Annotated in this window: 44 protein-coding genes; 22 read left to right on the top strand and 22 right to left on the bottom strand. The window is 40.8% G+C overall.

Going from position 1 to position 50,132, the window contains the following annotated elements:
- Positions 1-139: 139 nt before the first annotated feature.
- The 5 genes from J7K40_12945 to J7K40_12925 all read left to right on the top strand — a co-directional run bounded on the left by J7K40_12945 (position 140) and on the right by J7K40_12925 (position 5,118).
- The gene (locus tag J7K40_12945) at positions 140-1,327 is read left to right on the top strand and encodes an acetate--CoA ligase family protein (GenBank protein MCD6163300.1); all 1,188 of its coding nucleotides are present in this window, start codon (positions 140-142) and stop codon (positions 1,325-1,327) included.
- Positions 1,328-1,411: 84 nt separating this feature from the next.
- The gene (gene sucD, locus J7K40_12940; GenBank protein ID MCD6163299.1) at positions 1,412-2,278 is read left to right on the top strand and encodes a succinate--CoA ligase subunit alpha; all 867 of its coding nucleotides are present in this window, start codon (positions 1,412-1,414) and stop codon (positions 2,276-2,278) included.
- A complete protein-coding gene (locus tag J7K40_12935; GenBank protein ID MCD6163298.1) occupies positions 2,279-3,289 on the top strand; it encodes an asparaginase in 1,011 nt (336 codons plus the stop codon). It abuts the gene before it with no gap.
- A gap of 43 nt (positions 3,290-3,332) precedes the next feature.
- Entirely contained in the window at positions 3,333-3,779 is a 447-nt protein-coding gene (locus J7K40_12930) for a hypothetical protein (protein MCD6163297.1), read from the top strand.
- Positions 3,748-5,118 (top strand): tryptophanase, encoded by a 1,371-nt coding sequence (locus tag J7K40_12925; GenBank protein MCD6163296.1) that lies wholly within the window; start codon positions 3,748-3,750, stop codon positions 5,116-5,118. Before J7K40_12930 ends, J7K40_12925 begins: the two co-directional genes overlap by 32 nt.
- Before the next feature lie 163 nt (positions 5,119-5,281).
- Here the strand turns inward: J7K40_12925 and J7K40_12920 are convergent, their stop codons facing one another.
- Positions 5,282-5,467, bottom strand: a complete 186-nt coding sequence (locus J7K40_12920) for a hypothetical protein (protein ID MCD6163295.1) — start codon at positions 5,465-5,467, stop codon at positions 5,282-5,284.
- Positions 5,421-5,603 (bottom strand): hypothetical protein, encoded by a 183-nt coding sequence (locus J7K40_12915; GenBank protein MCD6163294.1) that lies wholly within the window; start codon positions 5,601-5,603, stop codon positions 5,421-5,423. The genes J7K40_12920 and J7K40_12915 overlap by 47 nt, the downstream gene beginning before the upstream one ends.
- A gap of 112 nt (positions 5,604-5,715) precedes the next feature.
- Here J7K40_12915 and J7K40_12910 point away from each other — a divergent pair, with 112 nt between their 5' ends.
- Complete coding sequence (locus J7K40_12910; GenBank protein ID MCD6163293.1) at positions 5,716-6,060, top strand: hypothetical protein; 345 nt, start codon at positions 5,716-5,718, stop codon at positions 6,058-6,060.
- Here the strand turns inward: J7K40_12910 and J7K40_12905 are convergent.
- Complete coding sequence (locus tag J7K40_12905; protein ID MCD6163292.1) at positions 6,028-6,915, bottom strand: phosphatase PAP2 family protein; 888 nt, start codon at positions 6,913-6,915, stop codon at positions 6,028-6,030. The two genes, J7K40_12910 and J7K40_12905, sit on opposite strands and share 33 nt — an antisense overlap.
- The gene (locus tag J7K40_12900) at positions 6,908-7,588 is read right to left on the bottom strand and encodes a CPBP family intramembrane metalloprotease (GenBank protein ID MCD6163291.1); all 681 of its coding nucleotides are present in this window, start codon (positions 7,586-7,588) and stop codon (positions 6,908-6,910) included. Before J7K40_12900 ends, J7K40_12905 begins: the two co-directional genes overlap by 8 nt.
- 353 nt (positions 7,589-7,941) lie before the next feature.
- On the opposite strand from J7K40_12900, the gene J7K40_12895 reads away from it, so the two are divergent.
- Positions 7,942-9,078: a hypothetical protein gene (locus J7K40_12895; protein ID MCD6163290.1), complete on the top strand. Its 1,137-nt coding sequence runs from the start codon at positions 7,942-7,944 to the stop codon at positions 9,076-9,078.
- 1 nt (position 9,079) lies between these two features.
- A complete protein-coding gene (locus tag J7K40_12890) occupies positions 9,080-9,502 on the top strand; it encodes a YjbQ family protein (GenBank protein MCD6163289.1) in 423 nt (140 codons plus the stop codon).
- 483 nt (positions 9,503-9,985) lie between these two features.
- Here the strand turns inward: J7K40_12890 and J7K40_12885 are convergent, their stop codons facing one another.
- Entirely contained in the window at positions 9,986-10,780 is a 795-nt protein-coding gene (locus J7K40_12885; GenBank protein ID MCD6163288.1) for a hypothetical protein, read from the bottom strand.
- 684 nt (positions 10,781-11,464) lie between these two features.
- Between J7K40_12885 and J7K40_12880 the strand changes: the two genes are divergently transcribed.
- Entirely contained in the window at positions 11,465-13,570 is a 2,106-nt protein-coding gene (locus J7K40_12880) for a carboxypeptidase regulatory-like domain-containing protein (protein MCD6163287.1), read from the top strand.
- A gap of 206 nt (positions 13,571-13,776) precedes the next feature.
- On the opposite strand, the gene J7K40_12875 is transcribed toward J7K40_12880, so the two are convergent.
- The 9 genes from J7K40_12875 to J7K40_12835 all read right to left on the bottom strand — a co-directional run bounded on the left by J7K40_12875 (position 13,777) and on the right by J7K40_12835 (position 26,028).
- The gene (locus tag J7K40_12875; GenBank protein ID MCD6163286.1) at positions 13,777-14,268 is read right to left on the bottom strand and encodes a response regulator; all 492 of its coding nucleotides are present in this window, start codon (positions 14,266-14,268) and stop codon (positions 13,777-13,779) included.
- A 12-nt stretch (positions 14,269-14,280) separates the two neighbouring features.
- Positions 14,281-16,314, bottom strand: coding sequence for an anion permease (locus J7K40_12870; GenBank protein MCD6163285.1), 2,034 nt, complete (start codon positions 16,312-16,314; stop codon positions 14,281-14,283).
- Positions 16,315-16,339: 25 nt separating this feature from the next.
- Positions 16,340-16,888: a CBS domain-containing protein gene (locus tag J7K40_12865; GenBank protein MCD6163284.1), complete on the bottom strand. Its 549-nt coding sequence runs from the start codon at positions 16,886-16,888 to the stop codon at positions 16,340-16,342.
- Positions 16,889-16,934: 46 nt separating this feature from the next.
- Positions 16,935-18,626 carry a histidine kinase gene (locus tag J7K40_12860; protein MCD6163283.1) on the bottom strand — a complete coding sequence of 564 codons (1,692 nt, stop codon included), beginning with the start codon at positions 18,624-18,626 and terminating at the stop codon, positions 16,935-16,937.
- A gap of 292 nt (positions 18,627-18,918) precedes the next feature.
- A complete protein-coding gene (locus tag J7K40_12855) occupies positions 18,919-19,845 on the bottom strand; it encodes an MCE family protein (protein ID MCD6163282.1) in 927 nt (308 codons plus the stop codon).
- A gap of 4 nt (positions 19,846-19,849) precedes the next feature.
- On the bottom strand, positions 19,850-20,581 hold the full coding sequence (locus J7K40_12850) for an ATP-binding cassette domain-containing protein (GenBank protein ID MCD6163281.1): 732 nt from the start codon (positions 20,579-20,581) through the stop codon (positions 19,850-19,852).
- A complete protein-coding gene (locus tag J7K40_12845) occupies positions 20,578-21,342 on the bottom strand; it encodes an ABC transporter permease (GenBank protein ID MCD6163280.1) in 765 nt (254 codons plus the stop codon). The genes J7K40_12850 and J7K40_12845 overlap by 4 nt, the downstream gene beginning before the upstream one ends.
- A gap of 238 nt (positions 21,343-21,580) precedes the next feature.
- Positions 21,581-23,665, bottom strand: coding sequence for an aryl-sulfate sulfotransferase (locus J7K40_12840; GenBank protein MCD6163279.1), 2,085 nt, complete (start codon positions 23,663-23,665; stop codon positions 21,581-21,583).
- A gap of 272 nt (positions 23,666-23,937) precedes the next feature.
- A complete protein-coding gene (locus J7K40_12835) occupies positions 23,938-26,028 on the bottom strand; it encodes an aryl-sulfate sulfotransferase (GenBank protein MCD6163278.1) in 2,091 nt (696 codons plus the stop codon).
- 290 nt (positions 26,029-26,318) lie between these two features.
- On the opposite strand from J7K40_12835, the gene smpB reads away from it, so the two are divergent.
- The 4 genes from smpB (at position 26,319) to rdgB (ending at position 29,762) form a co-directional block, all read left to right on the top strand.
- The gene (gene smpB / locus J7K40_12830; protein MCD6163277.1) at positions 26,319-26,765 is read left to right on the top strand and encodes an SsrA-binding protein SmpB; all 447 of its coding nucleotides are present in this window, start codon (positions 26,319-26,321) and stop codon (positions 26,763-26,765) included.
- Entirely contained in the window at positions 26,762-28,270 is a 1,509-nt protein-coding gene (locus tag J7K40_12825; GenBank protein ID MCD6163276.1) for an N-acetylmuramoyl-L-alanine amidase, read from the top strand. Before smpB ends, J7K40_12825 begins: the two co-directional genes overlap by 4 nt.
- Entirely contained in the window at positions 28,267-29,094 is an 828-nt protein-coding gene (locus J7K40_12820; GenBank protein ID MCD6163275.1) for a glutamate racemase, read from the top strand. The genes J7K40_12825 and J7K40_12820 overlap by 4 nt, the downstream gene beginning before the upstream one ends.
- Positions 29,095-29,159: 65 nt before the next feature.
- Positions 29,160-29,762, top strand: a complete 603-nt coding sequence (gene rdgB / locus J7K40_12815) for an RdgB/HAM1 family non-canonical purine NTP pyrophosphatase (protein ID MCD6163274.1) — start codon at positions 29,160-29,162, stop codon at positions 29,760-29,762.
- Between the two features lie 193 nt (positions 29,763-29,955).
- Here rdgB and J7K40_12810 read toward each other — a convergent pair whose 3' ends face one another.
- Together J7K40_12810 and mce are read right to left on the bottom strand one after the other, a co-directional pair.
- Positions 29,956-31,455: a T9SS type A sorting domain-containing protein gene (locus tag J7K40_12810; protein MCD6163273.1), complete on the bottom strand. Its 1,500-nt coding sequence runs from the start codon at positions 31,453-31,455 to the stop codon at positions 29,956-29,958.
- Between the two features lie 13 nt (positions 31,456-31,468).
- Positions 31,469-31,876, bottom strand: a complete 408-nt coding sequence (gene mce / locus J7K40_12805) for a methylmalonyl-CoA epimerase (GenBank protein MCD6163272.1) — start codon at positions 31,874-31,876, stop codon at positions 31,469-31,471.
- A gap of 318 nt (positions 31,877-32,194) precedes the next feature.
- Between mce and J7K40_12800 the strand changes: the two genes are divergently transcribed.
- Positions 32,195-34,849, top strand: coding sequence for a right-handed parallel beta-helix repeat-containing protein (locus tag J7K40_12800; GenBank protein MCD6163271.1), 2,655 nt, complete (start codon positions 32,195-32,197; stop codon positions 34,847-34,849).
- Positions 34,850-35,010: 161 nt separating this feature from the next.
- On the opposite strand, the gene J7K40_12795 is transcribed toward J7K40_12800, so the two are convergent.
- Genes J7K40_12795 through J7K40_12785 form a run of 3 tightly spaced genes read right to left on the bottom strand, consistent with a single transcriptional unit; the run spans position 35,011 to position 37,767 of the window.
- On the bottom strand, positions 35,011-35,517 hold the full coding sequence (locus tag J7K40_12795; protein ID MCD6163270.1) for a biotin/lipoyl-binding protein: 507 nt from the start codon (positions 35,515-35,517) through the stop codon (positions 35,011-35,013).
- A 32-nt stretch (positions 35,518-35,549) separates the two neighbouring features.
- Positions 35,550-37,040, bottom strand: a complete 1,491-nt coding sequence (gene accC, locus J7K40_12790) for an acetyl-CoA carboxylase biotin carboxylase subunit (GenBank protein MCD6163269.1) — start codon at positions 37,038-37,040, stop codon at positions 35,550-35,552.
- Positions 37,033-37,767, bottom strand: a complete 735-nt coding sequence (locus J7K40_12785; GenBank protein MCD6163268.1) for a class I SAM-dependent methyltransferase — start codon at positions 37,765-37,767, stop codon at positions 37,033-37,035. Before J7K40_12785 ends, accC begins: the two co-directional genes overlap by 8 nt.
- 296 nt (positions 37,768-38,063) lie before the next feature.
- On the opposite strand from J7K40_12785, the gene J7K40_12780 reads away from it, so the two are divergent.
- The 8 genes from J7K40_12780 to J7K40_12745 all read left to right on the top strand — a co-directional run bounded on the left by J7K40_12780 (position 38,064) and on the right by J7K40_12745 (position 43,226).
- The gene (locus J7K40_12780; protein MCD6163267.1) at positions 38,064-39,434 is read left to right on the top strand and encodes a sigma 54-interacting transcriptional regulator; all 1,371 of its coding nucleotides are present in this window, start codon (positions 38,064-38,066) and stop codon (positions 39,432-39,434) included.
- A 180-nt stretch (positions 39,435-39,614) separates the two neighbouring features.
- Positions 39,615-39,989 carry a hypothetical protein gene (locus J7K40_12775; protein ID MCD6163266.1) on the top strand — a complete coding sequence of 125 codons (375 nt, stop codon included), beginning with the start codon at positions 39,615-39,617 and terminating at the stop codon, positions 39,987-39,989.
- A 31-nt stretch (positions 39,990-40,020) separates the two neighbouring features.
- On the top strand, positions 40,021-40,383 hold the full coding sequence (locus J7K40_12770) for a NifB/NifX family molybdenum-iron cluster-binding protein (GenBank protein ID MCD6163265.1): 363 nt from the start codon (positions 40,021-40,023) through the stop codon (positions 40,381-40,383).
- A gap of 24 nt (positions 40,384-40,407) precedes the next feature.
- Positions 40,408-40,797 (top strand): DUF5320 domain-containing protein, encoded by a 390-nt coding sequence (locus J7K40_12765; protein ID MCD6163264.1) that lies wholly within the window; start codon positions 40,408-40,410, stop codon positions 40,795-40,797.
- A 43-nt stretch (positions 40,798-40,840) separates the two neighbouring features.
- A complete protein-coding gene (locus tag J7K40_12760; GenBank protein MCD6163263.1) occupies positions 40,841-41,098 on the top strand; it encodes a hypothetical protein in 258 nt (85 codons plus the stop codon).
- Positions 41,099-41,101: 3 nt separating this feature from the next.
- On the top strand, positions 41,102-41,968 hold the full coding sequence (locus J7K40_12755) for an ATP-binding protein (GenBank protein ID MCD6163262.1): 867 nt from the start codon (positions 41,102-41,104) through the stop codon (positions 41,966-41,968).
- Complete coding sequence (locus J7K40_12750) at positions 41,965-42,303, top strand: NifB/NifX family molybdenum-iron cluster-binding protein (protein ID MCD6163261.1); 339 nt, start codon at positions 41,965-41,967, stop codon at positions 42,301-42,303. The genes J7K40_12755 and J7K40_12750 overlap by 4 nt, the downstream gene beginning before the upstream one ends.
- Before the next feature lie 26 nt (positions 42,304-42,329).
- Entirely contained in the window at positions 42,330-43,226 is an 897-nt protein-coding gene (locus J7K40_12745; protein ID MCD6163260.1) for an ATP-binding protein, read from the top strand.
- An 89-nt stretch (positions 43,227-43,315) separates the two neighbouring features.
- Here J7K40_12745 and J7K40_12740 read toward each other — a convergent pair whose 3' ends face one another.
- The 3 genes from J7K40_12740 to J7K40_12730 are packed head-to-tail and all read right to left on the bottom strand — an operon-like array spanning position 43,316 to position 49,576.
- Positions 43,316-45,439 (bottom strand): response regulator, encoded by a 2,124-nt coding sequence (locus J7K40_12740; GenBank protein MCD6163259.1) that lies wholly within the window; start codon positions 45,437-45,439, stop codon positions 43,316-43,318.
- Complete coding sequence (locus tag J7K40_12735; protein MCD6163258.1) at positions 45,423-47,447, bottom strand: hybrid sensor histidine kinase/response regulator; 2,025 nt, start codon at positions 47,445-47,447, stop codon at positions 45,423-45,425. Before J7K40_12735 ends, J7K40_12740 begins: the two co-directional genes overlap by 17 nt.
- 11 nt (positions 47,448-47,458) lie before the next feature.
- Positions 47,459-49,576, bottom strand: coding sequence for a GAF domain-containing protein (locus J7K40_12730; protein MCD6163257.1), 2,118 nt, complete (start codon positions 49,574-49,576; stop codon positions 47,459-47,461).
- Between the last annotated feature and the right edge of the window lie 556 nt (positions 49,577-50,132).

Raw genomic sequence — 50,132 nt, 5'->3', positions numbered from 1 at the left:
AATATCTTAGCAAGCCCGGTGACTGCCCCCAATTACTGAGGCATTACACTCCAAGTCTCTTTTCCATTGACTTCACAAGACTTATTTAATAAAATTAATGTTAAATAATTTTGAATTTGCTGTTTAATCAGGAGGAACTTTGAGACTTTACGAATATGAGGCGAAACAACTCTACAAGGAATTCAAACTCCCTGTACCGGAATCCATTATCACGGCAAACATCGATGAGGCCGGCAGCGCATCGGCTAATATAGGATTACCTGTTGTGTTGAAAGCTCAGGTACTAACCGGCGGACGAGGCAAAGTCGGCGGTATAAAACTTGCAGACGTTGAAGGGCAAGTTAAGTCCTTGGCAAATGATATCTTCAATTTGAAAATCAAAGACTTCCCGGTGGAAAAGATTTTAGTCGAAAAAGCGCTCGATATCAAACAGGAAATCTATCTCGGCATTACGCTTAACCGCATTGATTATAAAATTACTATCATTGCCTGCGGCGAAGGCGGTATCGATATTGAGGAAATTGCGCAAAAGACACCGGAAAAGATTTTCAAGCTGGAATTCGATATCGACGAGCAATTACATGATTTTCAGGCTATGCAATTGGCTAAGAATATCGGCTTGCCATCAAAAAATATTCGACAGTTTGCCGCGATAGCTTTAGGGTTATTTAGATTCTATAAAGCCTATGACTGCAAGCTGGCTGAAATCAACCCGCTGGTTCTCACCGCTAATAAAGAGCTTATTTGCGCCGATGCCCGTGTCAGTCTTGATGATGATGCGCTATTCCGTCATCCTGATTTAGCCGAACGCGGTATCGAGAAACGTCACGAGGAGGGCGAGCTAACTCCGCGCGAAAAACAAGCGCGCGAATGGGGCATCCCCTATCTAGATCTTGACGGCGATATCGGCATGTTTCCCGGCGGCGCCGGTTATGGCATCATGGGCAACGATTTTATCACTTACTTTGGCGGCAAGCCTGCAAATTTCATGGATTCCGGCGGCGGTCCCTCGCCCGAACGCATCGCCAAGATGCTGGTGCTTTTAGATGAGAATCCAAACGTTAAAGCGATTTTCGGCGCCCGTTTCGGCGGCATATCCCGCTGCGATGATTTCGCCAAGGGCGTGATTATATTCCTCAAAGAGCATGGCCTTTCCAAACCGATAGTCATGCGAATGACCGGCAATATGTGGGAGGAAGGCGTACGGCTGTTCGAGGAGGCGAAGAAAGAATCGCCGGAGCTGTTTGCCAAAATTGAATTCCATGGCATCGAGGAGCCAATTGAAAATATCGCTAAACGCGCAGTCCAACTTGCGAAAGAGGCATAAGCTGAAATAAATATGAAGAGTCAGATTTTAATTTATAAAAATGAATGTTAGTTATTTAAAGTAAATAGACGAGGTAAAAAACTAATGGCAATATTAATAGATAAAAACTCCAAGGTGCTCGTGCAGGGTATAACCGGCGCCGGCGGTTCATTTCATGCCAAGCGTATGAAAGCCTACGGCACCAACATAGTCGGCGGCACCTCGCCGGGCAAAGGCGGCCAGAGCGTCGACAGTATCCCGGTATTCGACACAGTCGAGGAATGCGCGGCTGAAACCGGCGCCAATGTCTCGGTAATATTTCTACCGGCGAAATATGCCAAAGGCGCGGCTTTGGAATCTATCTATGCCAGCATCCCCTTTGTGGTGGTGGTGCCGGAACATATCCCGATAGCTGATATGATGTATGTCCGCAAGGCGGCTTTGGAACACGGCACAACCGTGATAGGCGGCAACACCGCCGGCATTATCACACCGGGGCAGGCTAATGTCGGTATCATCCCGGATATCGCTTTTACGGCTGGCAAAATCGGCACCGTTTCGCGTTCCGGTTCACTAACTTATTATGTAGCTGATACACTCACTCGCACCGGCTATGGTGAAACCACCTGTGTCGGGCTTGGCGGCGACCCGGTGCTTGGTTCTACCTTCGATGAAATCCTGCAAATTTTCGATAAAGACGATGACACGAAAGCGGTTGTGATGGTCGGCGAGATTGGCGGCGTTTATGAGGAAAAAGCGACCAAGCAAATTGCCGCTATGTCTAAACCGGTACTGTTCATGATAGGCGGATTGTCGGCGCCTCCGGGCAAGCGGATGGGTCATGCCGGCGCTATTGTCGAGGGCAATGTTGGTACTGCCAAAAGCAAGGTGGCGGCTTTAAAGGAAGCCGGCGCTCATCATGCAAAAACATTTATGGATATACCCGAAATTTTGAAGGAACAGGAAATTTAATTGTCACCGAATGCAGTAAATATTTATCGGGGCGATGTTGTTGAATCAATCCATTCGGGGCATTTTGTTGTTGTTAACTCCGAGGGCAAGATTATTTATCAGTTCGGCAACCCTCAGTTGATAACATATATGCGTTCATCCGCCAAACCATTTCAAACCATACCGCTTATCGAGTCTGGAGCAGCACACCGGTTCAAATTATCAACTAAAGAAATCGCCATAATTTCGAGCTCTCATTCGGGCGAACCCGAGCATGTGGAGATTATCAGCGGGATACTCGATAAAATCGGCTTAAAACCGGAACACCTTCAATGCGGAACTCATATACCTCATTTCTACGCGGCGAAAAATCTAACGCCGGAGCCTGACGAAAAGTTTACAGCCCTTCAACATAACTGCTCGGGCAAGCATGCGGGTATGCTGGCATTATGCGTATTTAAGAATTTACCTATTGATGATTACTTGAATCCTTCTCATCCGGTTCAAAAGTTGATTACCGAAGCCATATCTTATATTTGCGATTATCCCGAAGAGGATATCGGTATCGGCATTGACGGTTGTTCGGCACCGGTACATGCTATGCCGTTGTATAATATGGCTTATGGATTCGCCCGCTTCATCTCGCCGCATTCCGTGCCATCTACTAAGGCTAAGATATATTCGACAATATATCGGGCTATGATGGATTATCCCAATATTGTCGCCGGCGATATGCGTTATGATACGGAACTGATGAAGCATTGCAAGGAAAAGATGATAGCCAAAGCCGGCGCCGAGGGACTTCACTGCATAGGTTTTGCCGAAAGAGGTTGGGGCATGACGGTAAAGATTGCCGATGGCGCCACTCGCGCTTTATATCCATTCAGCGTAGAGATACTAAGACAGCTTGGGATAATAACCGGCGGCGAACTTGAGAAGCTATCAAATTTTCACATTAAGACAATTAAAAACTGGGCAGATAAAGAAATCGGTTATATAAAAGCCGAATTTAGTATAGAGAAGAACATTTGAATATGATTAAATTTACAATAGATTCTGCAGATAAAGGCAAATTATGTTAGCGAAATACATCATACTTTCATGCTTAGCCGGCATCATCGAGATTATCTTCCTCGGCTTGGGTAAGGGGACCTCGCTGTTCAGTATTTTTGCGGCGCTGGTTATTGTATTTCTATCGGTAAGGATAATGGGCAAGGCTTTCGTAAACGGCAGAATTATCAGGCTGGCTGTCTGGTTCTCCGTAATGAACATAGCATTGGGCAATATCCCCCTTGCTGTCGCCAAGCAGACAGAGAGATTGAAACCGCTTTCGGCTGAGTTTGATGGACAATTGCTGTCGTTGTTATCAATGGTATTTAAAGGCTCATTTGACAGCTATCTGTTTTTCTGGATTAGCCAGAACATATTTTTCACGGGGCTTTTTCTTGTGATATTTATAATTTTCAGCAAACTTATCAGGAGATTTGAGAATGGAATTTCTACCGGAACCATACAAAACTAAAACAGTCGAACGAATAAAAATCCTGCCCAGAGAAGAACGTGAAAAGACGCTTGCCGCCGCGCATTTTAATGTGTTTAAAATCGCCGCCGAGAACATTTTCATCGACCTGCTGACCGACTCGGGCACCTCAGCAATGAGCGATACCCAATGGGCAGGCATCATGACCGGCGATGAATCATACGCCGGCTGCCGCAACTATTACAATTTCGAGGCAGCCATAAAAAATATTACCGGCTACAAAAATATCATCCCCGCTCATCAGGGACGAGTAGCAGAAAACCTGCTTTTCACCAGTATCCTAAAAGAAGGCCAGCATGTTCCCTCAAACACTCATTTTGACACTACCCGCGCTAATATCGAACATCAAAAAGCAAGCGCTGTCGATTTGGTTATCAATGAGGGTAAAGAGCCTAAATCGGAGTATCCGTTCAAAGGCAATATCGACCTGAATAAAGTTGAGAATTTAATCAAGATAGTAGGCGCTGATAAAATTCCGGTGGGAATGATTACCGTTACCAACAATGCCGGCGGCGGTCAGCCTGTTTCTATGGAGAATATAAAGGCATACAGCAAGCTTTTACATAAGCATGGTATTCCGTTATATATCGATGCCTGCCGCTATGCTGAGAACTGCTATTTTATCAAGCAAAGAGAAATAGAGTATCGGGATTGGTCGATTAAGCAAATCGCCCGTGAGATGTTCAAATTCGCCGATGGCTGCACGATGTCGGCCAAAAAAGACGGGCTGGCAAATATCGGCGGGTTTTTGGCCACCAACGACGATAAGCTGGCCGCTAAAATAACCAACATGCTGATATTGATTGAGGGCTTCCCTACTTATGGCGGCATGGCTGGACGCGACCTTGAGGCGGTTGCCCGCGGACTTGATGAGGCATTAGACGAGGACTATCTGAAATACCGCACCGAGCAGGTCCGGTGTTTCGGCAATATGCTTGAGGATGCCGGTGTGCCTATTGTCAAGCCGGCGGGCGGTCATGCGATTTTCGTGGATATCGATTCATTCCTACCGGATTTCCCGCGTGAGAAATATCCCGCCTGGGCGGTTACTGTGGCGTTATACCGCGAGGGCGGCATAAGGGCGGTAGAGATAGGCGGCATCATGCTGGGACTTCAACCCGACGGCACCGAAAAGTTCCCTGACATGGAGTTAGTACGGCTGGCTATTCCGAGACGGGTATATTCGATGGCGCATCTGCAGTATGCTGCTAATGTATTCAAGAAAATCGGGGAAAATAAAAAGCTGGTTAAGCCACTGAAAATTACCTGGAATGCCCCTGTATTGCGTCATTTTACTGTCAAGTTGGAGGAGGCTGAGTAAGCTGTCAAGGGTGTCGGGTTTCTCCGCGCCTTCGGCGAGTCGGAATCCGACCTGCTGCTAAGGTATAAAACCATGCGTAAGGTCGTATTGCAATATTATCTTACGTGTATCCATTAAAAATCGAAGTGTTGCCAGAAGTTGCTTCTGACAACAACAATTCCAATTACTTAATTAATATCATACGCCGTATCATGACATCCTCGCCGGCAGACAGACGATAGAAATACGAACCCGATGATACCTTTCTGCCATTGCTATTTCTGCCGTTCCACATAAATGAATGCTCGCCGATATTTAGCGTTCTATCGGCGAGAATTTTTACCTGCCTGCCGCACATCGAAAATCTCAAGTTTCGTTCGCTGTGATTTTGTCAGATATATCTTAATCGAAGTAGATGAGTTGAACGGATTGGGATAAGCCTGAAACAGCTCTGTCATGGTCGGCAGCGGTTGGTCGGATTTGCGGCCGGTTCTGAACATCGGCATTATCCCAGTTTTTGCATTAGAAACAGAAAATCAGGTTGATATTTTCATATAAAACAAAGATAGTGCTCCTTTTAGATTAATGTTTAGATAACAGAAAAAGGAGCACTAAAAAATGAAACATAAAAAGCTTAACAAATCGCATCGAGTAAAGCAAGTTAAAATTGCCTTTACGAATAAACCGATAACAGCCTGGGGAGGTATTGGCTCATTAATTGCCCAATTTTTAGAGAGGATAGAATTTCGAGAGTGGACAGAGTCATCAATTCCGATAAAGGAGACCTCTAACAACAGCGGCGGCATATACGAGAAAGTGTTGTCGTTTAACTCTGGTTATCAAGCTCCGCTCGGTAATCAGAGTGGGCATATTCAATATCCATACGGATCTGCAATACGCCCCTACGAGTTTGAGGAATGGGAATATATATCAGCCATCCCGCCCGGCAATCCTATCCCATAATCTCTTTATAGGATGATACAGCTTTACGCCGGCAATACCAAAAAGCATGCCGGCTAAAACATCCAACGGATAATGGTATCTGCCGTAGACAGTCGAGATATACAATGTAATCAGGATTACAATAATCCACTTGAATAATTTCCTGTCATATTTATACGACAGCAGAAGCATCACAGTTGCCGCTGAGCAATGCGCCGAGGGAAAAGCGCCGCCATGAAGCATCGCGCCCGATTCGAGCAGGTTGGTTATTGCTCTAAATAGAAATCCCGTCAGCTCACCTGTATATTGATTTGCCATAGCAAAACGCGGTCCCTCAACCGGCAGAAGAAAGAACACCATATAGCACGAAATCAGGGATAGAAGCAATGATCCAAGATTATGTTCCGCCGCCTCTTTTTGATCGGTGAAATAAAACCAGCCGGTTGTTATCGGTATGAGAAGAAGATATACCGAGTATCCCATCATCATCCATTCGGTTAAAATCGGATTATAAAATTGCTCGAACCAGGTTACCGGATGGACAGGGAAAACCGCATTCTCTATCATCAGGATATAATCATCAAAAAAACCATCGAAAATCATATGCACCTGATGGCCGGATATTTCATAAAACGGGATGAGCAATATTAATGGATAGTTATCGGTAAAAAAGTTTAGTATCTTATTGCTAAATCTTCTCAGAAAAATAAACATCAAACTACCGGCAAAACAACTTATATAAACAGTTATAATATACAACTGATCATCAAGCTTATATCCAAAAAGGGATATTATGATTATCATCAAGATAATATACGATAAACATATAGCATCAATAGCGCGAATCTTGGCTATGAATCTCTTGATTTCAGCCATAGATAATAAATAAATCGAGGAATACGCCAAGCCCAAAGTGAAAGATAAATATCGGCCAGATTGAACGGCATCGCAAGACAAGCCAGCCGAATGCTATTCCGGCAACTATAGAAGCGAATATCTCAGCATCGGGTTTGCCGATATGCAGCAAGCAGGAAGGGATTGTCTGAATTAGGATGCTGGCTGGTTCTCCATAACTTTCCCGCAAGCCGAAAAGCATGAAGCCCCTAAAATAAAACTCCCAGCCGATGTAATATAGGCTATACATAAGTATATAAATCGGCAATATGCCCTGATTAGCCGCAAGGCCTCGATAAAGGGGATATTCCGCAAGGAATGACGGGTCTTTCGAGGAGAAATAAGCCATCACCGCCATTAATGGCAGACCGACTGCTATTATAAGCAAACTCTTCTTTGTGTCTCCAAATGAAAGCCCCATGTCTTTCAGGCTATGCTTAAAACCGACTTTCCAAATAAGAACCGGAATTAATCCCAGAAGGACAAAACTGCTCAGGAAATAATAGTACTGGCTTGCCGGACTATTCTCGGCTATAAATTTATCTGCATAAAATTTCGCCGAGCCGTAATATCTAAATACAGTTAAGGCAATGGATGTGTAGAGAAGTATTGTCAGGGGTTTGATATTTGCTTGCCATTCGTCTTTGTTTATCATCAGAGTACAACCCTCTTTATTGTTTTCAGTGGGTATTATATATTGTGATGGTTTCCCTGTCAATATTTATGAGTTTTTGGAGTTTCCCCATTTTTTTCCAAAACATTTTAGGTCGGTTTCTGACTCGCCGAAGGCGAGGAAATACCCGACACCTCTCACAGTAATATAAGGCTTTTTCCCTTAGTAAATCCTTTATCAAAGGCAAAAATGTCGGGTTTCTCCCCGCCGCGGTGGGGTCGGAACCCGACCTGCTGCTTTATTCAACCCGACACCTATCTTCCGGGCAATCCCCCGCAAATTATGAGATTAATCATTTGATAATATTAAGTATATTGATGTATTATTATGATATAATGAAAAGCAATAATTTAAAATATCAATTTCAGGCTAAGAAAAAAGCAATCATTCTTTTAGCTCTATATCTTTTTACTACGATCTTTATACTCTCCCTGATAAAAAGCCCCGGTCTTGTTAATGAGCGCGCCGGTATGATAAATATGACCGATTTCAAAGCATATAAGCCGTTTCAGTACCGGATACTATTGCCCTGCCTGATTAGAACCATTGAATTCATGACGCCGGAACCAATAAAGAACAAAATTGACAGTAAGGTCAGCATTCTTATACACAACAAATTTAAGCATTCTGAAAACGAATCCTTTGATTCTAAAACAAACATGCTCTCTCAAAATGGCTATAGAATTATTGTATATCTGATTCTAAACGCCTTAGCTTTGCTGATGTTTTTATTCATACTGCGGCAATTGGCATTGGCGCTCGGCATGTTTTCCGAAAGAACCTGCGACCTGCTTCCCCTTGGAATGGCGGTTGCTATCCCGATATATTTCAACTATGGCAACTTCATGTATGATTTTGCTCATCTATGTTTATTTACTCTGGCTTTATTATTGCTGTATAAAAAACAATGGCAATGCTATTTGATTGCTTTTCTATTTGCTCTGCTGAATAAGGAAACATCGGTGATGCTTATAATTGTGTTTGCAGTCAACTATTATTCGGAACTCCCAAGGAGTAAGTTTGTAAAACTGCTTAGCCTGCAAGCCTTGATTTTTATTGCCGTCAAATTTTCATTATATATCGTTTTCAAAAATAATCCCGGCGGATTAGTAGAATGGCATTTAATAAGGAACTTGGAACATCTGTCAAAGCTCTCCAGCTATTTTAATTTTGAACATATTAATACAAACAAAATATTGCCATTGTATCCCAATATTCCACTGCCGCGAGGATTGAATTTATTAATGTTTATTTTTATAGCTCTCGGTTTATTTTACAAATGGAGAGAAAAACCGGTTTTCCTTAAAAAATCATTAATATATGCGGCGCTATTGTTAATAATGTGTATTTTTATGGGACATATAGACGAACTCAGGTCTTATTATGCCGCTTTGCCGGTGGTTTACCTTCTATGCATGCATAGCGTTGTGGAATTTATTAATAACATGGCAAGTAAATCAGAGAGGGTTTGATATGGCTGTAAAAACATTCGATTTTGAAATTAAAACAAAAGGCTGGTGTCATCTCGAAGATATTACCTCGGAGGTTGCCGGTTTTCTCAAGCAATCCGGTTTAAATGATGGTATAGCCTGTGTGGCGGTTGCCGGTTCAACCGCGGCCATCAGCACAATTGAGTATGAACCGGGGCTTCTAAAAGACATCCCGGAGTTTTTAGAAAAACTGCTCCCATCAAATAAGCCATATCATCATGATGAAACCTGGCATGATGGCAACGGTTTTTCGCACATGCGGTCGTTTTTGTTAAAAACATCGCATTGCCTGCCATTTACTGAGGGCAAATTGATGCTTGGAACCTGGCAGCAGATTGTCCTTGCAGATTTCGATAATAAATCGCGCCATAGACGAGTGATTGTTCAGCTTGTGGGCGAGTGTTAAAATAGGCAGGTGCCGTCCACCGAAGCGGACTGCCCTAATAGACTGCGGCATTAATAGGCGCATGCAATACGCCCCTACGCGCTATTTTGTTGTATCTCAGGATGGAAGCACGCCTTAACGGGCGACATCCTGAGGTTGATAGTTTTATTTGCATATTAATTAGGGCTTGCTGAATAAACACTAACCTCTTTGTTTATCATAAGATAGATTCATTCTATAGTCCTGCAAGTGAAAGGGTTTTCTAATAAATAAGCAAAAAGCCTGCACATACCGTATGGCAATATTTTTCTCTGGCTACCAAACGGCGTTTAGCAATCAGTTCCTTATTATTCAGCAAACCCTAATTATCGAACTAAACCAAAGTATAAGATTTGTCCCCCACTTCGGTTCGCATTAGGCGGAAAACCCGACCTATGAAGCTGCGGCATTAATAGGGCGTATGCAATACACCCCTACTATTTGCTTGGATTATAAGCTTGTATGTCAACTCCCCGGCTCTGTCTTGACAACCTTGTTCACGGGGATTATCTCTCCATTGTTTATTGTGAAAACGTGCCAGTAAGTACCTTTCACTTTTTGCGGCGCTTGGAATACCTGCAATAGCTGATTATTGCCGCCGTACAGCTTTACGCTTGCCTTCGATTTGGAGAGATTTTTATCGGATGACTTATTTCTATTGGAATAATTATGCACATAATAATAGTAAGTCGCCTGTTCATCCACTTTACTTATTGTGATAGTCTCAGGTCCGTAGCCGTTCGTATCATCGCGGTCGAGTTTGGCTTTGCCATCCTCAGCTACCTTCTTGTTGCGATAAGAAATGTGAAAACTTCCCAGCTTGCGCATATGAGCATCCAGGTCGCGCGGTTTCTTGTCCCAATCTAAAGCGACTCTTATCGTTCCCAGCGGCATATCGGGCGAGATGGAGAACCTGTTGAAAAACAATGAACCAACCTGAATTTCGATATTAAATACAGATTCAATAAAACCATTTTTTGAAAATCTCACTGTATAGAATCCATCCTCTTCCGGCGCGGGAAATAGTACTTTGCCCTCATGATCGGAACTATAACTGCCTATACCTTCAATTCCCACAACCGCTCCGGTTATAGGCTCGCCATTAAGGGCGTTGAAAAACCTTAGAGTAAGCTGATCGGCATCCATTTCCGTGAAGATATCATCGGCTTTGTCTTTGATAAGCTGGCCTATAGCTAATTCTATCGGAAATATTATCAGTATAGACAGAATCAATAATCGACAGATAAACTTAGTGTTCATGTTATTTCCTCTTGCTATTTTATATTATTTAACTATCGTCATCATCAGATATTTTTCAATAGAAAAACATACATACCGTTAAAGAAATTATAATCCGAAAAGTTGGCAATTACAAGGGATTTTTACAAATCCCGAAGGTATATTTTGACAATGGACTCGATTCAATCCCTCTCGGAGCATATTGTTAATTTTTATAAGTAGTATTAACTATCGGAAAATGTTGCCAGAAATATCCTTAGACGATAAATGATAATCTGATTATAGTATTTTTTTAGGATAGCTATAATTTTTAATAAATTGTATTTTAAGCTTGCGTAAATCTGCAAAATATTATAAATTTAATTGGAGTGTAGATTGCAGGCATATATTATAATATTCGGTTCAATTAAAAAAAAGGAGGATGTATTCAATACAGTTCATTTATTAAAGCAAGCATAAAAACCTTTTAGCTATGGAGGAAACAATAAGGCGGTTTCGTTTAGCAATATAATAATTGCTTTTATCTGGACGGAGATATAAGATTTATTAGTAGAACCGATGTTGAACAAACTAATTGCTGAAAATTAATTTGTTCAGCAGCTATCCAATTAAAGTTCAGATAAATAAAAAAGAAGAAATATCAATCTCAGGGTTCTATAAACCATGAGTATTGAAAGGTATTTACAAAATATTTTGAGGGAAATTATGTTTTCAACTAAAACATTTAGATATTTTTTAATAATATCTATATTAACTTTATTACCGGGGGTAGTTTTTGCTCAGATGACAGATAGCGTGTTTGTTGTTTATGGCTCTCCTTCCGGAATGTACGTCAACATAAATGAGAGGGTCGAAATCAATGTTGCTCTTAAGTGCCAGTATGGCGGCTATGTGGGCGACGCTCTTATTTGCCTTGGCACTGACAATAGATATATCGACAGCCTTCTAAGCGTCGAAGAAGGCGAATTGTTTTATCCTTTCACAGAATGGGATGATGCCGGTTTTTTACCGCCTGAAGGTTCGCCGCCTAATCCCGAGGGTTGGTCAAACCAATCATTCATAGGATTTGCTCAGCTTAATCCCCAAAGCGAAGCTCCCTGGTTTTATTCGTTAGCCTATACCGTTGGGATGAAATTTATGTTGAAAACCGTCAATGATTCATCTCTAATTGGCGACGATGTAATGGCTATTGGGCCAGGCCTGAACTATCCTCAAGGTCCAACTAATATCGGCGATACGCTTGGCTACGCAGGTTTTTTCCCAGTTGAAACATTTGCCATGTTTCACTTTTTAGGCGGCGGATATGTTGAGGGTATTGCTAGCGATCTTAATTCCGGAGTTCCAATTGAGAATGTCTGTATAACAGACAGCAGATGGGGCAAAACAGATACAACCGATACAGATGGCTTTTTCCACTTAGGTCTTACTGTGGGCGAGCATAATCTTACTTATTCTCACACTCATTACCTTGATACAACTATAACCGTAAATATTATTGAGAATGAAACAGTAGTCTTGGAAACAATGTTTCTCAGTCAGGCAGGCGGGATTAACGGCAATGTTTATGACTCGGACACACAACCGGTTGAAAATGCAGTCATTCAGTTGAACACCGGAGCCAGCGATACCACTAACGCTGATGGTTTCTATGAATTCCCCGGATTAGAATCAGAAACTTACAGCATCACTACACATCATCCTGATTATGTGGATACGGAAGCAACAAATATAATTGTTGAACCCAATCAGACAACCACGCAAGATTTTGTAATTCTTAGGCTCGGCGTTTTTACCGGTTATATAAAAGATACTCATAACCAGCCAATTACAGGCGCTCTAGTGGCATTCGATGGCAATGAATATACAACCGGCGGCAATGGCGCATTTGCGTTTGACCATATCCAGCCAAATACCTATGATGTGTCTATAACTCACAACGATTACGTTCCTGCATTAGTCAGTATTAATATTCCCGCCGATGACCCGCTGGACACAACTATTGTACTAAGCCAGTATGGCAATATTTTGGGCATTGTTACCGATTGCGATACAGACACTCGTATCGAAGGGGTTGTCGTTAGTATAAATACCGATCCTGTTAGAATTGACACAACCAGTAATGCCGGCGGATATAGATTCATGTCTCTTGAAAACGGAATCTACACAATCACATTCGAGCATCACGATTATTTCACCGACTCTCTTACCGGTATCGAGACAGCATACGATAGCTCTTCTCATGCTCCTATCTGTCTGGACCATCGCCTCAGTTACTTTGAAGGCTTTGTTTATGATGATTCGACGCTTGTACCAATTGACAGTGTAAACATCTATATAGTAGACGCTGAGCAAGAAGGTTATTCGGATGCTAACGGAGCGTTTTATTTTGCCATAATACAAGAAGGCTCTTTTTCAGTAAGATTTTCCCATGGAAATTATGAGGATACTACTATTTTTATTGAATTGACTTATGGTGACACTACTTCAACAGATGTTTATTTAAGATGGGATTATGATAACATCGATGATGGCTTCGCTAGAATACCTGAGGATTATTTCATAAACCAGAATTATCCTAATCCGTTTAACGCATCAACGACTATTAATTATGGTTTGCCGAAAGACGCTTTTGTTATAATCGATGTTTATAATTTGCTTGGTCGAAAAGTTGAGACGCTTATAAACGGCAATATGCCGGCAGGGTATCATCAGACGATATGGACAGCCAATAACGAAACATCCGGCTTGTATTTTTATAGAATTCAGGCTGATAATTTCACCGAAAGAAAGTCCATGATGCTTTTGAAGTAATTACAGACATCACGAAAATTGTAAACCAAAGAGCGTCCGGCAGAGTTGCTGGACGCCCTTTAGACTGTCGACAAAAATATATCTTATATTTTAGGGTGATATATAAATCCGCGCGTAGGGACGTATCCGCCAATGGCGGACACCCCTATGCGCTACGATTTATTTTTTAGACTAGCTTGCGGGTTTCTGATATAATCTATATTTATCTATTTTTCTTCATCATCAAGTTTGCGCAGTTCACGTAAAATCGCCAGAGGGCTTGAATCAGCCGCCATATCTAAGATTTTCTGCATCCGGTCCTGGTCTGATTCAAATTTCTTTTTCAATCTTGCTTGATATGCCTTATTGAGAATTTCAAGAAGATTGTTCAGTTCATAAGGTTTGGGCAGGTAGCTAAAAGCACCAAGTTTGGTGCATTCCACAGCTGAATCCATTGAGCCGCGACCGGTAAGAATGATAACCTCCAGGTACTTATGCTCCTTTTTCAAAATTTCGAGCACCTGTTTGCCATCCATACCCGGCATTTTCAGGTCTAACAAAGCCAAGTCGAATTTACCAGAACTGGCGGCTTCAACAGCTACTTCGCCGCTGGAGGCTTTGGTTACATCAAAATCCCTCATTTCAAGTCGGCGAGCGACAGACTCCAGAAATTTTATCTCATCATCTACTATTAATAGCTTAATTTTGTCAGACATAATACCCATCCTTATTTAAAAACCAATTAATCTCCAATATCCAAAAAATACCCATGCCCACAAAACCGCAAAAGAAAGAACCAATATAACAGATCCGTGCTTGAGAAAATCGGAAAGAGTTACCAATTGTTCGCCTGTTACAGGGTCTTTGGCTAATGCATAAGCAATAGCATTATTGGGCGTGCCGATTATCAGCATATGGGCAAATGATGAAGCAAAAGCTGTGGCAAAACCTATCATCCACGGATGCGTACCGGATATAGCAGCCATTGGAATAGTTATAGGCCCTATGGCGGAAACAGTAGCGCCATCACTCATAAAATTGGTGGCGATACCGGTAAACAAGCTGGCTGCAACTGCTAAACCCTCCCCGCTTTGCATAAAACTTGGCAGGATACTAACAAAACCGTCTGCTATATATAAAGCTGCACCGGTAACAGCCAAACCCTTTCCCAGAGCACAAGCGCTGGCATACAATGCGACTACATCCCACGGTATCGAAACGATATTGCGCCATCGGATAATCCTTAGAAAATTGAGAATTACTATTATCAGTATCACAGGGCCGCCCATGCCAAACTTATCGCTGACAGTAACCCATAATAGAATCAGAACAATTAGCGCTATTGCAGTTATATATTCTTTTTTAGTCATAGGTCCGATTTTATCCGAAGCTTGTTTTACTAACGATGATATATTTAGCGATTTTACGGCTATCTTGCGATGAAAAGTAATATAGAAATATAATCCTATCACAAGCGCCATAACCGGCACAAATGGCAATCCATACTGTACCCATTGACCGAAAGAAGGAGCCACTCCGTAATCGGAAAGTATGCCAAGCATAACGGCATTACGGCCGCCAGCGGCTGGCGAACCAGGCCCCCCCGAGTTAGCTGCAAAACAAAGCGACAAAATAAACATAGTTGCCAGTGCTTTATCTTGCTTGAGACCAACTGCTCTAATAGAGGAAACATAAACAATCATAATAAGCGGCAGAATAAACGCTATTAAAGCATGCTCCGACACAAACGAACAAGCTACCGCAAAAAGCGGCAGGAAAATAAACATCATTCGTTTTAAATTAGTGGCCGGAGCCAGAAGCAGTAATCCTATTCGACGGTCGAGTCCGGTGCTGCTAATTGCGGTAGAGATTGCCAGCACGCCAAATATAAAAATTACAGCATCCTTGGCATAGGCTTTGGCGATATCATCAGGTTTAAGAACACCGAAAAAATACATGAATACACCAACCAGCAGAGCTGTTATTCCAATTGGCACAGCACCGGTAGCCCAAAATAAGGCAGCAACCACTAAAATACCAAGCATAACCTTAGCTTTTGTCGCTGCCTTGCTGGGAGACATCGCATATCGTGGCGATTCGCCCTGATTTAGTAGGATTTTATCACCGATTTTATAATTACGGCTGTAATAATCTGCAATATTCTCGCCATCTTTCATTTTCATATAATTGGCGTAACCCATATTATAATCAGTTATCTGGCCGGTTTTCTGAAATGACAACAGTTCCATCAAGCGGTCGGTTGTCGGAGTTAATACAATCAAAGAAAATAGAAGTAAGCCAAGTATTATAACTCCCGGTCGAGAATTATGCGAACCTTTCAGCCATTTCAATACCGAACCCTTCTTGACATGGGGCACTTCATGCCGCGCCATAACATGAACTTTATCTTCGCGGGCTTTCTCTATTATTTTAATTAACTCATCCAGATCGCATGGTTTTTGAATGTATGAATAAGCATCCAACTTGCCTGTTTCCACTGCTGATTCCATAGAAGCGTGACCGGTTAATACAATTACCTGAAGTTCCGGCCTAAACAATTTCATTTCCTTGAGCGTCTGTTCGCCGCTCATCCCCGGCATTTTCCTGTCCAGCACAATTACATCTATATCACTATCGCTGCGAATTATCTTTATAGCATCCTCGCCATTATCCAAGCCGATAGTGTCAAGTCCCCTTAGGTTTAAACGTTTTGCTAAAGATATTCGAAGTTTATTTTCATCATCAACTAATAATACTTTGGGCATAATAACTCAAATCAGTCAGCATCAACTATTTTGCAAGCTTTTTCATTTGAACTGACATCTCCTCGAAAAGGTCGGATAATCTCAGCACGCCGACAATTTTACTTTTTTGCGATACCAATATCGAAAGCCTCTGGCCCATAATAATCTTATGTATAGCTTCGCTCAAAGGAGCATCCTCATCAATACTCTCGGCAACCGTCTGCATGACTTCCTTAGCTTTAATTGCATGAGCACTTGCCGCCAGGTTTGATAAGCTATCTTGGAACAACTGGTAATGTTCCATCACCTTAGATAAATATTGAGAATCAACACCGGCAATATCAAGATTGGCCAAGTCGCTCATGACATTATATTTTGGCTCTAAAGCCTTTAAAAAAGAAAACTGCCCGATTTTGCCTATCACTTTGTTGTTATCATCAACAACCAGTACGGCTCGATGTTTAAATTTTCCGGGTGTTAATTTAAGCTGAGCCTTATCAAGAGCCAGTATTGCATCCAGTAAAGGAGCATCTTGATGTATTACCGCATACTCATCAAGCGGTACCATTAGGTCCTTTACACATTTATTATCCATAGAGATGTCCTTCTTATCAACGATTCTTATCTAAAAATAACAAATATTACTTAATCGGCAATATCAGTACAAAAGTACTTCCTTCTCCTATGCTGCTGTTAACCTCGATTGTACCACCAAAGCTTTTAATAATTCCATAGCTAACCGACAAACCCAAACCGGTGCCTTCACCGACTCCCTTGGTTGTATAAAATGGCATGAAAAGTTTTTCTTTTTGGTCGGGAGCGATACCTTTGCCATTGTCGGAAATTGAAATATTCAGTTTTTTCCCTGATTGCGACGTGGCAATTGTTATTTTACCCGGCTTGCCTTCAAAAGCATCGATGCCATTATTAATTATATTCAACAACACTTGCTGGAGCTGGTTGGCATCCGTAATCAATTGGGGCAAGCTGCGGTTGTAATTGCGAACAATTTTAATATTCGATACTGAAATCTCCTGGCCCAGAAGGCCATCCAAAACTTCATCAATAATCTGATGTATATCTTGAGATTTCAAATTAAGGTCGGTTTTACGGACAAACTTAAGCAGTTTGCGGGTAATATCGCGACATCGAAACGCCGCTTCATGAATACTATCCAGATGTTCTCCTATTTCCTCACTGCTTGCCGATTCTTGAAATTCGGGATTCATTAGGTCTTTGATAAGTCCGGCTTCCTCGGTAATAATTGCCAGCGGGTTGTTAATCTCATGCGCAATACCAGAGGCCAGTTCGCCAATAGAAGCCAGCTTAGCGGCATGTTCCAATTGTGACCTTGTCCGGTCTGATTCTTTTTGAAGATATACTAACTTTTTAGCCCTATCGAATATTACGAATACAATTAAAAGAATAATTACAACTGACACACCAAACAACTTCACTAAAAAATCAGGCAATAATTCCGAACTTTCAGATATAGGACGCATAACAATTAATGCCCAATCGGCTGTTTTTAGCCATGAGTAAGCATAAGTTATCTCCGAACTATTAATATCTACTTTTTCAGTGCCATGTCCGGGTTCATCCGGCGGAACAAATGATGATGTCTCTAAAAGCGCTGCAATATTCTGGGTAACAACCTGATATTTGCCGTCCCTGTTGACTATCGAAGTAAAAACCTCATTGGAACCTTCCAAAGAACTGATATATTCATATATCTTTTCGGGACCTAAAGTAGCTCGCAATACAATGAATTGATTGTTGACAATGCGGCTGATTGCAATAGTAAAATGCGGTTTTTGACGGAAACCGAGATAGATATCTGTAATAATATAATTATCACTACCTTCTCTGAGTGCAATATACCATGATTCAGAGCTGTAGTTGCGTTTTTCCAGAGACGGATAAGGTCCTTCATAAGCTGTTTGAACACCAGATGAATCGAAATAGCCAATATCGACAAATGTTTCGCTGTCTTTTTTCAACCTTTCAAGGTAAATTTGCATAGCTTTCCCTGATGGAGGAAATTCAAACCTTGGGTCATCGATTAGATTGCTGAGGTTAACAAGTCGTTCGGTTAAAAACAGGTCAAGCGTGTTCGCCTGGCTTTCGGCGATTGCCTTGAGATGAAAACGCTGGCTTTCGGAAATAAGACTATTATACTGGAAATAAAAATATACTATTAGCAGAATTAATGGAGTAAGATAAGTAAGCAGAAGCCGAATAACATTTTTTCGCTTTATCTCATTATAATGTTTCTCATCAAAAGGCAAATATTCGAGTTGGGATTGTAATTTATTTCCAGCATGTTCTGCCATTATATTTCCAAAATTAGAAGATATAGATTCTTGAAGTCGGTGAATTCATCAACTGATTAGCAACCCACCTGGTGGATTGCTTGCTAAGCAAAGCCGCAGAAATTGTTTTAATCACAACAAACCTCGCGTCAGGTTTGTGTTTATTTGACAAATACAAACCCGAAATCAAATATTATGTGAAATTTATCACAAACAGTAAGTTTGTCAAGCTTTTTTGTCGGAAAATACTATTAATGGTTTTAGAATAGAGCAGATTCTGTCATTGCCGGCATGTTACTATCAATATTAGCGCTTAGAATAATGACAGTTTCACATACTTTTTAGGGTTTTCTTTGATATCAACCAGCAGACTGTCGAGTGATGTCAGCGTTGATGATAGCCTCTCGTACAATTCGGCGTTATATATGAGTTGACCGAGTGTCCCCTCGCCGTTATTTATCGTTTCGAGCGTTTTATTTAAGGCGACTAAAGCACTGTCGGTACGGTTATAAAGGTTGCCTTTGCCAGTTGCCAGCTTGCCGAGTTCTCCCTCACCAGCATTAACTTTCTCCATAAAAGCTGAGGATTCTTTAAAGAACTTAGTAAGGTTATTATATAGGGCGGGGTCGTTCATAAGAGCCGCTAAATTACCTTCGCCCTCATTTATTTTGCTACTTATTTCCGACCAGATTATCAGCAGCGAATCGAGGTTTGAATAAAGCCGCGGGTCGTTGATAATTTGCGCCAAGCTGCCTTCGCCCTCATTTATTTTACTTGTTATCTCCTTGGCATTACCGGTAAGATCCATAATATCTTCTAAGACATGCCCGCCTTCCGAGACAATAAACTGTCCAGGTTCAACAGGTTCAGCATCAAATGAGCCAAGTGATATTTCGATTGTTCTATCGCCGAGAAGTCCCATATTGCCGAGTTTTGCTTTTGAATCGGAGCGAATTCTATCGAAGCTTGATGATTTAATCATCATTTTTACAGAAATAGCTTTCTTATCAGCTATTCCCGAAAACCAGATATCGCCGATGGTTCCAACTTTCATCCCGCCTAAACGAACAGGCGCCCCGACAGCTAATCCCTCAATATTGTTAAACCTGGCATAAAGCTCATATTTTGATGAAAAAATTCCTTCCTGGCCGCCTATAATAAAAAATGTTGAAAACACCACAAATAGGCCAAAAGCTATTAATGCACCGACTTTTATTTCTTTAATCATTTTCTCACTCATCTATTTAACCAGCCTTTCCTCCTGACCTAAACAATTTTACAAATTCAATATCGCTTTTTGTAAACGATTCAAAATCGCCCTCGAATATAAGTTCGCCTTCTTTTAATAAAACTGTTTTCTGGGCAATAAAAGCCGCGCTTTCCAGATCATGGGTTACTACAATTACAGTGCTTTTAGTATGCAGCTGAACCCTTACTATCAGTTCATTGATAGTATGAGCGGTAATTGGATCCAAGCCAGTAGTTGGTTCATCGAAGAATACATAATCGGGATTGTTGGCCAGCGCGCGGGCTAAGGCTATTCTTTTCTGCATTCCGCCGGAAAGCTCGGAGGGCATGAGATTTTCAGTGCCGTCCATTTCAACAAAATTAAGCTTTTCCCATACTCTTAAACGTATCTCTTTCTCTTTCATTCGGGTATGTTCTCTCAACGTGTAAGCAACATTTTCATAGACATTCATCGAATCGAACAATGCCGAACCCTGAAACAGCATCCCCATCCTCTTTCGGAAAGCCATCATTTTATGTTCTGAAAAATTTGTCGTATCAATATCATCGATAATAATATTACCGGAATCTATCAACAACAAGCGGAGAATCATTTTCAACAGAACACTTTTACCACATCCCGACCTGCCCAGAACGACTGTCGTTTGCCCATTTTCAAATTCGACAGATAAACCGCGTAATACCTTATTGGAACCAAAATCCTTGCACAGATTAACAACTTTAATCATACCGGCCTGCCGAACATGAAAAATATTTTTGTTAAGATAAAATCGAACATAAATATCAGTACCGATGATACAACAACCGAAAGCGTAGTCGAGTTGCCTACTCCTTTGGTTCCACCGGAAGCGTTTATACCCAAATAACAACCTATTGTGCCGATAATAAAAGCAAATATAAATGGTTTGGCTAATCCGGAAACCAAGTCTTCAATATAAAGAGCATCAATTATGGTGGATTTATACATTTCAATGCCAATATTAAGGTTGGTTATAGCTATAATTGCGCCGCCGATTAGCCCCAGAATATCGGCAACAACCACTAAAATCGGGACTATTATCAAAAGAGCGATAATCCGGGTTAGAACTAGTTTTTTATACGGGTCGGTTGCCATCGCCCTCATTGCATCAATTTGATCGGTAACTTTCATTGAGCCAAGCTCGGCTGTAATCCCGGCTCCGACGCGACCAGCCACAACAAGCGCTGTTAGTACCGGACCAAGCTCTCTAACTAATGTAATAGTCAGCACCGAACCGATATATGCTTTCGCCCCAAACCTGCTCATCTCAACTCCGGTCTGAAAAGCCATCACCATACCGGTAAACAGAGATGTGAGAGTAACAATAGGAAGCGATTTATAGCCAAGTTGAAACAACTGCTCCACTATTTCATTAAAATAAATGGGTTTTCGGAAAGCTGAACGCAATATAACTTTTAAAAATTCCGAGAATTTATAAATATGAACTAAAAGCAGGCCTATTTTTTTCATCTGATAAAAACATCCTCATTACATTATTATCATTGTCGGTATAGATTACTCAATTAATACAATATAGTTCAAGTAATTTTTCAACTAATTGTTATTTTTATCTATGATTTTCCAACTGCGTTATCAGTTATGAATTTGTGATATGTTTAGCAGTACAGCCCACCATGTTATCTGCCTGAGATGGATGTGCCCTACGGAATGTATGAATTTTAAAGCCCCTTCTTTGGAAGTAATTTTTTTATTCCTCATTAAAAGGAGGAGTTTGCGGGCAATATTTAGGCGGGTTTCCAAAACCGACTAAAAATCGCAAGATATAGATAATATCAGAGCCGGAAAATTGACAATCGCCATTAACATCCGCCGCAGAATACAGCCAGGCATTTGTTGAATCATTCCAGCAGGAATCAGGAGGAGTAGTTGTTCCTTTGAAATACCAAATGCCAAAAGTAATATCGCTATTAATTATATTCCCATCGCCATTTATATCGCCGGGTATATAAATGGGATTGAGATCGGCTATAATCTCTACCTCATTAGAAAAAATGCTCTCGTTTGAATAGCTATCCACAGCTGTAACCCTGAAATAGTATGTGGTATCATCTCTAACGCCATAAATATTCATATAAGTATTCGATGTTGAATCGACAATTGTAGTCGGTTCCGGTGATTTGCCCATATAGATATAATACTTAACAATTCTGTTATCACCAAACTTGTTAAAAACCAAATGGAAGCCGGCATCGATATTTTCGGCAATCAGATAAGGACTGGCGGCAATGCCGCGCCACGGGAATCGAAACGAGCGGTAGCATTTGACGCCATCATCAAAAGACAGTTCGAAAGCCTTCGAACCATCCGGTTTAACCTCTGTGGCAATCGGCTGGTCAGAACCCCAGCCTATAAAAGTATTGCCGCCGGCAAGCCTCTGAGTATTTCCCATAACTACCCCGAATTCATCAGGTGTATTGCTAAATTCCCATACCTGCGCAATGGTTTTATTGTCCTCATCGATTTCATATTCAATCGCTCTCGAATACCGCGGTTCATGGAAGTTGCCATTATCATACAATGTGATATTACCATTTGACAGCCTGCGGATATCATGCTGATGAGAAAAGCCTCGCGAGTCGTTTATGAAGACAAATTCGTTATTTGAGCCGCCCAGACGCCATATAATTTCTCCTGTCTGACGGTTTATTTTCGTGCATTCATCCATGTTGCGGCATGAAATTAACAGGTTGCCGTCATAATCCGGCTCTAAGGTGTTGCCATGACAATAATCGATTCTATAGTGCTGTAAATTTATATCCGGCGCAGCATCGGTAATTTCGAAATGATCCCAGCTTCGCCATTGAAACACCACATTTTTAAAATTATCCAGCTCTTGAACAATATAACCTATCACGCAAGCCGCAGTATTGCCGCCGGGCACTATATCGCTCATATCAATAGTCTGGGGGTCATAAGCCGCCAACAGCACATGTCCATTATCGAGAATCTGAAAATCGTGCATATCGGTATAATCCTCATAACCATTGCCGCATCGAAAAGAATCAACCACAGTGTATGTTGAATCCATTACATAAAAATAGCGAGTGTGGTATAAAAAATAGCTCAATAAACCATTATCATGCTTTTTAAAATCCATACCGGCAGTCGGCATTTCCTTATAATAAACAGGGTATCCGGTATTATCAAGAATCATTAAATAATGAGCGGTGTTGGGGAATATATTGCCAAGGAAAATGAAACCCTGCCCAGGATTATCTATACAATTTACTGTTATATTCGGAAAACTATACGGCAAAGAAACATCCCTATTGCTATTAAGTTTCGGATTGGGTTCACTTTCGGACCCTGCAGTCAAATCAGAAGATATATCGAAATATTCATCCCAATAAAATGAATCATCCAATAGCCTTTCGGTTTTAGGAGAAATCGTGAAGCTGAAAGTCGACGATTGTATTCGATTGGTTTTAGCTGTAATCAAACGGGCATTAAGAATAACATTAACAGTCTCACCCGGCTGGAAAGGAGCTATTGGCTTTATAATAATAGTCTGCTGATCATCGGCAATAACTGCATTATAATTGTGATTACCGCTTGATGAGCCTTCGATTACGGCAATGGCTGATAAATTGAAATTACTCGCAGGCAAAATACTGCCGGCGCGGATTATAATATTAGAGCTTTTTGAAACCAGCTCTGCCCCTGGTTTGGGAGAAATATATTGAAATGTATCGTTAAAATACCCGGCATTAAGCGTCCCTATTAAAACGATTAATAGAAATATCACTGCGCTAAAAATCCGTAGCTTTTTCATATAGACTATCCCTCCGGATGAAATATACTGCTATAAATACTTATTCTGTTAATCTTACAATCTCCCTTAATTACAATCCAGCCCACAGAAACACTCTGCGGCAAAATCCCTGATTGGCAACAGAGATTCATAGAAGAATCATTATATAAAATATATAAATCACATAAACATGTCAAGTAGATTATTAGGTGGTTTATAAGCGTTTTCTGTCTATGAAATATAAGCTGACACAACTTTTTAATAGGCTGGCTTTATTATCACTCCCTCAAGCGCTATTCTTCATAAAACGGCGATGTTTGAGGGCAATATGTAGGTCCCACGTTCTGACCATGGAAATAAGCTACATAATAGGTAATATCCGAGCCGATGAATAAGCAGTCGCCGTTGACATCAGCGGCACAATAATGCCAGTTTGAGGTTGAATCGTTCCAACAGGAATCGGGCGGCTGAGACCCTCCCTTGAAGTAATTAACACCGAAAGTAACATCACTACCGTTAATATTATTGTCGCCATTTACATCGCCCGGAAGGTAGATGTTTTCGTTGTTCGCTTTAATCGCAGCTTCATTGGAATAATCGCTCTCAACCGATTGACTATCTACTGCGGTTACTCTGATATAATAAATATGACCAGAAAGTACATTATAAAAATTCAAATATGTGTTCGATGTCGAATCGATTAGCGTGGTTGGTTCGGGATGTTCATCTACATAGATATTGTATTTTACTATGCTTGAATCGCCAAATTTGTTAAATGTTAAATACAAACCATATTTTGAGTTTTCTGCAATAAGATAAGGTATTTCGGCAACGCCATGCCAGGGGAAACGAAAAGCCCGGTAGCTAATAGTATTAATATCAAATGTCATCTCCCATGTTTTATCACCATTGGGAAGAATTTCTGTAACATTTGGATTATCCGCGCCCCAGCCTATTAGTATTTTACCGCTAGGAAGTCTCTGCTGGTTGCCCATAACTGAAGCGTATTCATCAGGTTGATTGCGAAATTCCCAGACTAAAGTAACAGTTTTATTTATCTCATCTATTTCATATTCTATAGCTCGTGAATACTGCTGCGAATGAAGATTGCCATTATCAAAAAGAGTAATATTTCCGTTTGGCTGTCTTCTTAGGTCATGCTGATGCGAGAAACCGCGCGTATCGTTGATAAATGTAAATTCATTGTTTTCACCACCCAAACGCCAGATAATATCGCCTGTTTGACGGTTGATTTTTGTGCATTCATCCATGTTGCGGCAGGAGATTAAGATATTGCCGTCATAATCAAGTTCAAGCGTATTTCCATGACAATAATCAATTCGATTGCTGTATAAGGCTATATCTGATGCAGCATCGGTAATTTCAAAATGATCCCAACTGCGCCATTGAAATACTACGTTTCTATCGTTATCTAACTCCTGAAAAACTAAACCCGTAACTATAGCATTAGGACTGCCGCCAGGTACTATTTGGCTCATATCGATAGGCTGGGGGTCATAAGCTGCGATTAATACATGACCATTGTCAAGCATCTGGAAATCATGCATATCGGTATCGGGACCATAGCCATTTTCGCATTGATAGGTGTTAACTTCCGTATATGTAGAATCAATAATATGAATAGTATGATCATAATACAGAAAATATGACAACAAGCCGTTTGGATGTTTTGTAAAATTCAATCCATGGGATGGCATTTTCTTATAGTAAATTGGATATCCATTATTATCAAGAATCATAATGTATTTAGAAACATTATCTCCATACAGATTGCCAAGAAATATATATCCGGGGTCAGGGCAGACATTAGTAGTAACTGTTCGGTTGGGGAAATCAAGCGGCAGTGAAATATTTTTACCTGTATACATGTTTTCTCGCGGTTTTATTTCAGTTTTAGTTTTTATGCTGCTATTTAATTCCTTCAAGTGTTCTTTCCAAAAATAATTGCTTTCCGGCGGTATCTCAGTTACAGCAGAGATAGTAAAACTAAACGAACCGGTATCGCATAAAATCCCTGTAATTGTAGCGATTTGTTCTCTAATTGTAACTGTTACTATCTCATTAGGTCTAAACCCGGATCGCGGTTTAATAATCAATGTTGTTTGATCATCGGCGATTACCGTATTATATTCATGTAAGCCGCTTGTATCTCCCTCGATTATAGCTACTGAATCTAAATTAAAATGATCGGTATCAAGAGTATCCCCATGCCGTAAAGCGATTGTTATCTCTTTGGTAATTAATTCAGACCCGGGAATAGGACAGATATACTGAAATGAATCTTCTATATGTTGAGCTTGTACGGTTCCAATCGAAGCAATTAAGATACAAGCTATAGTAAATAGGATGCTTAATTTAATCAAATAGAATGCTCCTGTTTAGTTTCGTACTTAATCATCAGCCCGGTTTTCTTATTCCGGGAAATTCCAGAAGTACTTTTATAATATAAGTTATTGCGTTATCATGTCAAGGGGATTATAGGCGTATGTGGCAGCTGATGTATCTCGATGGTAAATAGGGCGTATGCAATACGCCCCTACGCGATGCCATATATCTCCAATAACTCGCAAACTAAATCACTCCCCCGCTAAATATTTCCTTGAAACATAACCCAAACCATCCTATATTCGCCCTCGTGGATGATGATGTTAAAATAAAAACCGTGGCTACCAATCGCAAAGCCTGGCATAACTATGAGATTATAGATAAATACGAGGCCGGAATCGAGCTGATTGGCAGCGAGGTCAAATCGGTGAGAGCCTCCAAAATATCGTTTAAGGATTCCTTTGCCGCCCTGAAAAATGGGCAGGTTATACTGTATAATTTTCATATATCCCCCTATGATAAAACCTCGCATTTTGGACATGACCCGGAACGCCCTCGCCGGCTTCTGCTTCATAAAAAAGAGATTCGCAAACTTAAGGCAAAAACCGAAGAGCAAGGGCTTACCTTAGTGCCGCTGCGAATGTATTTCAGCGGGCGATACGCTAAAATTGAAATCGCCTTAGCCAGAGGTAAACGTAAATATGATAAACGTCAGGCAATCGCCAAGCGCGATGCCGACAGAGACTTAAGAAGGGCGGCTAAGTATAACCAATGAACCGCAATCTGATTTCATCGTATAACACAGCAATGTTGAAGCTTGCGACATGCATCATGGTGCTTTTTATTTCCTTGCCTGCTATGGCGGGTATTAAGGCGGTCTGGGTCGAGAAAGACATAAAGACAGATATCGCCTCAACCGATTATGGTTATGTAAAGTATATTTCGATAAGAGACCTGGCAAAATTCTTAGAAATCACCAACAAGGCTGATTTAAGAAAGGGTGTCGGCTCTCTCTATTTAGAGAACGGCGTCTTAAGCTATACTCTTTTTTCGCAGTATATCACAGTCGGCGATAAAAGCTACAATATCCATAAGAATATCATTCTCTATAACGGGGATTTTTTCGCGCCTGTGGAATATCTCATACCGGTTATCGACAAGTTGATGCCGGATGACCTGATATATTCAGTAAAAGATAAATCGATAGGGCTGTTTCCGGCATTGTATAATATTGTTGGCCTTACGGCTCAGCAAAAGATAAATGGCTTACTGATTGAGGTATTTATCACCGAGGAACTCAAGTATGATGTAGTCAAAACTAACGATAATTGGGTCATATTAACTATGTATCAGGGCAAAATCGATACTATGATGTTTAAAAACAAGAGGCCGGATAAGGCTATATACGATACTAAGGCCTATCAGTTTGACAACTCGGCTCAGTTATCAATCCGGCTCAGGCCGCGTGAATTCACCTTTGTGAGCAAGCTTAAAAGCAACCCTCTGCGAATCCAGATAATGATAAAGGGGGAAGGATTTGCCGATACCGTGCTTTCATATACGCCTAATTCGACCGCCAAAATGCGAAACAATCTTATTAATGTCATCGTTGTCGATCCCGGGCATGGCGGTGAGGATAATGGCGCTATTGGTTCATCCGGATTTAAGGAAAAAGAGTTTAACCTTGCTTTAAGTAAAACTTTAAGTAATATGCTCGAAAATGAAGGCTTCCAAGTAATTCTGACTCGCGACTATGATAATTTTATAGCCTTAAGCGACCGGACAAAAATCGCCAATGAAGCGGGCGCTGATATGTTTATAAGTATCCATGCTAATGCCTCTACAAACAAGAAGGCACGCGGTTTTTTGTCGTTTTTCTTATCTGATGCCAAAACCGACCAAGCGCGGGCGGCGGCGGCTTTAGAAAATGCCTCTATCCAGTTTGAGACTCCCGAAAGTCAAAAAGAGTATGTATCCGACCTCGATTTTATCCTTCTCGATATGGTTCAAAGCGAATTTTTAAAGGAATCTGCTGATTTAGCGGCATTGATTGAGCAAAATATACAGAAGGCTACCAAGATAAAAAGTCGAGGTGTTGACCAAGCTGGTTTTTTTGTGCTTAATAAGGCTTATATGCCGGCGGTGCTTGTTGAAGCCGCCTTTATTTCAAATAAAAAGGATGAGAAACTTTTAAAAAGCGCCAAAACTCGTGAGAATATCGCTAAGGCAATAACTCAATCCGTTGTTCAATTTAAGAAAAAATATGAAGCTATGAAATGAACAGTTTCGATAAATCAAGCTCCAATAAACCTATCGGCGTTTTCGACTCGGGAGTGGGCGGCCTAACTGTTGTAAAACAGCTATTCAGTCAACTGCCCGATGAACAAGTGGTTTATTTCGGCGATACCGGACGTTTCCCTTATGGCATCCGCTCGGCTGAGATAATTAAGAAATTCTCGCGGCAGAATGTTAATTTTCTTCTGGAACAGCAGGTTAAGTTTATTGTTGTTGCTTGCAATACCGCTTCCGCCCAGGCGCTGGACTATATCCGAAATATTTATAATATCCCTATGATTGGGGTGATTGAACCGGGCGCCAAAGCGGCATCCGAATATACTACAAGCGGCAGAATTGGAGTCATTGGCACTGAGGGCACTATCGAATCATTATCATACACAAAAGCCCTTCTTAAAATAAACCCCAAGCTTAAAGTGTTCGGTTTAGCTTGCCCGTTGTTTGTAGCCTTAGCCGAGAATGGCTATATTGATAAGAAAGCCGCTTACTTGATAGCAGAGGACTATCTTAAATTTATGAAAAAGAAAAATATCGATACATTAGTGCTGGGCTGTACTCATTATCCGCCTTTGAAGAAAGTTATCAGCAAAGTTATGGGGCGTCAGGTGAGGTTGGTCGATTCTGCCGATGAGACAGCGCGGTCGGTTAATGAGATGCTGGGAGATTTGAATTTGTATAATACCTTGAAAAGGGTAAAAGCACATAGATATTATGTTTCGGATACACCGGATAAACTAAAGCGGATGAGCAAATATTTTGTCGGCAAGCAGATTAATAAGGCAATGAAGATTGATATTAATATGTATTGATAATACTGCGAGCGTCAGGCTGTCGTCCGCTAAGGCTGACTTCCATCTTGACGCATTAAATTATTATGACTAAACACACACTAATAATCGCCACCAACAATCGCGACAAACTCGCCGAGATAAAAGATATTTTAAAGCGCACCGATATTGAAATTCTATCCGCTGCCGATTTTGACGATTTCCCGGATGTTGAGGAAACCGGAGCAACTCTCGAAGAAAATGCCCTGCTTAAAGCCCAAGCGGTCTGGGATAAATATCATCTGCCGTGTGCTGCCGATGATACCGGCTTGGAGGTCGACTGCCTTGACGGCGCGCCCGGTGTATTTTCCTCGCGTTATGCCGGCGAAAATGCCACCTATGATGATAATTGCCGAAAGCTGCTAAGCGAGGTCAGCAAGGCATTATCAGCCAACAGAGCTGCTCGTTTCCGCACGGTGATGGCATTCATCGACAGCGAGGGAGTGCCTCATACCGCTGATGGAACCATTGAGGGCGAGATTATCGACACCAAACGGGGCGATAATGGCTTTGGCTATGACCCGCTATTTTTAGAGCCATTAAGAGGAAAGACCTTAGCCGAACTGGATGCCACTGAAAAGAACAAGATAAGTCATCGTCATAATGCGCTGGTGAATATCCTGCCGATTATTATTGAGAAGTTTAAATAATAAGCCCGTATTATTCACAAAAGATAAAAGAGAGTCATTGCGAGTTCGCCTAAGGCGGACTCGCAATGACTGCTATTAGGAACAAACCCTAATGGGAGTGTTTCCTCTTGTTACCAAGCGCTGCTCGGCAACAAGAGGGGGCGTATGCAATACGACCCTACGCGTACAGCCTGAAACTTAATAGCAATAAATCCTATTTCAGATATGTCATCTTGCGCGTGATGGTGTTGTCATCAACTGTTAACCGATAGAAATACACTCCCGATGGCAGGGTCTCCCCTTCTTTATTGATGCCATTCCAGATTACCGAATGTTTGCCGGCATTCATCTGACAGTTTAATATCTCGGCGATTTTGCCTCCGGTCAGGTTGTAAACTGTAATATTCACCCGAGCGGATTGTTCGATACTAAAACCAATTACCGTGTTCGCATTAAAGGGATTGGGGTAATTCTGCTCTAAACTGAATTGACCCGGCACTGATGCGGGTTCATCAACGCCTGTGAATGATAAGTATATGGAATCTTGCGGCGTGGATATAGTATCTACACCATCGGAGAATTTAAAATGATAATAATGCCAACCCTCACCTGGCCAGGGCAGGATTTTTTCAAACTCGGATGTATCCGAATAAATATGGTCTAAGCTTCCCATATCATAAAAGCCCCAATCAAAAAACAGCAATCGAACAACCGGTAGATTGCTGTCGGGATCATAATAATCGACATTAGCTGTAAGTGTTACACCCGGTACGGTTGTAAAGCTATATCCCGATAGTTCAGGCGGATGGTTATTATCAAAATCTAGAAAGTATGTGGTTGGCTCATAAAAAGTCGGATAGGTTATATCATTTATGCTCACGTCAGAGAAGCCAATGGTCATTGATATTCCCAGCGTAATCAAGAATCCATAAGGCGGCGGCCAACCGGGCCAGTCGGGGTCATTTTCGAATGTTTCGATATCACAAGCCATATGCAAAATGCCGTCATCGATAGTATAATCGATATCGCCCAACCGTGTTATCGAGGTGTCTGCCATGCTTAGTTTATATAAACCCGGCGAGTAAACGAATGGCACATTAATATACATCATGGCATAAAGCGTCGAATCGAAACCACTCAAAGAAACAAAACCCAAAGCGTAAGCAAATACATTAGCTCCCTGACTTGTGGGCCAGGTATCATCAACATTGTTAAGATAGCCATATACACGCGAATCGGAATATGTTACGCCGCTGCCTGTTAAATCGAGCCAACCACCAAGCGAACCATCGGAAGTATCCCCAACTGCATCCGGCGGAAATTCGCCATACTTATAGGACGGCGGCGGAAATTGATCGTTAGTATTCTTAGGCGATTGCGTTACCATGATTGAATCGGTGCCGCCTGAGAAGTAGTATTCAACTATGCCGGGATTGCCATTAAAAGCTGCTTCGGTCTCATAGGTAAAAGCATAATATGGGAACTCGCCTATAATCTCCATTCTGCTGTCGATAAACTCCTCATCAGCTTGCGGCCGGTAGCGCACAGCAACCTCTACATCGGGCAATCCTATCGGGTCGTAGAAATCGCAGTTAAATATTACATTCTGACCGATAGCGCCTGCCGATGAACAGCCATCGAATAAAGATTGACTAAAAACGCTGGCATTGATAATCATACACAATATAAAACTTATTACTATATACCGTTTCATAGCAAAACTCCTTTTATTGAGGCAACTCCTTTAATTCTATTAAAACCCCGCCGGCGGATTTGGGATGAACAAAGGCAACTTTCGATCCCTCGGCTCCGTCTTTAGGTTCGTTATCTATAAGCTTGAATCCTTTGTTTTTCATATGCGTCAGGGCTTCAACTATGTTATCCACGCTTAGACAGATATGGTGAAGTCCGCCGCCTTTCTTTTCAATATATTTGGCAATAGCGGATTCATCCGATGTTGATTCAATCAGTTCGATTCTCGTAGAGCCGATTTCTATAAAACCAACTTTCAAATGTCTTTCGGGAACTTCCTCTGTCCCGCCAAGTTTCAAGCCTAAGGCGCTACTATAAAATTCCATCGAATCAGAAATCTGCTTGACGGCAATTCCGATATGGTCAATATTCAATACTTTCATTTCCCTCTCCCTTACAAATCATTAACGTTCGCACTGCGCTATCCTAAGCAGCCATTTTTCCAATTAAGATGCAGTATTTTGCATGATATGTAAAGGCTAATTCATAAGATAAAACTAAATGCTCCTGCCATATTAATATAATCAATAATCTAATATAACAAATGTAAATTTTATGCCTAAAAAATAGGTTGAGGGTTGGAGGGCAAGGGGAGATTTTGGGCCTGGTAAATAGGTTTATCTTGACAGTTTATTATATTTTGATATATATTATTAACATTGACTTTTTTGATAAATACTTACATTGAGTAGGAGGATAATATGAGCAAATTATTTATTTACGCAATGGTTGTCGCTATTATAGCCGTATCATCGGTTTTGGCGATAACAATCAATGTGCCTGATGATTATGCTGCGATTCAGGCGGGCATTGATGCCTCAAGCAGCGGCGATACGGTGCTGGTTCAGCCGGGGATTTATGCAGAGCATATAAATTTTAACGGTAAAGCTATAGTTGTAAAAAGCGCCGCAGACGCTTATATGACAATAATTGAAAGAGATGTAGAAAATTTAGCTTTAGCAACATTCAATAGTCAAGAAGATACAAACTCTGTTTTGGATGGCTTCACGATTAGAAATGCTTTCGATTGCAGTGGAATTGAATGCAGCAGTTCATCTCCGGTAATTATAAATTGTATCTTTGAAGATAATTCAAACAGCAATGGAATGGGAGGAGGAATCTATTTTTGCTCTAATGCGGCTCTGATTATAAGAAATAATATATTTAGAAATAATTATGCTTCTCAAGGCGCCGGCATATTTGGCAGAAATTGCGATATTGATTACATGGCTTTGATTGATTCGAATTATTTCTACAACAATGAGGCAGGCGATAAAGGTATGGCTTTATATTTATCTGACTGCGCAGCTATTATTAGATATAATATTATGTTTGAAAATCATGCTGGATTTAAAGCCATCATTAGAATCGATCAAAGCGGCAGTATTATTGAAAACAATACTATATGTAATAATTCGGGAGGATATGGTTCCGGAGGTATTTGGGGTTATGTTCATAACCATGTTGACACTTATATAAGAAATAACATAATATTTAACAACTACGCATATGGTTTTAACACTAATAATAGCAGCAACAGTTTTCATCTTTCATATAATTGTTTTTGTAATAATAGCTGGGGCGCTCATCATAATGTTGCGCCTGAAGTTGGCAATATATATGTGGATCCATTGTTTGCAGATACTTCAGTTAATAACTATAATCTTACATCGCTCTCTCCCTGTATTGACTCTGGCGATCCATCATCTCCATTAGACCCTAACAGTACAATTGCCGATATAGGAGCTTTATACTATAAAGGCTACTATGATGCCGGACATATTTCCGGTGTTATTACCAATTCCTTGGGCGAGGTTATTGAAGGCGTACAAGTTGAAGCGGTTAACTATGATGTTAACGATACAACTGATATAAACGGCAAATATTTTTTGGAATATCTTAATGCGCCAGCCGCTTATAATTTACTGTTATCACATCCGTGCTATTATGACACAACTATTACTAATGTGCTCGTTTTAGAAAATGACACAACTGAATATAATTTGACTTACAGAACTCCTTGTGTAATCTCCGGAGTTATTACTAATTCTGATTTGGAATTGATAGAAGGCGTTTATGTTGAAGTTGAAGATAGACCTGATATTAATGACACAACAAACATTTATGGTGAATATCAGCTTGATTATTTAGATTCTGGCACATATACAATACTCTATTCCAACCCCAATTATTGCGATACAAATATCGCTGATATTTCTTTAAGCTATGGTGATACATTAGAAATTGATGTTGTTCTAACTATTGGTACAAATGTATTAACCGGAAATATAATAAATTTATTATCATCAAGTCCGCTTGACAGCGTAACTATTACTACTTTGGACATTACATCATTAACTGCTTATACTGATATCAATGGTAACTATACACTGCCCTTAGTTTGTGAAGGTATCCATGATATCTTTTTCTCTAAACCTGGTTTTAACGATATTGTTATTACCGGTATAGAGGTTGAGGCAAACGACACGGTAACTCTCGATGCAGCAATGGTACCATTGGCTGAGGATTCACTTTATATCTGGGTAGGTGGATATTTCGGCGAAAACAGCTGGTATGATACTATTCACACGGCTCCCAATACTTGGTTCGATATTCCTATTTACTTTATGGGAGGTGCTCCCGATATTTATGCAGCGAGTTTATGTTTTCCTATGGGAATTAATTTAAGCTATGTCGATTCTTTCAATCCGGCGGATTGCCAGTATTTTTATCCCTTCACTACTTGGGATGATGCGAGTTTTGGTAATGAAAATAGTAATCCGCCTCTTTCCGAAGGTTGGCGCAGTTTGTCATTTGTAGGTTTCGGACTGGATTATTTTGATTATGGACATTGGGAAATGCCTACATTAGGTTTATCTTTTAGAGTTCACTTTGCTGATATTGAACTTAATAATGATACAACGGTCTTTGATGCAATAGATATCGGACGCGACCTTTATCAAGAACCAAATGCCGGAGATTCAACTGGCGGTCCCGGTTATAATCTTATTGTCAACTGGTCCTGTCTGCATATTTGGCCCAAATATGAGTATCTTATGGGTGATGCTAATATGTATTTGGGAATCTGGCCGCCGCAAACTATGGGCAGTGATGTTACATACATGGTCAATTATTTCGTAGGCATACAATCAAGCCAGCCATGTTTGTTCGATGGTTTCTGGGCCTCCGCTGATATTAACGGTGATTGCATAATAATGGGTAGTGATGTAATCAAGCTGGTTAGGTATTTCAAGGGTGAAGACTTCATTTCATACTGCCCGTCTTATCCTCCGGCCTGGTTTACATCAGATGACCTGCCGGATAACCCGCCTGTGGGCTGGCCGCCCTGCGAGTAGTATAATGCAAGTTGGCATATATGGACGTATGCCAACCACAGAAACTCTTTGCTGTTAAACACGGTTTAATAAAAATAGGGCGTATGCAATACGCCCCTACGCGTTATATATATATGTAAAAACGCAAGCTGCTAAAGCTCTTCGGAAGTTTTTATTTGTATTTATTCGAATTCAATCAATGGCTGGTTTTTATCTACTGCCGCCCCGACCTCAATTTTAATATCCTTGATAGTGCCCGAATGACTGGCTTTCAGTTCGTTTTCCATTTTCATCGCCTCGACAATAATCAAGCCATCCCCCTTCCTGACCTGCTGTCCCGGCTTCACCTCTATCCTAACTATCAAACCAGGCATCGGGGCTTTAAGTATATGAGTTCTGCCGGCGCCAACACTGTTGCCCATAAGCTTCGAATAACGAGCCGTCTTTTCGCTTATCACCTCGCAATAGGCAACTCTCGAACCATGCCAGCAATAATAGGCCGAGTTTTCTTTAAATATCTCAAACTCGAAAGGCTGGTTATCCTGAAGAAGCGTTGTCATACGTCCGGAGCTTGCTTTATAATCATCAAGCTTAATAGTCCTGCCGTTAAACTTGACCTTTAAATTCTTTTGCCCCTCTATTACCTCAATCTTAAAATCTTTATCATCGACTTTGACATTGTAAATCATTTATAAACAATCCCTGTTTGCATACTTGTCTATCAAAAACATTTCGGACTTCCGGGACGACCGCTTATTTTCCAATTTTTGTTATCGGTCTTCTTAAATGATGCCGCAATATTTTTCCGTGTGTGGTCTTCTAATACCGCCGCTACGGCGATTGCCAACTGCTCTTTGTCGGTCATTTCATCCGGTTTTTCGTAGTATTCAGCAATAAAATGTGTTGAAAGTTTGCCATCAATAAAAGCCGTATTGTCGAGAATTTTTTGATGGAATGATATATTAGTGGTAACACCGGTAATTATATATTCATCCAGAGCGCGCTTCATTCTGGCGATTGCCTGATGTCTGTTTTCACCGTACGTGATTAGCTTGGCTATAAGAGGGTCGTAATAAACAGATATTTCGACTCCTTCATATACACCCGAATCGACTCTTACTCCCGGCCCTGCCGGCTCACAGTAGTGATTGATAGTTCCTACGGCAGGTAGAAAATCGACTGGGTCTTCGGCATAAATACGGCATTCGATTGCATGCCCTGATATGCTAATATCATCCTGTTTGAATGACAGCCTCTCCCCCGCCGCAATCCTGATTTGCTCTGTCGCCAAATCGCGGCCTGTGATCATCTCGGTTACCGGATGTTCTACCTGCAGACGAGTATTCATCTCCAGGAAATAATACTGCATATCGGCATCAACGAGAAACTCTACCGTTCCGGCGTTTGAATAATTGCATGCCTTAGCCGCAGCTACTGCCGCTTGGCCCATTTTATAGCGAAGTTCGTTATTGACTACCGGACTCGGTGCTTCCTCGATAACTTTCTGGTGACGGCGCTGAATCGAACATTCGCGCTCGCCGAGATAAACATAATTGCCGTGCTTATCGGCTATTATCTGTATCTCGATATGTCTTGGCTTAGGCAGGTATTTTTCAATATACATCCTGTCATCGCCGAAAGCGGTTTTAGCCTCGCTGGCAGCGCCCCGCATGGCAGATTTCATATCCTTGGGGTCGTTCACAACCCGCATCCCCTTGCCGCCTCCGCCAGCCGCCGCCTTGATAAGCACTGGGAAGCCAATCTCTTTAGCGGTATGCAATGATTCTTCCTCATCCTCGATAAGAGTTTCGGTACCGGGCACGATAGGCACGCCGGATTTTATCATAGCTGCCCGAGCGGCAAGTTTATCACCCATCATTTTGATAGCTTCCGAAGGCGGACCTATAAATTCTATACCGGCATCGACAACCGCCGCGGCAAATACCGAATTCTCAGCTAAAAATCCATACCCTGGATGAATAGCCTCAGCGCCTGATTTTTTGGCGATTTCGATAATCTTCTTTATATCAAGATATGATTCGGCAGACGGCGGAGGTCCTGCATTGTATGCCTCATCCGCTAAACGCACATGTTGGGCATACCTGTCGGCATCCGAAAATACTGCCGCCGATTTGATTCCCAGATCGCGGCAGGCTCGGATTATCCGAACCGCGATTTCTCCCCTGTTAGCAATTAGTATTTTTTTAAACATCAGCTTGTTTTACCATTCTCTTTTTGAAAACCGCTATTATATTTCCCATAAGCGAATCCGCGCCAAACAATCTTATCAATTTATACATTTGGAAGGTCAAAGTAAACAACAATTTTCTCTGGCAAAGTATATCCTCGTTTAAGATAAGCTCCTCTAAAATCAAATCCTTTTTAATTCGGTTAATATTTGCCAATGATACAACTGCAGAAGGAGTATTGATTTTATAATGAGTTTTAAATATGCCGGAGGGGTTGTCTTTGAATATCTTTTTTAGTATAACTTTTTTAATCGGGAACGGGATAAACCTTGCCGCAAAAAGAAGCGGGTTTAAAACATTCGTTGTCTGCATGATGAAAGTTCCGCCCGGCTTCATCACCCGTACAACCTCCGTGAAGGCTTTTTGGGGATATTCCAGATGCTCGAAAGTATAGCGGCTGGTTATGAAATCGAATGTGTTGTCCGCTAAGGGAATATTATATATTGAGGCTACACAGTAAGCGCTTTTTAAATCCGTGAAACATTTCTCCGGTTTTTCAACATCAAGTCCTACTCCAAATTCAGCTCCCGGTTGTTCCTCGATAAGAACATTAGCGCCGGCGCCGATATCGAGCCAGTAGGGTTTACGGGCGGTATGTTCAAGCATCAGGTCGGTTAAAATTTCCCAGCTGAAGCGATAGTTCGGGAATTTCTGTTTTATTTTGGGCAGATATTTTTCAAATTCGTACATCGTTGGTCCTGTATTCTTAAAAAGTATATCATCATCTTCTTATCATTATAATATATTTTATTGTAGCGCAACTAAATTATGAATGAGATAATCCCCTAAGCTTATTAGAAGTTCGGTTGCCAGAGCTGTCGGAAGTAATTTCCGACAGCACAAAGTGTGAATAATCAAACCACAAAATCCAGGCTTAAAGGCCATTAACTACATTTATACGAATAAATCTATTGTTCTTTTAGCGTTTTGAGATTATATAAATAAGGTTTTAGGTTTTAGCTTTGGCGATTAAACAGGGTCAGAATATGCGGAAAAATAATACCGGACTCAAAGGCGAGCAATTCTCTTCAATCCTGAACAGTATCACGGATGGTGTTTTCACTATTGATAAAAACTGGCAAATAACCTCCTTTAATAATGCCGCTCAACAAATAACCGGCGTTTCAGAGGAGGAAGCTATCGGCTCATCCTGTTGTGATGTTTTCAAAGCCAGCATCTGTGAAACCGATTGCGCGCTTCGTCAAACGATAGAAACCGAAAAACCGATAGTTAATAAGTTGATTTTTATAATAAACTCCAGCGGAGAAAAGATACCTATCAGCATCTCAACAGCGCTTCTAAAAGATAATGATGGAAAAATCATTGGCGGCGTAGAAACATTTCGCGACCTCAGTATGGTAGAACAGCTTCGCAAAGAACTTCAGGGGAAATACACATTTGAAGACATTATCGGCAAAAGCCCTCAAATGAAGCGAATCTTTGATATATTGCCAGCCGCCGCCAAAAGCGATAGTACTATATTAATTCAAGGCGAAAGCGGCACCGGCAAAGAATTAGCGGCAGCAGCCTGTCATAATTTAAGCGACCGCCGGAAAAATCCGTTTATAATAGTAAATTGCGGGGCAATACCCGATACACTATTGGAATCGGAGCTGTTTGGCTATAAGGCTGGCGCTTTCACGGACGCTAAAAAAGATAAACCGGGACGATTTGCGTTGGCCGATAAAGGAACAATCTTTTTAGATGAAATCGGTGATATAACCCCCGCTCTGCAGGTAAAACTTCTGAGGACGCTTCAAGATAAAACCTACGAACCTTTAGGCAGCGTTCAACCTCAAAAATCGGAGGCCAGAGTAATTGCAGCGGCTAATAAAAATTTGTCGAAATTAGTCGAGGAAGGCAAATTCCGGCAAGATTTATATTATCGCTTAAATGTTGTTAAAATCGAGCTTCCCCCATTAAGGCAGCGTAAAGAGGATATTCCGCTTTTGGTCGATCATTTTATAAACAAATTCAATAAACTAAAAGGAAAAGAAATAATAGGCGCCTCTCCCGAAACGATGAATATTTTGATGAACTTAAACTATCCGGGTAATGTTCGTCAGTTGGAAAACATAATTGAACATGTATTCGCTCTATCAAATGAGAGTATAATCAAACCGCATCATTTGCCGGATGAAACATACAAGGGGAAAACTGTTTCAAGCAATATCAAACTTGATTCATTGGGGAATATTGAAAAGCAGTTTATATTAAACATGCTCGAAAAAAACAATTGGAATCGCAGTAAAACTGCCAAAGATATTGGCATACATAAGACTACCCTGTATAGAAAAATACAGAAACTGGGTATAAAACCCTCAAGCGCTAATAACCGCATTAAAAACAATCAATGACATTGCAATAACGCTACCTATATTTTATATACTATTGCAAATATGCAACTGATTATAATTTATTAACATCTGCAATGAATTCGCCCTAACTGCATAACTCATATTATATCATGGCGTTGCGATATTTATTATTGACTTGGCATTGTTTTTGTTTAACTTATATGCGAAAGGAGAAATAAGTTGAAAGTTGTTGTGCCGTATTGGAGACAAAGAGTATCGCCAGTTCTCGACACCGCTGAGAATTTCCTGATTACCGATATTCGGGATAGTCAAATTGCTAAGCAAAGCTCTATTAATCTATCGGGCAGATCCTTAGTCGAAAAAATTGATTATCTTAAAGACCAAAATACTACTATAATTCTATGCGGCGCATTATCGGAATACTGCAACAATATGATTTCAACAAAGGGTATCAAAGTATTTCCATGGTTGTGCGGAAATATCAATAATATAATCGAGGCTTTCATCAATGATGGTTTAAACGAGCCTAACCTGATGATGCCCGGATGCCGTGGGCGGTTTCAACGAAGACGCAGGCACAGACGAGGTTTATAAAATTTTCAGATGAGAAATAAAAGGAGAAGCTATGTTAATTGCCATTACTGCTAATTCAAATGATCCGGATAGCGAAGTTGATACTCGATTCGGTAGAGCGCAGTATTTTCATATTGTCGATACGGAAACCGATGAACTTAAAGTTATTGACAACAAGCAAAATCTGGACATGCTTCAAGGAGCCGGTATTCAGACAGCCCAGCTTTTAGCCAATCATAAAGTCGAAACGATTTTAACCGGTCATTGCGGGCCAAAAGCCTTTCAGACTCTTCAGGCCGCCAGAATTAAAGTTATTACCGGTGTTGAGGGGAAAGTTAAAGATGCTGTGAACAAATTCAAGGAAGGGCAATATAAAAAATCAAATTCACCTGATGTTCAATCGCATTGGGAATAAAATACTCAGAAAGGAGTGTGTAATATGCCAGGAGGAGATAGAACAGGACCATCAGGAGCTGGTCCGCGAACGGGTCGTGCAGCTGGTTTTTGTACTGGCAGCGGCATGCCCGGTTATGCCAACAGAGGTTTCGGCGGCGGCGGATACGGCCGCGGCTTTGGTATGGGATACGGCAGAGGCTTAGGTAGAGGTTTCAGAGGTGGTGGTCGCGGCGGCGGCTGGTATAGAATGCCGTTTATGGCAGAAGGACCATACGTACAGCCATATGAACAACCTTACTACCCTCATGTTTCGGCTGTTGATGAAGTCAAAGAATTAAAGTCGCAGGAAAAGTATTTTTCTACGATGCTTAAAGACCTTCGCAGTAGAATTGAAGGTCTCGAAAGTAAAAAAAGTTCCCAAAACGAAAAATGATGACTTCAGAACAATTTAAACATTTAATTAAGGAGGATTTTTAATGCCAAGTAATAGAGGAGGTGGTCGCGGCCAAGGCGGCGGCACTGGTCGCGGCCAAGGCGGCGGCACCGGTCGCGGCCAAGGCGGCGGCATAGGACGCGGTCAGGGCGGCCGCGGTCGTCAAGGTGGAGCAGGGATAGGACCGGGCGGACAATGCGTATGTCCAAGTTGCGGGAACACTGCTCAGCATCAGCTCGGCATTCCCTGTACCCAGCAAAAATGCCCTCAATGCGGCGCATTAATGACCAGGCAAGGATAGAGTTTGAAAGTAGCAATAGCCAGCGGGAAAGGCGGCACAGGGAAAACAACTATCGCAGTCAATTTAGCCAGCTTGATAGTTAAAAATTCTAAGCAGGTTTGCTATGCCGACTGTGATGTGGAAGAACCAAATGGCCATTTATTTCTGAATCCGATTATAGACAGGCAATGGCCTGCCGTCATTCCCATACCGGTAGTGGATGAAAAACTTTGTGATGCCTGCGGCAAGTGCAAAGATATTTGCGAATTCAGCGCCATTACTGTAATTGTGGATAAGGTTCTGGTTTTCCCTGAGTTGTGTCATGGCTGCGGAGGCTGCGAGTTAGTATGTCCTCCCAAAGCCATTACAGAATCTCCCCGTGAAATAGGCGTGGTTATGATAGGTCATAAAGGAAATTTGCAGTATGTTTCAGGCAAGCTAAATATTGGCGAACCATCGGCAGCGCCGGTAATACGAGATGTGAAAAAAGCATTCGCTGAATATCAGGATGTTATAATTGATGCTCCGCCGGGTACCGCATGTCCGATGGTAGAAACTGTTAGCGATGCCGATTATGTGTTTTTGGTAACCGAACCAACTCCTTTCGGCTTAAATGATTTAAGTTTGGCGGTTGAAACGGTGCGCAAACTCGATATCCCTTATTCGGTGATAATCAACCGAGCCGGCAGCGGCGACAACAAAGTGCAGGAATACTGCCAACGGGAGAATATCCCGATTACTGCCGAAATTCCAGATGACCGCAGGATAGCGGAGTCTTATTCTAAGGGTAAGATTATTTATGAAGCCTTGCCGGAATATAAAATATATTTTGAGAATATTATCAATGAAATAACTAAGTGGCAGAAAAATATCGAAAGGGTTACTAAATGAAAATTGCAATACCTGTAGCGGATGGTAAATTATGCGCTCATTTTGGACATTGTCAGAATTTTACCGTTATAGAGGTTGATTCGGAGAGCAATAAAATAATCAATAAAACCGAGCTTACACCTCCTGCTCATGAACCGGGAGTATTACCACAATGGCTTTCGGAGAAAGGCGTAACTTTGATAATTGCCAGCGGTATGGGCATGCGCGCTCAGCAGTTTTTCAATCAATTTAATATCAAAGTTATAGTTGGCGCCAACCCTGATACTCCGGATAAGATTGTAGCGGATTTTTTAAGCGGTATTCTAACAACAGGCGACAATATTTGCGATCATTAAAGCAGATATAGAAAGACCTTGAATACATGAAAGAGATTGTAGTTATCAGCGGCAAAGGCGGCACCGGCAAAACAAGCATTACCGCTTCCTTTGCTTTTCTGGCGTCAAAATCGGTATTAGCCGATTGCGATGTCGATGCCGCTAATCTTTATTTAGTGCTGAATCCTGAAATTAAAACTAGTCAGGATTTCATGGGCGGTAAATTAGCTAAGATTGACCCCGATTTATGTACAGGTTGTGGTATCTGCGATGACCTCTGCCGGTATAATGCTATTTCATATCAAAAACGCCAAGATGAACCCAATTCAATGGTTTACAAGATTAATCCTATTGCCTGTGAGGGTTGTGGTGTTTGCCCATATTTCTGCCCTGAATTAGCAATAGAATTCAACCAGCATAAAAACGGGGAATTATTTTTATCAGATACTCGTTTTGGGCCGATGGTTCATGCCAAACTCGGTATCGCCGAAGAAAATTCAGGGAAATTAGTTTCTCAAATTCGACAGCATGCTAAAGAAATCGCAAAAAAAGATGGGCTGGATTACATCATCTCTGATGGGCCTCCGGGTATTGGCTGTCCGGTAATATCATCGATAACCGGCGCCGATATTGTCTTGATTGTTACTGAGCCGACTATTGCCGGATTGAGCGATCTTCAAAGAGTAAATAAGCTTGCTAAGCATTTCAATATTCCGGCGACTGTCTGCATTAATAAATGGGATATTAACCCATCTGTCTCAAAGGAGATAAGCGACTACTGCAGCGAACAAAAGATAAAGATACTGGGAAATATCCGCTATGACAATGCTTTTACAGCGGCTCAGATTAAAGGCATAACCATACCTGAGTACACAACGGGCAGCTTGACAGATGAGATAAAGCTTATGTGGGATAATCTTATTGGAGAATTAGCATTAATATAGATTTTGCATTAAGGACGTTTAATCTGAAATAGTTGAGAGAAACTGTTATATCTTATAGATTTCGTTTGGAAGCTGTATTTCCCAAGTGATTACTTTTTTGCCAGCGCTCTTTGAATAATATTTTTAATCTTGTTCATTTCAAACGGCTTGGCAATAACTTCATCAAGTTTACTTTCAGCAACCATCTCATCGGTTATCTGGTTACCCCAACCTGATATCATCACCACAGGCACTTCCGGTTTCAATGATTTGCATATCCGGGTAACCTCCCATCCGCTGATGCCAGGCATGCCAAGGTCGGTTAATACGATATCGAAATCTTTGGTTTTGAAATATTCAACTCCTTCTTCGCCTGTTGATGCTTTTGTCGCAGTATGACCGAGGAATTCAAGTATATCGCCAAGCACATCAAGGATATTATCATCATCATCAATAACAAGAACATTCGCCTTAATATCGCTTATTGCTTCCCTGGTATCTTCAACTTTAGTTTTGGTTTGTAATTCTTCGATGGTTTTAAACGATATATTAAAAACTGTCCCCCGATTGACTTTAGAGGCAACATCGATTTCGCCTTTATGCCGGCTGATAATGCCGTAAACAACCGCCAATCCCATACCGGTTCCCTGATTGCCCTTGGTTGTATAGAACGGGAAAAATACTCTGTTCAAAGTTTTCTCCGACATGCCTGCGCCATTATCGCTGATTTTTACAACCGCTCGGTCATCTTGCATAAATGTTTCGATTTGGATAACGCCTTTTTCGGTTATCGCATCAACACCATTCAATATAATATTAGAAATAGCCTCAACTAAGTCGGCTCGATTTCCCATAATTGGCATAAGCTTGCCGTGTTTGAAAGTCAAGTCGATGATTATTTCCTTGTGCTGGCTCTCATCTTTCCATCGCGGCTTTGTTAGCTTAATAGCATCCTCCACAACTTCGTTCAATTCTACCTGCTCTAACTGGCTGGTACTGTATACTCGAGTGAAGTTTTGCAGTTTCTGAACAGTATCAGCACCTTTGATAGAAACTTCTTCGATTTGTTTAAGCTGATCTAGCCATCTGCTATTATCAATTTCACGCATCAATAATTGCGTTCTTCCCAGAACAGTACCAAGCACATTATTAAAATCATGAGCCACACCGCCAGCCATTTCACCCAATGCCCTGAGCTTCTCTGTCATTATTAATTGTTCCTGAGTATTTGACAGCTCTTTATAAGCTTTGTCGAGACTCTCGTAAAGCTTGGCATTTTTTATGGCGTCCGCGACCTGACGGGCAAAAATAGTAAGTATGTCAAGATCATCCCGAACGAATTGTTTGCACTTGGTTGAGCGCAGCGTTATCGCTCCTAAAACCTCCCCCGACCAAGTTAGCGGTACGCTGATAAGCGATTCGGGTTCATCCTCAGGAGTTCCGGGCACATGATATGAGCGCGAGTCAGTTTCGGAATGATTTGATATAATTCCCTTACCGGTTTTCGCCGCCAAACCAGTAATCCCCTCGCCTATATTCAGAGTAATTTGCGATATTTTATCCTCATATTCAGTATCGATGGTAATTAACGGCATAAGCAAGTCCGTTTTTTTATCAAGAGTAAAAATTGTGCCGCCATCAGCCCCGACAATTTTCATTGACAAATTAACGGCTTTTTCTAAGACATCAGTATAGTTTAAGGATGAGTAAATCGATGTAGATAGGTCAAGTAAAGCGGCTAATTTGGCGTTGAGTTCCTGGCTTTTTCGTTCTTTAAAAACAAGCATTAGCGACATCGATACCTGTTTGACAATATGTGTTGCATTTTCAATAAAGCTTTTTTCAAAATCCGGCGGTTGGGTTTGCCAGCACCATACTAAAAAGCCTCCTCCAATATTCGCAAGCTCGTATGGAACCATTAGAACTTTCCGGCATTGCAGGCTTTCGGATAATATTTCGCAGATAGGATTCCTGCTATAAGAATCATCGTCTGCGCATAGATATTTTAGGCTGTTCTGCCAACATAATTCCCAAGCGTTTAGTGCTGTTTTTTCAATGTCTTCTTCAAGTTGAGCCAGATTATTGATTTCCTTGCTTAACAACAACTCATATCGATTAAAATTATTATCGATAATAATAAGAGCAAAATAATCAGCATCCAAATTTTGATTTGGGTTCGATACTATTGCTTTGAATATAGGCGAAACAAGAATGCTATTAAACTCTAAGGACATTTTTATACCTTATAATTGCTCTTTGAATTAGCTGCTGCACTTGCTCAATTTTAAATGGCTTTAGCAGCACTTCTGTTAATCCTCTTGATGTAATTTCTTCTTTATCGATTTCTTTTTGCCATCCTGTCATTGGGATTATCAGGGAATCAGGCGAATAATATTTTGCTTTATCGATTACTTTCCAGCCATCTTCATCAGGCAAACCCAGATCGGTTAAAACCATGTCGAAAGGACGTTCCATTAATATTCTATTTGCCTCGTTATAACTTCCTGCAGTATACACATCCCCGCTTATTTCTATAATGATATCATGAAGTACATTCCGAAGATTAACATCATCCTCTACTATGAGAACAGATATTTTGGCTTGAGTATGAGCATCCTGCTGACATGGAATAGTTATTTGAAATGTCGTTCCCTTGCCAGGAGCGCTATTAACGATAATCTCGCCTTTATAACGGGTTATTATCGTATACACAATCGATAAACCAAGACCGGTTCCCATTTTCCCTTTAGTTGTATAATACGGATCAAATATCATCTTAACTGTTTGTTCGTTCATTCCCGACCCGTTGTCGCTAAAATAAATAACAGCCTTATCTGATTCCATCAGAACTTTTATTTCAATAACTCCATCTGTCTCAATAGCCTCAACGGCATTTAGCAAAAGATTTGAAAACACTCTTACCATTTCATGGCGATTAGCTCTAATAATTGGTTCTGTCTTGAATTTTGTTTTGATAGTTATGTTTTTACCGGCGTCTTTATTCTCCCACTTGGGCCTTGTCATCTCAATAGTATCATTAATTATTTCTCTGAGATTTATATAGACGAGTTGTGATTTAATTCTGTTATGAGTAGATTCGTTAATTCGGGAAATAATTTCAATGCCGTCAAAAGCAGATTTTTCGATAGTCTCAAGACCTTTAACTAAAACATCATTAGAAATATTTTTAGCTCCTTCATTTATCTTAAGCAGTATCTGCGCCCGCCCCATAATAGCGGAAAGAATATTTTTAAAATCATGGGCAATACCGGCAGCTACTTCTCCAAGAGCTTTAAATTTTTCATCTTGGATTAGTCTTTCACGAGTCTCCACAAGGCTTCTATATGCTTTTTTAATGTTGCTGTGAATTGATGCATTTGTTGCGGCAGCATCCAGAACTTGCAAGATATCCTTAAGCATAAAATCATCATGTGAATTGAAACCATCCGGATTAGAACTGCCTACAAGCAGGAATCCTCTGGCTTTAATGTCGCCGCCAATTGGAGAAACGGCGGCATTAGTTATATTCATTTTATTAAAATACGCCCTTAAAGATGGAGCTAACTCAAGTTTATTTATGCGGTAATAAACAGGAGCAGGTTTGCCGATAGATTTCCTAAGATATTTTTCCATGCTTTTAATATCAGGCAATTTCCATTTGCTTTCCCAAGGCTCCATATCATCAGTAAAAACTACAGCAGCCCAATGGAATCCGGCAATTTCTGTTAGCGAACTGATTAATTTGCTAAACAATTCATCAATATCAAGAGTAGAGGATATGTATTTTATTATACGGGTAATTTTATTCATTCGTTCCAATTGCTCTAATAATTCTATATTCTGTGGAGTGTTTATAGAAAATGATGGCGCATAGCTATTGTTTTTCAATATTTCGTTATTATCAACGACATCTTCAAAACGATCATAGTAATCTTCCGTTTGATTAGCAGTAGATTTACCAAAAGATGATGCTTCTGTTTCTGTCAACTTTGTTTTAATTGACTGTGAATTTGTTTTGGAACTTGACCTGTTAGGAATCTTAATTTTTTTTAGCGCAGTGAAAATCACCGATGTATCAAAAATTGCCGCCATCAACAAAATATAGGCTGGCATTTTTATATATCCAATACAATCGAAAGGAAACATACCATTGACATCAAACCCGGCGAAAATTTGGTTTGCGTCGGATACGAATACCCATTGCATTATTACGGAAGTATATAGTTCTATAAAAGCTGTCATAAAATATTATGTTACCGTTCCAGAATAGTCTCAATCGATTCTTTCGCTTCTGCAAATTGACTGGATAATTTATGGATTTTAACAGCGTTTTTGTTTATCGAGCTTATGTATTTGTCCAATTCTTTTTTATTCGCAAGGGGCATCGTTTTCAGATATTCACAGGATGCCATTATACCCGCTAAGGGACCGTTAATCCGGCTGTTAAAACCGGTAATCATTCTAAATACATCAGCCTGATTTTGCATTTCATTAAGACGCTTATTGGCTATTCTATTTGAATTTGCAAGGATGTTTCTTGTTGCAATATTCTCTTTTTGCCAGAGATACATCGATATTATATTAGTCAGCATAACCGCAAATACCATCGTCTCAGAGTCGAAACGATTGCGGTTGGCTTTGCGGCTCTCCCCTATCGTAACAACTCCGACAGATTTGCTGTCTACAATTATCGGGATTATCATACATTGGGAAATGCCTTCTGGAAGAAGCAGTTTTGATTCGAGTTCGGAGAATATTTGCTTATCTTCCTTATGCCCGACAATTATCGGCTTGCCCTGAGCAATAGCTTTTTTATGAGTATACAGCTCGGCGGCAGGTATACTGGCGATTGTTCTTTCATCCCACACCATTTCCCGTCTTTGATAAATTGCGGCCGTGTGAAATGTTTTCCTATCATTATCCAAAAGCATAATTCGGCAGAATGTACTTGGTGTATTCTCTGTAATTATTTTAGCTATTTCACGATAAATTTCGTCGGAATATTCCTGATCAAGCGCAGCTTCCAGCGAATATTTTACAGCTCCGATTTTTCTAAATGTTTCTGCCGATAGATCAGCATTAAGTTCCTCTAATACGGAGCCTGATATTACCGAAGCAAAAGCATCAAGCGCAATCATATCTTTATTGTTGAATTTATGAGCGGAGTTAACCGAAAGGCTCAGCACGCCAATTGTTTTCCCGCCAATCACCACCGGAGTATAAAGCATATCCATGATACCGGGAGTTTTATACTCAGCGTTTATCAATTTCTCGTTATCGGGCAGAGTTAAGCCTCGATTATTTTGCATAACCCATCTTACCGGATGAAAATTATCTTTACTGTAATAACCTTTTTCTATGATTACTTTTCCGCCGTTTTGAAGATTAAAATCGAGCAGATGCGGGGCGCCGTTGCCGTAGAGATAAAGGTTAATCGTATTGAAAGTCATATACTGTTTAAATAACTTGGCCAATCTGATAACCCGGCTGTTAAGATTATCTTCAGACCGGGCTGTTTTTAGCATAACCGATATGAAATCGCTGAAAGATTTATGCAGATTAATAGACCTCTGCAAACCAGACCTGTAAAATGCTAACCCAAGATTAACGCAGAAAGCTTCAAATATCTGTAATTCCTCCTGGGAAAATACGCGTGGATGATTAGTGTATATTGTTAATACACCAACTTTTTTAATACCAAAATCTACCGGCATAGCCAAAGCGTCAACAACAAGACCTTCTACTGTCTCGATTATTATATCCTTATGAATTTTAATGTTTTCATCTGCTTGATAAATCTCGCCGGTTTGAAATACTTTATCATACAAGCTGTTTTCCACTGCACCGATAAATTTCTTGGATTCATCAGTTAAGCCAACCGAGGCAAAAAGTGAAAGCCTGTTATCCTTACCCAAAACATGAAGCGATGCAGCTTGGAAACCATAAGTGTCAATTACGGAAGCGGCAATTTTACTAAATGTTGAAGGCGAAGCGTCGCCGTATGCCGAAACCCTTGATATCGATTCGTATAATTTAACGCTTTTATTTTTTTTCTGAAGACGGCTTGAAACCGAAAACAGATACGGCAGCCATAACGACATACCCCAGATAAGCATTGTCCAACCGCCGATATAGCCGATGACCGACTCGAAAACAAAAAATATAATCGACTTGCTGTAACCGGCGCCGAATATGCCCATATAACCTGCCAAACCGATTAGGTTGCCAAATATCAGCAATCCGCAGCCATAAGTCATAATCCTCAAAGCCTTGGAACGATATATAAAATAGCCCGATTTAATTTTTGCGAAGGCTATAAAAACCGCTATCAAAGCTACCAGCCAGATTAGCTTCTGATGCACCAATACCATACTTAACTCCAGCTTTTGTTTTATTGTATTTTTATTATATTAGTCGGTATTTTTACCAATTTTGTGAGTTTTGATTTAATAAAATATAACTTTGCCCTGATAATTTATCCCGGACTTTGCAGCCATGCCCGCTGGCAGGCAGGTTGGAGTTTGATTATGGCAGTAACTATAATATAAGAAATAGCTATGAATCTATATCATTACACATTTTAGTAAAAATAACCGCCCTGAAAAGTGAATTATCAGTTAGCTGTCTTATTATTATTGCAGCCGTCAACAAACCCCTAAATCCCCTCTCAAGAGGGGGCTTTTAAATTGCAATAATTATCACTACTGTCCGGTCTTTTCAACAGAATTCTCCAATTGATATACGATAAATTAAACTTGCTTAAACCATAACCTATGAAACAATAGGCCGTCAGAATATCTTTATAAGCACCCATGTTCTATTTTTTTGCTTTGCATAATATCTCATGCCTGTCCGCCGACAGACATGAGCTATTAGCATGATCAATCTCTGGATTTCCAATCAAGTTGGGAATGACGTGGGCAGTGT

Source organism: Candidatus Zixiibacteriota bacterium, from assembly GCA_021159005.1.
GTDB lineage: Bacteria > Zixibacteria > MSB-5A5 > UBA10806 > 4484-95 > JAGGSN01.
This window is presented reverse-complemented; position numbering and strand designations above follow the sequence as displayed.

Bases quoted from the DNA above. Each gene is read 5' to 3' on its own strand.
- J7K40_12850 (MCD6163281.1), bottom strand. From the start codon at position 20,581: ATGATTAAAGTTGTTAATCTGTGCAAGGATTTTGGTTCCAATAAGGTA.
- J7K40_12880 (MCD6163287.1), top strand. From the start codon at position 11,465: ATGTTTTCAACTAAAACATTTAGATATTTTTTAATAATATCTATATTA.
- J7K40_12785 (MCD6163268.1), bottom strand. From the start codon at position 37,767: ATGTACGAATTTGAAAAATATCTGCCCAAAATAAAACAGAAATTCCCG.
- J7K40_12745 (MCD6163260.1), top strand. From the start codon at position 42,330: ATGAAAGAGATTGTAGTTATCAGCGGCAAAGGCGGCACCGGCAAAACA.
- J7K40_12795 (MCD6163270.1), bottom strand. From the start codon at position 35,517: ATGATTTACAATGTCAAAGTCGATGATAAAGATTTTAAGATTGAGGTA.
- J7K40_12930 (MCD6163297.1), top strand. From the start codon at position 3,333: ATGTTAGCGAAATACATCATACTTTCATGCTTAGCCGGCATCATCGAG.
- J7K40_12840 (MCD6163279.1), bottom strand. From the start codon at position 23,665: ATGAAAAAGCTACGGATTTTTAGCGCAGTGATATTTCTATTAATCGTT.
- J7K40_12865 (MCD6163284.1), bottom strand. From the start codon at position 16,888: ATGGATAATAAATGTGTAAAGGACCTAATGGTACCGCTTGATGAGTAT.
- J7K40_12730 (MCD6163257.1), bottom strand. From the start codon at position 49,576: ATGGTATTGGTGCATCAGAAGCTAATCTGGCTGGTAGCTTTGATAGCG.
- J7K40_12735 (MCD6163258.1), bottom strand. From the start codon at position 47,447: ATGACAGCTTTTATAGAACTATATACTTCCGTAATAATGCAATGGGTA.
- J7K40_12925 (MCD6163296.1), top strand. From the start codon at position 3,748: ATGGAATTTCTACCGGAACCATACAAAACTAAAACAGTCGAACGAATA.
- accC (MCD6163269.1), bottom strand. From the start codon at position 37,040: ATGTTTAAAAAAATACTAATTGCTAACAGGGGAGAAATCGCGGTTCGG.
- J7K40_12860 (MCD6163283.1), bottom strand. From the start codon at position 18,626: ATGGCAGAACATGCTGGAAATAAATTACAATCCCAACTCGAATATTTG.
- J7K40_12780 (MCD6163267.1), top strand. From the start codon at position 38,064: ATGCGGAAAAATAATACCGGACTCAAAGGCGAGCAATTCTCTTCAATC.
- J7K40_12890 (MCD6163289.1), top strand. From the start codon at position 9,080: ATGGCTGTAAAAACATTCGATTTTGAAATTAAAACAAAAGGCTGGTGT.
- J7K40_12885 (MCD6163288.1), bottom strand. From the start codon at position 10,780: ATGAACACTAAGTTTATCTGTCGATTATTGATTCTGTCTATACTGATA.
- J7K40_12765 (MCD6163264.1), top strand. From the start codon at position 40,408: ATGCCAGGAGGAGATAGAACAGGACCATCAGGAGCTGGTCCGCGAACG.
- J7K40_12900 (MCD6163291.1), bottom strand. From the start codon at position 7,588: ATGATAAACAAAGACGAATGGCAAGCAAATATCAAACCCCTGACAATA.
- sucD (MCD6163299.1), top strand. From the start codon at position 1,412: ATGGCAATATTAATAGATAAAAACTCCAAGGTGCTCGTGCAGGGTATA.
- J7K40_12770 (MCD6163265.1), top strand. From the start codon at position 40,021: ATGTTAATTGCCATTACTGCTAATTCAAATGATCCGGATAGCGAAGTT.
- mce (MCD6163272.1), bottom strand. From the start codon at position 31,876: ATGAAAGTATTGAATATTGACCATATCGGAATTGCCGTCAAGCAGATT.
- J7K40_12905 (MCD6163292.1), bottom strand. From the start codon at position 6,915: ATGGCTGAAATCAAGAGATTCATAGCCAAGATTCGCGCTATTGATGCT.
- J7K40_12895 (MCD6163290.1), top strand. From the start codon at position 7,942: ATGAAAAGCAATAATTTAAAATATCAATTTCAGGCTAAGAAAAAAGCA.
- J7K40_12915 (MCD6163294.1), bottom strand. From the start codon at position 5,603: ATGCCGATGTTCAGAACCGGCCGCAAATCCGACCAACCGCTGCCGACC.
- J7K40_12810 (MCD6163273.1), bottom strand. From the start codon at position 31,455: ATGAAACGGTATATAGTAATAAGTTTTATATTGTGTATGATTATCAAT.
- J7K40_12750 (MCD6163261.1), top strand. From the start codon at position 41,965: ATGAAAATTGCAATACCTGTAGCGGATGGTAAATTATGCGCTCATTTT.
- J7K40_12855 (MCD6163282.1), bottom strand. From the start codon at position 19,845: ATGAGTGAGAAAATGATTAAAGAAATAAAAGTCGGTGCATTAATAGCT.
- rdgB (MCD6163274.1), top strand. From the start codon at position 29,160: ATGACTAAACACACACTAATAATCGCCACCAACAATCGCGACAAACTC.
- J7K40_12820 (MCD6163275.1), top strand. From the start codon at position 28,267: ATGAACAGTTTCGATAAATCAAGCTCCAATAAACCTATCGGCGTTTTC.
- J7K40_12910 (MCD6163293.1), top strand. From the start codon at position 5,716: ATGAAACATAAAAAGCTTAACAAATCGCATCGAGTAAAGCAAGTTAAA.
- J7K40_12760 (MCD6163263.1), top strand. From the start codon at position 40,841: ATGCCAAGTAATAGAGGAGGTGGTCGCGGCCAAGGCGGCGGCACTGGT.
- J7K40_12825 (MCD6163276.1), top strand. From the start codon at position 26,762: ATGAACCGCAATCTGATTTCATCGTATAACACAGCAATGTTGAAGCTT.
- J7K40_12870 (MCD6163285.1), bottom strand. From the start codon at position 16,314: ATGCCCAAAGTATTATTAGTTGATGATGAAAATAAACTTCGAATATCT.
- J7K40_12845 (MCD6163280.1), bottom strand. From the start codon at position 21,342: ATGAAAAAAATAGGCCTGCTTTTAGTTCATATTTATAAATTCTCGGAA.
- J7K40_12800 (MCD6163271.1), top strand. From the start codon at position 32,195: ATGAGCAAATTATTTATTTACGCAATGGTTGTCGCTATTATAGCCGTA.
- J7K40_12740 (MCD6163259.1), bottom strand. From the start codon at position 45,439: ATGTCCTTAGAGTTTAATAGCATTCTTGTTTCGCCTATATTCAAAGCA.